Here is a 56,725-nt window from a genome sequence, read left to right on the forward strand (position 1 = left end):
GCCGGCGGTGTCGGCGATCTCGCGGTAGGCGCCGACGTCGGCGTGGCCGGTCTTCTTGGCCTGGGCGTCGGCCTTGGCGCGCTCCCGCTGCTCCTTCATCAGGCGGCGGAAGCCGTCCTCGTCCACGGACAGGCCCTGCTCGGCGGCCATCTCCAGGGTGAGGTCGATCGGGAAGCCCCAGGTGTCGTGGAGGAGGAAGGCCTTGTCACCGGGCAGCACGGTGGAACCGGCGGCCTTGGTCTCGGCGACGGCGGTGTCCAGGACGTTCGTGCCGGCGTTGAGCGTCTTGAGGAAGCGGGACTCCTCGGCGAGGGCGACCTTCTCGATGCGCTCGCGGTCGGTGACGAGCTCCGGGTACTGCTGGCCCATCATCTCGATCACGGTGTCGAGGAGTTCCTTGACGACCGGACCGGTGGCGCCGAGCAGGCGCATGTTGCGGATGGCGCGGCGCATGATGCGGCGCAGGACATAGCCGCGGCCCTCGTTGCCGGGGGTGACGCCGTCGCCGATGAGCATGGTGGCGGTGCGCATGTGGTCGGTGACCACGCGCAGCGAGACGTCCGAGTCGTGGGCGTCGCCGTAGCGGACACCGGTCAGTTCGGTGGCCTTGTCGATCACGGCCATGGAGGTGTCGATCTCGTACATGTTCTGCACGCCCTGCAGAATCATGGCGAGCCGCTCGAGGCCGAGGCCGGTGTCGATGTTCTTGCTCGGCAGGTCCCCGAGGATCTCGAAGTTGTCCTTGCCGGTGCCCTCGCCGCGCTCGTACTGCATGAAGACGAGGTTCCAGATCTCCACGTACCGCTCGTCGTTGACGGCGGGGCCGCCCTCGACGCCGAACTCGGGGCCGCGGTCGTAGTTGATCTCGGAGCAGGGGCCGCACGGGCCGGGGACACCCATGGACCAGAAGTTGTCCTTCATGCCGAGGCGCTGGATGCGCTCGGCGGGGACGCCGACGACGTTACGCCAGATCTGCTCGGCCTCGTCGTCGTCCTTGTAGACGGTGATCCACAGCCGGTCGGGCTCGAGGCCGTAACCGCCCTTGTCCTGGGGCGTGGTGAGCAGCTCCCAGGCGAGCTTGATGGCGCCTTCCTTGAAGTAGTCGCCGAAGGAGAAGTTGCCGCACATCTGGAAGAACGTGCCGTGCCGCGTGGTCTTGCCGACCTCTTCGATGTCGGGCGTGCGCACGCACTTCTGCACGCTGGTGGCGCGCGGGTAGGGCGGCTTGACCTCGCCCAGGAAGTAGGGCTTGAAGGGCACCATGCCGGCCGGGACGAGCAGCAGAGTCGGGTCGTCCGCGATGAGCGACGCCGAAGGGACGACGGTGTGACCGCGCTCCTCGAAGAAGCTCAACCAGCGGCGGCGGATCTCAGCCGACTCCATCAGTGGTCCTCATTCCGGTTGTACGAGTACGTCGTGGTCTCGACGTACTTCGGGTTGTTGCGGTTCTCGATGGCGGCGTACCGCCGCGGTCCGGGGAGTTCGGGCTCGACGGCGGCGTTCAGACCGAGCGCGTCGCCGAGTTCGGCCTCTCGCCGGTTCATGTTGTCGCGGACGTCGAGGGCGAATTCCACCGCGCGGTCCTTGAGCCGGTGGCCCGCCTCGATCGCCTTGTTCGCCGCTGTCGCGGCCAGGCTCTCGGGGGTCAGCTGCTTCAGCTTGCGGTTGACCTTGGTGGTGGCCCACACACCGGCGGCGACGCCTGTGGTGAACCAGAACGTACGGCGGAACATTCGCTAGTCCTTCTTCCGCTTCGCCCGTCGCGGGGACGGGACGGTGCGGCCCACGATCACGGTACGTCGAGGGGCCTTGGCGGGCACGTCCTCCCGGCGGCCGGCGATCGCCCGGCGCACGCCGTAGCCGAAGGCCGCGACCTTGACCAGGGGGCCGCCGAAGGTCGACGCGACGGTCGTCGACAGTGCGGACGCGTTGGAGGTGACCTCCTGGACGTCCGACGCGATGGCGTCGACCCGGTCGATCTGGGTCTGCGCGGAGCGCACCGCGGCGGAGGCGTCGGAGAGCAGCGGGACGGCCTGGTCGGTCACGTCCGCCACCAGCTTGGTGGTCGCCTTGAGCGTCTGGGCCAGCCTCGCCAGCGCCACGGCGAGGAAGGAGACCAGGATCGCCCAGAAGACGGCCACCAGGATCCCGGCCACTTCTCCACCGGACACTGTCGTGCACCCGCTCCCTGGAACGTGCCTGAACATCGAAAAGTCGGTTCCCCGAGCCTATCGCGCCCAGGCGGCCGCTCCGTACCGGATTAGGGGCTGCGGCCGACGGGCTCGAGGGGAGCCGATGTGCGAAAGCCCGCCGTCTTCCCGCCCTGAAGGTGCGGGTAAGACGACGGGCTCTGCGGGGTGGGAGTGCTACGTCCGCCGGAAAGTGATCAGCGGGCGTAGTACTCGACGACGAGCTGCTCGTCGCAGATCACCGGGATCTCCTTGCGGTTCGGGTCGCGGTCCAGGCGGAACGCCAGGGCCTTGAGGTTCACCTGGAGGTAGCGCGGGGTCTCGCCGTCGGGGGCGAAGCCACCCTCGCGGGCGACCTGGAAGAGCGCCTTGTCACGGCTGCGCTCGCGGACCATCACGACGTCGTCGGGACGGACGCGGTACGACGGCTTGTCGACCTTGTGGCCGTTGACCTCGATGTGGCCGTGGACGACCATCTGGCGGGCCTGGTAGATCGTGCGGGCGATGCCCGAACGCAGGACCAGCGCGTCGAGACGGCGCTCGAGCTCGATGATCAGGGCCTCACCGGTCTTGCCCTGAACCTTGGAGGCACGCTCGTAGGCGCGGACGAGCTGGCGCTCGGACACGTCGTACTGCGCGCGCAGACGCTGCTTCTCCAGCAGACGGACCTTGTAGTCCGAGTTCTGCTTGCGGCCGCGACCGTGCTCACCCGGCGGGTAGGGGCGGGCCTCGAAGTACTTGACGGCCTTCGGGGTCAGCGCGATACCGAGGGCACGCGACTTCTTGACCTTGGGGCGGGACTGGTTCGCCATGAACCAAACACCTCGTGTTTCTGTGTGTATCCGGCTTCACCAGGGTTAGGGGAGGTCGCATCCGCAGCCGGGGAATCCCTGCGGGTCCGCGTGGGACCTGCCGGGCAGCCGCTCCCCTGGTCTGGGCACATACGTGCAGCACGCGAGTGGCCCACCGACCGCTCCCGGGCTCCGGGTGGTGGTGGGCTGCCCGCGACACCGTTCGACGGTGCGCGACGCTCCTGGATCCCCGTGCCGTACGGCGGTGGGGTTCCGGCTGGATGTCCCGCTCTGGTGGTGCCGGACCCTTTTGGGGTGCCGGACACGGGACGCAGCGCTTCGAGCAAGTCTACAGGCCGCCTAGGACTGCCTGCGACCGAGGTGCTTGCGGGTCCACTCCACGGCGTCCGCGTACCGCGCCTCGGCGCCGTGCCGGGTCGGGGTGTAGTACTCGCGGTCCTTCAGGGCGTCCGGGGCGTACTGCTGGGCGGCGATGCCCTCCGGCAGGTCGTGCGGGTAGACGTACCCCTGGGCGTGGCCGAGCTTGGCCGCGCCCTTGTAGTGGCCGTCGCGCAGATGCGGGGGCACGGGTCCGGCCAGTCCCTTGCGGACGTCCTCCAGGGCCGCGCCTATCGCCATGGTCGCCGCGTTCGACTTCGGGGCCAGGGCGAGGGCGATGGTGGCGTGGCTGAGGGTGAGCGCGGCCTCCGGGAAGCCGATCATGGCGACGGCCTGGGCGGCGGCGACGGCGATCGGCAGCGCGTTCGGGTCGGCGAGGCCGATGTCCTCGCTGGCGGAGATCATCAGGCGGCGGGCGATGAAGCGGGGGTCCTCCCCGGCCTCGATCATCCGGGCCAGGTAGTGAAGGGCCGCGTCGACGTCGGAGCCGCGGATGGACTTGATGAGGGCGCTGGCCACGTCGTAGTGCTGGTCGCCGTCGCGGTCGTACTTGACGGCGGCCCGGTCGACGGTCTCCTCCAGCGTCGTGAGGCCGATCTCCGTCTCGCCCTTGTCCAGGGCGGCTCCGGCGGCGGCCTCCAGGGCGGTCAGGGCGCGCCGGGCGTCGCCGCCGGCGATCCGCAGCAGGTGGCTCTCTGCGTCCTCGGGGAGCGTGACGGCGCTCTTGAGGCCGCGCTCGTCGGTCAGGGCCCGGCGGATCAGGCCGCGGAGGTCGTCGTCCGTGAGCGGTTCGAGGGTGAGCAGGAGCGAGCGGGACAGCAGCGGGGAGATCACCGAAAAGTACGGGTTCTCGGTGGTCGCCGCGATCAGGGTCACCCAGCGGTTCTCGACGGCGGGGAGCAGGGAGTCCTGCTGGGCCTTGCTGAAGCGGTGGATCTCGTCCAGGAACAGGACGGTCTCCTTGCCGAAGCCTCCGCTCGCGCGGCGGGCGCCGTCGATGACCGCGCGGACCTCCTTCACGCCCGCGGTGATCGCCGACAGCTCCACGAACCGCTTGTTGGTGGCCTTGGAGACGACGTACGCCAGTGTCGTCTTGCCGGTGCCGGGCGGGCCCCACAGAATCACCGAGGAGGGCCCGGCGGGGCCGCCGCCGCCCTCGCCGACCAGTCTGCGCAGCGGGGATCCCGGCTTGAGCAGGTGCTGCTGGCCCACCACCTCGTCGAGGGTGCGCGGGCGCATGCGGACGGCCAGGGGACTGGCGCTCGGGTCCTTCTCCTGGCGTTCTTCTGCGGCGGCGGTGAACAGGTCGGGCTCCACGAGGGAAACCCTAAGTCACGGCACTGACAACGCCCCCGGGCCCGGGGCTCAGGCCCAGAGCTGGCTGCCCCAGCGGGTCAGGATCAGCATGGCGATGACGCCGCAGTGCGTGACCGGCAGCACCCAGGTGAACTCGCCGAGGAAGTTCTTCACCGGGCGCGGGGCGGGCAGGAAGTCGTTCCGGACGTTGAACGAGGTGACGTACCAGAACATGGTGATCGTGGCGACCCAGGCCAGCGAGCACCACAGGCACAGCGCGTTGATCCGGTACAGCGACTCGAACTGCAGCCAGGTCACGAAGCCCACGCCGAACAGCGTGCCGAAGTTGAAGGTCAGCCAGTACCAGCGGGGGAAGCGGGCGCGGGCGAGCAGGCTCATGCCGACGCAGATGACGATGCCGTAGCAGACGAGGCCGAGCATCGGGTTGGGGAAGCCGAAGGCGGCGGCCTGCTTGCTCTCCATCACGCTGCCGCAGGACACGATCGGGTTGATGCTGCAGCTGGGGGTGAACGTCTTGCCGCTCACCTTGCCCTCGAGGATCTTGAACTTGTCGATCGTGATGACCCACGCGGCGAGCAGACCGGCCGCACCGGTGATCACCAGCAGCAGGCCGAACGCGCGGCTGCCGCCCACTGTGCCGGGCGTGTGCGTACTTGCCGACTCGGTGGACCCGGTGGGGACGTCCTTGACTGTCGTCTTGCTCATCACGCCGCTTCCGATGCTCGAGAGGTGGGCCTGCGGGGTTGGGGTCATTGTGCCGCACGCGCGCGTGTGTCCACCGTTCGATGGACGTAAGGAAGTACGCACGATGGTCCCGGAGCGTTCGGTTCCGGCCGACGCTCGCCATATGACCACACACGCGAACGGGCTCGCGGTGGACGTACGGGGGCTGCGCAAGCAGTACGGGGACGTGACCGCGGTCGACGGAATCGATCTGGGGATCCGGCGGGGAGAGGTGTTCGGCCTGCTCGGGCCCAACGGCGCGGGCAAGACCACCACCGTGGAGAGCCTCCAGGGCAACCGCGGCCGGGACGGGGGCGAGGTGTCCGTGCTCGGGGTGGGCCCGGCGCGGGGCACGCGCGCGTGGCGCTCGAAAGTGGGAATCGTCTGGCAGGACGAATCAGCGCCCGCGGAGTTGACGGTCCGGGAGACGGTACGGCACTTCGCGCGCTACTACCCGCGACCGCGCGACCCGGAGCAGGTCCTCGGACTGGTGGGGGTGCCCCTGCTCGAAGAGCTTGGGGGAGTTCGAGGACGAGGCCGTTCAGGCCGAACGAGGTCTGGGGGCGCAGCCCCAGGGACGGGAAGGGCAAGGGCGGCGGGGGGGGCGAGACCCGCACGGCCCCCGCCCCCGGAAGGGTCAGCCCAGGCGGGACTCCAGTTCCGCCACGATCTCGTTCACGCCGACCGCCACCTGCTCCCCGGACTCCATGTCCTTCAGCTGCACCACGCCCTCCGCGAGATCGCGCTCACCGGCGACGATCGTGAAGCGGGCACCACTGCGGTTGGCGTTCTTCATCGCGCCCTTCAGCCCCTTGCCACCGTATGCGAAGTCCGCCGCGACGCCGAGCTTGCGCAGCTCCGTGACCTTGGCGAACAGCACGCGGCGGGCCTCCTCGCCCAGCGGGACCGCGAACACGCTGGTGCTGGCCGGGAGTTGCAGCTCGATCCCCTCCGCCTCCAGCGCCAGCACCGTACGGTCGACGCCCAGCGCCCAGCCCACCGACGGCAGCGCGGGGCCGCCGATCATCTCGGACAGACCGTCGTAGCGGCCTCCGCCGCCCACCGCGGACTGCGAGCCCAGGCCGTCGTGCACGAACTCGAACGTCGTCCGCGTGTAGTAGTCCAGTCCGCGCACCAGCTTGGGGTCGTCCTCGAAGGCCACGCCCGCCGCGGTGATCAGCTCACGGACCTCCTCGTGGTACGCCTTGCACGCGTCGCACAGGTAGTCCCGCAGCAGCGGCGCGCCGTCCAGCTGCTTCTGGACGGACTCCCGCTTGTCGTCGAGAACCCGCAGCGGATTGATGTCGATGCGGCGGCGCGTGTCCTCGTCCAGGTCCAGGCCCCGAAGGAAGTCCTGGAGCGCGGAACGGTACACCGGGCGGCACTCCTTGTCGCCCAGCGAGTTGAGCAGGATGCGGAAGTCCCTCAGGCCCAGGGAGCGGTACGCCTGGTCCGCCAGGATGATCAGTTCGGCGTCGAGGGCCGGGTCCTCGGCGCCGATCGCCTCCGCGCCCACCTGCGAGAAGTGGCGGTAGCGGCCCTTCTGCGGACGCTCGTAGCGGTAGTACGAGCCCGAGTACCAGAGCTTGACCGGCAGGTTGCCCGCCTTGTGCAGGTTGGCCTCGAGGGCGGCGCGCAGCACGGACGCCGTGCCCTCGGGGCGCAGGGCGAGCTTGTCGCCGCCCTTCGTCTCGAAGGCGTACATCTCCTTCGTCACGATGTCGGTGGACTCGCCCACGCCCCGCGCGAACAGTTCCACGTTCTCGAAGCCCGGTGTCTCGATGTAGCCGTAGCCGGAGTTGCGCAGCGGCGCCGCGATCGCCTCGCGGACGGCCAGGTACTTGGCGGAGTCCGGCGGGATCAGGTCGTACGTGCCCTTGGGGGCCTTGAAGGTGCTCACGGAAGGTTTCTCGTCACATTCCTCGTCGGGGAGCCTCCTGGGCTCCCTGGCCGGCGGCCACCTGTCGCAGATACGGGTTGGTGGCGCGCTCCCGGCCGATGGTCGTCTGGGGGCCGTGGCCGGACAGCACCACGGTCGAGTCGTCGAGCGGCAGGCACACGCGGGCCAGCGAGTCGAGCATCTCGGCCATGTCACCGCCGGGCAGGTCGGTGCGTCCGATGGAGCCGGCGAACAGCAGGTCGCCCGAGAAGAGGATCGGCGGGATGTCCGCCGCCTCGGGCAGGCCGAAGGTCACCGACCCCTTGGTATGGCCGGGCGCGTGCGCGACGGACAGCTCCAGACCGGCCAGCCGCAGGGTCGTGCCGTCGGTCAGCTCCTTGACGTCGTCCGGCTCCCCCACGGTCAGCTCGCCCATCAGCGGCATCCCGATGGAACGCCCGAGGGCCTTCTCCGGGTCGCTCATCATGTACCGGTCGTCGGGGTGGATCCACGCCGGTACGTCGTGCGCGCCGCACACCGGGACGACCGAGGCCACGTGATCGATGTGGCCGTGGGTGAGGACCACCGCCACGGGCTTGAGCCGATGCTTCTCGAGCGCGTCCTCGACTCCCCGGGCGGCCTGGTGGCCGGGGTCGATGATCACGCACTCCTCACCCGCGGCGGGGGCGACCAGGTAACAGTTGGTCCCCCAGGCCCCGGCGGGGAACCCGGCAATCAGCACGATCGTCCTTCGTTGTGTCGTACGGGCGTCACTGGCTGTGGGTCAGAGCCTACCGGCGCTGCCGATTCCTCAGCGAACCCATATACGGTACGGGGCACACGCATGCGGTCGGCACACCAGACGCACGCGTACCGGTCGGCGGACGAGACGCATGAGGAGAAAACCCCGTGGTCAGCCAGGAACAGCGGCGGCGACAGCTCGCCCGGGAGAAGTTCTTGCGACAGCAGCAGCGGCGTACGGATGCCCGGCGCAAGGCGCGGATGCGCAATTCCGTGATCGCGTCGGTGCTCGGCGTGTTGCTGGTGGGCAGCGCGGTGTCGTACACGGCCGGGGTCTTCAAGAGCGACGACAAGAAGACGAACGCGGGCGCGGAGGTGTCCCCGAGCGCCTCGGCGCCCAGCAAGGCGCCGGACCCCTGTGCGAAGCCCGCCCCGGGCAAGGCCAAGTCGCTGAGCTGGAAGAAGGAGCCGGCGTTGACCATCGACACGTCGGCGAAGTACACGATGAAGCTGGCGACCACGTGTGGTGACATCGACATCGCGATGAAGACGGCCGCGGCCCCGCACACCGTGAACTCGTTCAACTTCCTCGCAGGCCAAGGCTTCTTCGACCACACCAAGTGCCACCGGCTCACCACCAGCGGCATCTACGTGCTGCAGTGCGGCGACCCGAAGGGCAACGGCACCGGCGGCCCCGGCTACACCATCCCGGACGAGAACCTGAAGGACAAGAGCCTGAAGGGCAACGTGTATCCGGCGGGCACCGTGGCCATGGCCAACCAGTACGACGCCTCGACCAACCAGGGCCGCAACACCGGCGGGAGCCAGTTCTTCCTCGTCTACCAGGACAGTCAGTTGCCGCCCTACTACACCCCGTTCGGCACCATCGACGCGTCCGGCATGAAGGTGCTGAAGAAGATCGCGGCCGCCGGCGCCCTGCCCGCCGATCCGACGACGGGCAACACCGCCCCGAACGCAACCGTCGTGATCAACAAGGCGACGGTGACGAAATCCTGAACGTCAACAGGTGAATTTCGGTCGCGCGGGATGCGGACAGCCGCCCCGCCGGTCGCCTATGTTGGCCGTGACGAAACTGTGGACGATGCTCGGGGGCGCTGAGGCTCCCCGCAGGCATCATGTGGAGGAGGCGCTGTGAGCAGCGACCCGTGGGGCCGCGTCGACGAGACGGGGACCGTGTACGTGCGGACGGCCGATGGCGAGAAGGTCGTCGGTTCCTGGCAGGCCGGCTCCCCCGAGGAGGCGCTGGCCTACTTCGAGCGCAAGTACGAGGGCCTGGTGGTCGAGATCGGCCTCCTCGAGAAGCGAGTGAAGACCACCGACCTGTCGGCGAAGGACGCCATGGCCGCCATCGACCACCTGCGGGAGCAGGTGGACGCCCATCACGCGGTCGGCGACCTGGACGCGCTGCGCGCCCGCCTTGACAAGCTCGTGGAGATCGTCGACGCGCGCCGTGAGGAGCGCAAGGCGCAGCGGGCCCGGCAGTCCGACGAGGCCCGCCACGCCAAGGAGGCGCTGGTCGCGGAGGCGGAGCAGTTGGCGCAGTCCGACCAGTGGCGGGCGGCCGGTGAGCGGCTGCGGTCGCTGGTGGACACCTGGAAGGGGCTGCCGCGGCTCGACCGGAAGTCGGACGACGAGCTGTGGCACCGCTTCTCGCACGCGCGGTCGGCGTTCTCCAAGCGCCGCAAGGCGCACTTCGCGCAGTTGGACGCGCAGCGCGAGGAGGCCCGCAAGACCAAGGAGAGGCTGGTCGCCGAGGCCGAGGCGCTGTCGGGTTCGACGGACTGGGGGCCGACGGCGGCGCGCTACCGCGAGCTGATGGCCGAGTGGAAGGCCGCCGGCCGTGCGCAGCGGGAGCACGAGGACGACCTGTGGAACCGGTTCCGAGGTGCGCAGGACGTGTTCTTCGCCGCGCGCAGCTCGGTCTTCGCGGAGCGGGACGCCGAGCAGGCCGAGAACCTCAAGCTGAAGGAGGAGCTGGCCGAGGAGGCGGAGAAGCTGCTGCCGATCACGGACCTGAAGGCCGCGCGCGCCGCCTTCCGCTCGGTCAACGAGCGCTGGGAGGCCATCGGGCATGTGCCGCGGGACGCGCGGGCGCGGGTCGAGGGCCGGATGCATGCGGTCGACCGGGCCATCCAGGAGGCCGAGGAGGCCGAGTGGCGGCGTACGAACCCGGAGGCGCGGGCACGTGCGGAGGGCCTGACCGGTCAGCTGCAGGCGGCCGTGGACAAGCTGCGGGCGCAGATCGAGCAGGCCCGGTCCGCGGGCAACACCTCGAAGGCCGAGAAGCTGGAGAAGGAGCTGGAGGGCCGCCAGGCGCTCCTGGACCAGGCCCTGAAGGGCCTGCAGGAGTTCGGCGGCTGACAGCCGGCTGAAAAGAGGGGCTCCCGTACCTCGGTACGGGAGCCCCTTTCGTGTGCTGTGGCGTCCGGTTACGGCCGGCGGGCCGAGGTGACGCGGTAGACGTCGTAGACGCCCTCCACGCCCCGCACCGCCTTCAGGACGTGGCCCAGGTGCTTCGGGTCGCCCATCTCGAAGGTGAAGCGGGAGGTGGCGACGCGGTCGCGGGATGTCTGGACGGCCGCCGAGAGGATGTTCACGTGCTGGTCGGACAGGACCCGGGTGACGTCCGAGAGCAGCCGCGAGCGGTCCAGCGCCTCCACCTGGATGGCGACCAGGAAGACGGAGGACTGGGTGGGCGCCCACTCCACGTCGAGGATGCGCTCCGGCTCGCGCGACAGTGACTCCACGTTGACGCAGTCGCTGCGGTGAACCGATACGCCATTACCACGTGTGACGAATCCGATGATCGGGTCGCCGGGGACGGGCGTGCAACAGCGGGCCAGTTTGACCCAGACGTCCTCGACGCCCTTGACGACGACACCCGGATCGCTGCTGGCGCGCCGCTTGCGGCCACGGCCCCGCGACGGCGGAACGGCCTCGTCGATCTCCTCGGTGGCCGCCTCCTCGCCGCCGAGTGCCTGCACCAGCTTCTGCACGACGTTCTGGGCCGCGACATGGCCCTCGCCGATCGCCGCGTACAGGGACGAGATGTCCGGGTAGCGCATCTCGTGGGCGAGGGTGACCAGCGAGTCGCCGGTGAGGATGCGCTGGATCGGCAGGTTCTGCTTGCGCATCGCCCGCGCGATCGCCTCCTTGCCCTGCTCGATCGCCTCGTCACGCCGCTCCTTGGAGAACCACGCCCGGATCTTGTTGCGGGCACGCGGCGACTTCACGAAGCCGAGCCAGTCGCGGGAGGGGCCCGCGCCGGGCGCCTTGGAGGTGAAGACCTCCACCAAGTCGCCGTTGTCCAGCGTGGATTCCAGCGGGACGAGGCGTCCGTTGACCCGGGCCCCTATCGTCCGGTGGCCGACCTCCGTGTGGACGGCGTAGGCGAAGTCGACCGGGGTGGCGCCGGCCGGCAGCGCTATCACGTCGCCCTTCGGGGTGAAGACGAAGACCTCGTTGCGGGACAGGTCGAAGCGCAGGGACTCCAGGAACTCGCTGGGGTCCTCGGTCTCCTTCTGCCAGTCCAGCAACTGCCGCAGCCACGCCATGTCGTTGATGGCGTCCTTGTCCTTGGCGCTCGAACGCGGCGTGTCCGTACGCACCTTGGAGGCGCCGGCGACGGCCTCCTGCTTGTACTTCCAGTGCGCGGCGATGCCGTACTCGGCGCGGCGGTGCATGTCGAACGTGCGGATCTGCAGTTCGACCGGCTTGCCGTTGGGTCCGATGACCGTCGTGTGCAGCGACTGGTACATGTTGAACTTGGGCATCGCGATGTAGTCCTTGAACCGCCCCGGAACCGGGTTCCAGCGGGCGTGGACCGTGCCCAGCGCCGCGTAGCAGTCGCGGACCGTGTCGACGAGGACGCGGATGCCCACCAGGTCGTAGATCTCCGCGAAGTCACGGCCGCGGACGATCATCTTCTGGTAGACGCTGTAGTAGTGCTTGGGGCGGCCGGTGACGGTCGCCTTGATACGGGCGGCGCGCAGGTCGGCCTGGACCTCGTCGGTGACGATCGCGAGGTATTCGTCGCGCTTGGGGGCGCGCTCGGCGACGAGGCGGACGATCTCGTCGTACATCTTGGGGTAGAGGATCGCGAACGCGAGGTCCTCCAGCTCCCACTTGATGGTGTTCATGCCCAGGCGGTGGGCGAGCGGCGCGTAGATCTCCAGGGTCTCGCGCGCCTTCTTCTCCTGCTTCTCGCGCTTGAGGTAGCGCATGGTGCGCATGTTGTGCAGACGGTCGGCGAGCTTGATGACCAGGACGCGCGGGTCCTTGGCCATGGCGACGACCATCTTGCGCACGGTCTCGGCCTGCGCCGCCTCGCCGAACTTGACCTTGTCCAGCTTGGTGACGCCGTCGACGAGGAGGGCGACGGTGTCGCCGAAGTCGCGGCGCAGCTGGTCCAGACCGTACTCGGTGTCCTCCACCGTGTCGTGCAGCAGGCCCGCCATCAAGGTGGCCGGGTCCATGCCGAGCTCGGCGAGGATGGTGGTGACGGCGAGGGGGTGCGTGATGTACGGGTCGCCGCTCTTGCGTTTCTGGCCGCGGTGCCAGCGCTCGGCGACCTGGTAGGCGCGCTCGATCTGGCGCAGCGTCGAGTTCTCGATCTTCGGGTCGTTGCTGCGCACTATCCGCAGCAGCGGCTCCAGGACCGGGTTGTACGGGTTGGCGCGCTGCACGCCGAGCCGGGCGAGGCGGGCGCGGACGCGGTTGGAGGAGCCGGTGCGGGCGGACGGGGACGGCGTCGCGCGGACGGCCGGAGTGCGCTCGGGAGGGGCCGGCTTGGGGCGCGGCTGCTCGGCCGCCTGGTCCGCGGGCGCGGACTGGGCGTGCTCCACCGTCCCGTGCGGGGCGTTCTTCGCGCTGCGCGCGGGGGTGTCCGCGGCCTTCGACGCGGGTTCGGGCTTGGCGGCGGCCAGTGGCTGGGCCTCGTCTGGCAAGAGGGCTCCTCGTGCACGATCCGGGTCCCCCGGTCAGGCTCCGGAGCACCCATGGTAGCGATCCCGGGCTCCGGGCTCGCCCTGAGGCCGAAGGACGGCCTGCTATGGGAGAAACGCACGAGGCGGGCCCCGGATTCCTCCGGGGCCCGCCTCGCGGTGTCCTGCGGCCCGACGGGGCCTTGCGCAGGGGTGTACGGCGCGGAACCTCAGACCTGGAGCAGTGCCTCCAGCGGGGCACCGGCCAGGGCCGGTTCCAGTCGGGCACGGCCGCCGAGGAAGCCCAGTTCCATGAGGACCGAGACACCCGCGACCTCGGCGCCCGCCCGGCGGATGAGCTGCAGTGAGGCCTCGGCGGTGCCGCCGGTGGCGAGGACGTCGTCGACGACCATCACGCGGTCGGACGCCGACAGGTCCTCGGCGTGCACCTCGATCTCCGCGGAGCCGTACTCCAGGTCGTACGCCTGCCGCAGGGTGGCTCCGGGCAGCTTGCCCGCCTTGCGTACGGGGACGAAGCCGATGCCCGCGCGGACGGCGACCGGGGCGCCGAGGATGAATCCGCGCGCCTCCAGACCGACGATCTTCGTCGCGCCGTGCCGTACGGTCAGCTCCGCCAGCGCGTCGGTGAGCGCGGTGAAGGCCGCCGGGTCCGCGAGCAGCGGGGTTATGTCCTTGAACATCACCCCCGGCTCCGGGTGGTCCGGCACGTCCCGGATACGGCTGAGCAGCAGTGCCTGTATGTCGGTCGTCTCGGTCATCGGCGCTTTCCGGAGGGTCGGCCGCGACCGCGGTTACGGGACGCGGGCTGGCTGCGCTGGCCGACGACCGCCGGTGCGGCGTCCTCCGGCTCGTCGGCGCGGGAGCCGTCCTCGGTCGCCTCTCCGACGGTCCCCGCCTCGGCGGCCTGCGCGCGTTTGGCGAGGACGCGGCGCTTGAGGGCCTTCATCTGCGGCTCGCGCTCCTTGAGGTCGGCGACGAGCGGCGTGGCGATGAAGATCGAGGAGTACGCACCGGCCGCGAGGCCGACGAACAGCGACAGCGAGATGTCGTTGAGTGTGCCCGCGCCGAGGAAGCCGCCACCGATGAACAGCAGGCCCGCCACCGGCAGCAGCGCCACCACCGTGGTGTTGATGGAGCGGACCAGGGTGCTGTTGATCGAGCTGTTGGCGATGTCGCTGAAGGTCCAGCGGGTCTGCTTGGTGATGTCCTTCGTCTGCTCCTTGAGGCTGTCGAAGACGACGACCGTGTCGTAGAGCGAGTAGCCGAGGATGGTCAGCAGACCGATCACCGTGCCGGACGTGACCTCGAAGCCGACGAGCGCGTAGATGCCGGTGGTGATGGTGATGTCGTGGATCAGTGCGACGAACGCGGCCAGGGCCATGCGCCATTCGAAGGCGATCGCCAGGTAGATCACGACCAGCACCATGAAGATCGCCAGGCCCTCCCAGGCCTTGCCGGCGATCTGCTCACCCCAGCTGGGGCCGACCAGGTCGGCGTTGATCTGCTCCGAGGGGACGCTGAGGTCCTTTGCCAGGGTGTCCTTGATCTGGTCGGACTTGCCGGTGTCGATTCCGGCGACCTGGATGCGCAGGCCGCCCGTGCCGAGCTTCTGCACCACGGCGGGATGGCCGGAGGCGTCCTGGGCGTAGTTCTCGGCCTGGGCCACCGAGACGCTCGTCTTCGGGGTGGTGAAGACCGCTCCGCCCTGGAACTCGATGCCCATGTTCAGGCCGCGCACCGCCAGGCCGACGATGGCCGTGATGGTGATCAGGATCGAGACGCCGTACCAGATCTTGCGGTTGCCGACGAAGTCGTAACCGACCTCGCCTCGGTGGAGCCGGGCGCCGAGGTTGCCGAGCTTCGACATCTCTCACGCCTCCTTCGGGTCGACGGGGGCGGAGGGACGACGGGTGCGCCGCAGGGGTGGCTTGGCGCCGAGGCGCTTGGGGTCGAGGCCGGACCAGCTGTGGCCGTTCGCGAAGAACGACCGGCGCGCCAGGATCGTCAGCAGCGGCTTGGTGAACAGGAACACCACCACGACGTCGAGCAGGGTCGTCAGGCCGAGCGTGAACGCGAAGCCCTGGACCTTGCCGACGGTGACGATGAACAGCACCGCGGCGGCGAGGAAGGACACGAAGTCGGACACCAGGATGGTGCGCCGGGCGCGCGGCCAGCCGCGTTCGACGGCGGGGCGCAGGGAGCGGCCCTCACGGATCTCGTCCCGGACGCGTTCGAAGTACACGATGAACGAGTCCGCGGTGATGCCGATCGCGACGATGGCGCCGCACACAGCGGGCAGGTTCAGCGCGAAGCCGATGGTCGGGCCGAGCAGCGACATGATCACGTAGGTGAGGATCGCGGACACCGCGAGGGACGCGACCGCGATGGCCGCGAGGCCGCGGTAGTAGGCGACCAGGTAGATCACGACGAGAGCCAGGCCGATGGCGCCCGCGATCAGACCGGCGTGCAGCTGCTCACCGCCGAGCGCGGCGGTCACCGTGGTGACGCTCGACTCCTTGAAGGTGAGCGGGAGCGCGCCGTACGACAGCATGTTGGACAGGCTCTGGGCGTCCTCCTGGGTGAAGCTGCCGGAGATCTCCGCGTTGCCGCCGGTGATGGCCGTCTGGACGTACGGGTGGGAGACGACCTCGTCGTCCAGGACGATCGCGAACTCGTTCTGCGGGGTCGTCTTCTGCGAAAGCTGACCGGTGATGTCGGCGAACTTCTTCGCGCCGCTGGAGTTGAAGGTCATCTGGACCTGCCAGCCGGCGGCACCCTGCGTGTCGTAGACGGCCTGGGCCTTCTTGACCTCCGTGCCGTCGACCGCGACCGGACCGAGCAGGAACTTGTTCCAGACGTTGCCGTCCTTGCCGCAGGCGACGGTGGGCTCGCCCGTCTTGGCGCCCTTGCCGGCCGTGGCGCGCTGCTCGGGCTTGCTGCAGTCGAGGGCGGCGTACTGGGCCTGGAGCCCCGCCGCGCCACCGGAGACGGACCCGGCGCTCGAGGAGGGCGAGGCGCTCGCGGAGGGCTTGGTGGAGGAGGCGGCGGACGCGGAGCTGCTCGCGGACGGCGTGGAGGTCGCCTTCAGCGCGTCGGTGACGGGACGGCCCTGCGAGGTGGCGGAGGACGACGGGCTCGCGGAGCCGGACGTCGCCTTGCTCTTGTTCGCCGAGCTCGACGGGCTGGGCGAGGCACTGCCGCCCGCGCTGGAGCTGGGGCTGGGGCTCGCCGAGGCGCCGGTGCCGGAGGCGTCGCGCTGCAGGACCGGACGGAAGTACAGCTTGGCGGTGGTGCCGACCTGTTCCCGGGCCTCCTTGGAGTTCGTGCCCCGGGGGATGTTGACGATGATGTTGCGATCGCCCTGGGTCTGGACCTCCGCCTCGGACACGCCCAGACCGTTGACCCGTCGGTTCATGATCTCGACCGCGGTGTCCATGTTGGTCTTGTTGATCGCGTTGGGCTGACCGGGCTCGTTGACCGCCGTCAGCGTGATGCTGGTGCCGCCGGCGAGGTCGATGCCGAGACGCGGAGTGGTGTGTCCGGAGGCGAACATTCCCCCGGTGAGCGCCGCGATGGCGATCAGGATGAGGGCCAGCGAGCGCCCTGGCTTGCTCTGGGCGCTCGCGCTTCGGCCCTTCTTCGGTGCTGCCACCTTGTCGTACTCCCTCTCGAGCCGCCGCGCGCGGGGTCAGCGCACGGGCAGCCATGCCATTGTGTCGGGATTCCGCACGAAAACCGCACAGCCCGGGCCGGGACGCGCCGGTCGCACGTCCTGGCCCGGGATGCGGTCACTTCGCGTCGGACTCGCCGTCGGTCTTCTTCGGCTCTGCTTCGTCGGTCTTCGCGTCGGACACGCCGTCGGTCTTCTTCGGCTCTGCTTCGTCGGTCTTCGCGTCGGACACGCCGTCGGTCTTCTTCGGCTCTGCTTCGTCGGTCTTCGCGTCGGTCGCGGCGTCCGCGTCCTTCTTGCCGAGGTCGACCTTGTCGTCGGCAGGGCCCGAAGAGGCGTCGGCGGCGGGCTCGTCGGTCTCGGTGAGGGAGGAGGCGTCGTCCGGCACGACGGCGGCGTCGGCCTTCAGCTCGTGCTCGATGCCGTGGACGATGCGGTTGTACTCGTCGTCGGTCAGGACGGCGCCGATCGCGTTCTTCGCGAAGAGCAGCTCAACGCCCGGGGCCGCGTCAAGGAGGACCGTGTCGTCGTTGACCTCCTTGACCGTCGCGTACATGCCCCCGATCGTGCGGACGCCGCTGCCGGGCTGCATGTCGTTGCGCATTTGCGCGGCCTGCTGCTGCTTGCGCTTGGCCGAGCGGGTCATCAGGAACATGGCCCCGATGAGCACGATGAACGGGAGGAGGGTCACGATATTCACGGGACGGAATTTCCTTCGCACGACCGCTCGATCGGCGGCCTGGTGGATGGGGGTGTGATGGGTGCCGCCCGCGAGGGCGGCATCGGCGGAGTCTAAGCGAGTCCGCACGCAAGGAACAACGCTCAGCATGGCACCCGGGTTCCTGCTGGTGCGAGTCCCCCGCCGTCACGCCCCGAACAGGCCCTGTTGTCCGTTTCCCCCGGTCGTCCCGCGTGGCGCGGTCAGCCCGAGGTGCGCCCAGGCGGCCGGTGTCGCCACCCGTCCGCGCGGGGTGCGGGCGAGCAGGCCCTCCCTGACGAGGAACGGTTCGGCGACCTCCTCCACGGTCTCGCGCTCCTCTCCCACGGCGACGGCGAGCGTGGAGAGGCCGACGGGGCCGCCGCCGAACAGCTTCAGCAGGGCCCCGAGGACGGCGCGGTCGAGGCGGTCGAGGCCGCGCGCGTCGACCTCGTAGACGGCGAGGGCCGCCGCCGCGATCTCCCGGGTGATCACTCCGTCGGCCTTGACCTGGGCGTAGTCCCGTACACGGCGCAGCAGCCGGTTGGCGATACGGGGGGTGCCACGGGAGCGTCCGGCGATCTCCGCGGCGCCCTGGGGGTCGATCTCCACGTCGAGCAGGCCCGCCGAGCGGTGGATGACGCGCTCCAGCTCGGCGGGCTCGTAGAACTCCATGTGCGCGGTGAAGCCGAAGCGGTCGCGCAGCGGGGGCGGCAGCAGGCCCGCGCGCGTGGTGGCGCCGACCAGCGTGAACGGCGGCAGCTCCAGCGGGATGGCGGTGGCGCCGGGACCCTTGCCGACGATCACGTCGACGCGGAAGTCCTCCATCGCCATGTAGAGCATCTCCTCCGCGGGCCTGGACATGCGGTGGATCTCGTCGAGGAAGAGGACCTCGCCCTCCTGCAGGGAGGAGAGGATCGCGGCCAAGTCGCCGGCGTGCTGGATGGCCGGGCCGCTGGTGATGCGGATGGGGGCACCCATCTCCGCCGCGATGATCATCGACAGGGTCGTCTTGCCGAGGCCGGGGGCGCCGGACAGGAGCACGTGGTCGGCGGTGGCGCCCCGCGCGCGTGCCGCGCGCAGCACCAGGTCGAGTTGCTCCCGGACCTTCTCCTGGCCGATGAACTCGCCCAGGTCCTTGGGGCGCAGGGCGGCCTCGACGGCCTGGTCCTCACCGTCGGCGACAGAGCCCACCAGCCGCTCGGAGGCGGAAGTGTCGGTCGTGTCGTCCCAGTTCACTTGACGTCTCCTGCTCAGCGGGCTCGGTTCAGGGTCTGCAGGGCCGCCTTGAGGAGGGCACCCACCTGGGGCGTGCCCCCGGCGCCCTCGGCCTGCGGGGCCACCGCGGCGACCGCCTCCTCCGCCTCCCGGGTCGCGTACCCGAGGCCGACCAGGGCGGCGTGCAGCTGGTCGCGCCAGCCGGAGGCGGGGGGTGCGGCGGCCGCGGGGGCGCCGACCGGCTCGCCCAGGCGGTCCTTCAGCTCCAGGAGCAGCTTCTGGGCGCCCTTCTTGCCGATGCCGGGGACGGCGATGAGCGCCTTCTCGTCACCGGTCGCCACAGCGCGGCGCAGCGCGTCCGGGGAGTGCACGGCCAGCATGGACTGCGCCAGGCGCGGGCCGACACCGCTCGCGGTCTGCAGCAGCTCGAAGACCTGGCGCTCGTCGTCGTCCACGAAGCCGTACAGGGTCAGCGAGTCCTCCCGGACGACCAGGGAGGTCGCGAGCTTCGTCTGCCGGCCGAGCCGGAGCCCGGAGAGCGTGTTCGGCGTGCACTGGACGGCGATGCCGATGCCGCCCACCTCGACCACCGCGGAGTCCGGGGCGAGGGCGGCGACCGGGCCACTGACGAAGGCGATCATGCGGTACGGCCTTTCGTTGCGTGCTTCGATGCGTGCAGGGCGACGGCCTGCTGGAGCCGGTTCTGCGCGGGGGCCCGCCAGATGTGGCAGATGGCGAGGGCGAGGGCGTCGGCGGCATCGGCGGGCCTGGGCGGCGCGTCCAGCCGGAGCAGCCGCGTGACCATCGCGCCGACCTGCGCCTTGTCGGCACGTCCGGTGCCGGTGACGGCCGCCTTGACCTCGCTCGGGGTGTGCAGGGCGACGGGGATGCCGCGGCGGGCCGCGCACAGCGTGGCGACGGCGCTGGCCTGGGCGGTGCCCATCACCGTCCGCACGTTGTGCTGGCTGAAGACGCGCTCGACGGCGACGAACTCGGGTCGGTGCTCGTCCAGCCACTGCTCGATGCCCTGCTCGACGGCGACGAGGCGGTGGCCGAGGTCGGCGTCCACGGGCGTCCGGACGACGCCGACGCCGAGCATGGTGAGCGTGCGCCCGGGCACGCCCTCGACCACCCCGACACCGCACCGCGTCAGCCCCGGGTCCACCCCCAGCACGCGCACGCCTGTCCCCTCCCCTTCTTCACGGCTGAACCGCCGCCGCTCTCGCGGACCTGGCTGAACACCGTCGGGGTTCCCCAATGGATGGTTGCGGTCCGTGGACGGTGATCTCTGTCTGACGCCAGGCTATCCGGCGGCACCGACAACGACCCGCAAAGCGACGGGCCGACAGGAGCGTCCCGTCGGCCCGTCGAATCCAGCGGCAGCGTTACGCGCCGACCTTCTCCATGATGTCGTCGCTGACGTCGAAGTTCGCGAAGACGTTCTGCACGTCGTCGCTGTCCTCGAGCGCGTCGATCAGCTTGAAGATCTTCTTGGCGCCCTCCTCGTCCAGCTGGACCTGCATGGTCGGGACGAAGTTGGCCTCGGCGGAGTCGTAGTCGATCCCGGCGTCCTGCAGGGCCTTGCGGACCGCGACCAGGTCGGTGGCCTCGCTGATGACCTCGAAGGACTCGCCGAGGTCGTTGACCTCCTCGGCGCCCGCGTCGAGCACGGCGCCCAGGACGTCGTCCTCGGTCAGTCCGCCCTTGGGGACGATCACGACGCCCTTGCGGTTGAACAGGTACGAGACCGAGCCCGGGTCGGCCATGGAGCCGCCGTTGCGGGTCATGGCTACGCGCACGTCGGAGGCGGCACGGTTGCGGTTGTCGGTGAGGCACTCGATGAGCACCGCGACACCGTTCGGACCGTAGCCCTCGTACATGATCGTCTCGTAGTCGGCACCGCCGGCCTCGAGCCCCGCGCCGCGCTTGACGGCGGAGTCGATGTTCTTGTTCGGGACCGACGACTTCTTCGCCTTCTGGATGGCGTCGTAGAGAGTCGGGTTGCCGTCGGGGTCCGCGCCGCCCGTCCGGGCCGCCACCTCGATGTTCTTGATCAGCTTCGCGAAGAGCTTGCCGCGCTTGGCGTCGATCACGGCCTTCTTGTGCTTCGTCGTGGCCCATTTAGAGTGGCCGGACATCTGCCTGTCTCCTTCGCGTAACCCATCTCTGCAACGAACTCCCCCAGACCTTAACGGCTGGGGGGACCCCCAGAGATCCTACAAGGACTCCGGTGCCCGATGGGCGCGCACCATGTCGACGAAGAGGGCGTGCACCCGGTGGTCGCCGGTCAGCTCCGGGTGGAACGACGTGGCGAGTGCGTTGCCCTGGCGTACGGCGACGATGTGGCCGTCGTGCTCGGCGAGCACCTCGGCGCCCGCCCCGACGGACTCGACCCAGGGGGCGCGGATGAAGACGCCCTCTACAGGATCGCCCTCGATGCCCTCGACGTCGACGGCCGCCTCGAAGGACTCGTTCTGCCGTCCGAAGGCGTTCCGGCGCACGATCATGTCGATGCCGCCGACGGTCTCCTGGCCGGAGCGCGGGTCGAGGATCTTGTCCGCGAGCATGATCATGCCCGCGCAGGTGCCGTAGACAGGCATGCCGTCGCGCACGCGCGCGCGCAGGGGTTCCATCACTCCGAAGAGGGTGGCCAGCTTGGAGATGGTGGTGGACTCGCCGCCGGGGAGGACGAGGCCGTCGACCTCGGCGAGCTCTTCGGGGCGCCGCACCGGCCTGGCCACGGCGTCGGCCGCGGCCAGGGCGATGAGATGCTCCCGTACGTCGCCCTGGAGGGCCAGGACGCCTATGACGGGTGCGTCAGTCATGTGTTCGTGCAGTCCTCGTGCTGTTCCTGCGGTGACTTACCAGCCGCGGTTGGCGTAGCGCTCGGTCTCGGGGAGGGTGTCGCAGTTGATGCCGACCATGGCCTCGCCGAGGTTGCGGGACGCGTCCGCGATGATCTTGGGGTCGTCGTAGAAGGTGGTGGCCTTCACGATGGCGGCGGCGCGCTTGGCCGGGTCGCCGGACTTGAAGATGCCGGAGCCTACGAAGACGCCCTCGGCGCCGAGCTGGCGCATCAGCGCGGCGTCGGCCGGGGTGGCGACGCCACCGGCGGAGAACAGCACGACCGGGAGCTTGCCCAGCACGGCGACCTCCTTGACCAGCTCGTACGGGGCGCGCAGCTCCTTGGCGGCGGCGTACAGCTCGTGGTTGTCGAAGCCGCGCAGCTTGGCGATCTCGTTCTTGATCTGGCGCAGGTGGCGGACGGCCTCGACGACGTTGCCGGTGCCGGCCTCGCCCTTGGAGCGGATCATCGCGGCGCCCTCGGCGATGCGGCGCAGGGCCTCGCCGAGGTTGGTGGCGCCGCAGACGAAGGGGGTGGTGAAGGCCCACTTGTCGGAGTGGTTGACCTCGTCGGCGGGGGTGAGGACCTCCGACTCGTCGATGTAGTCGACGCCGAGGGACTGCAGGACCTGGGCCTCGACGAAGTGGCCGATGCGGGACTTCGCCATGACCGGGATGGAGACGGCGTTGATGATGCCCTCGATCATGTCCGGGTCGGACATGCGGGCCACGCCCCCGTCCTTGCGGATGTCGGCCGGGACCCGCTCGAGAGCCATGACCGCGACGGCGCCCGCGTCCTCGGCGATCTTCGCCTGCTCCGGCGTGACGACGTCCATGATCACGCCGCCCTTGAGCTGCTCGGCCATGCCGCGCTTGACGCGGGCGGTGCCGGTCTCGGGGGTCTGGGGGGTGGAGAGCTCGCTGGACACGGGTTTCGACCTCACTCGGAAAAAGAGGGATTTCTGCTGGACCGAGGAAACGGCACGGGTACAGGCCACTGCAAGGGCCAATGGGGAGCCGGTGGATCGTTTTGCGCCGTGGCGCGAAACGACGGTGTCAGGCCGCCGACCGGTCCGTCAGTGCAGCCGGGGGCTCGTCGTCCATTTCGAACGCCATGGGGAACGGGGCGTGCCCGGCGAGGCGGAACCAGCGCACCTTGCGGTGCCGGCGCAGGGCCCGCGCCGCGCGTACGGCGTCGTTGTGGAAACGGCGGGCCATCGGAACCCGGCGCACCGCCTCGGTCAGCTCCCGTGCGGCTGCCTCTCCGCCGGGCGCCTCGCGCACCGCCTCGACCTGCTGCGCCTCCGCGAAGACGGCCCGGAGCGCCTGGCTCAGCTCGCTCTCGGCGACCTCCCGCTGCTCCTCCTCGGCCTGCCGGGCCGCGTGTGCGGCCTCGTACAGGACGATCGACGCGGCCGGGTCGAGCACTCCGGAGGTGGCCAGTTCCTGGGCGACCGAGGCCCGCCGCAGCAGCTGGGCGTCGAGCGCGGCGCGTGCCGCGTCGATCCGGGCGTGCAGCCGGTCGAGCCGCCCCGCGGTCCAGCTCAGATAGAGGCCGATCACGACGAGGGCGACAAGGATCCAGATGAGGGTTGCGGTCACGGGCGAAGGTTATCGGCCCCCGCTCACCGCTCCCTCGGCTCCCTCGGGCCCACCGGAACGCCGGGCCCGGCGGCCGGCACTCAGTCCCGCGCCAGGCCCAACCGCGCCCGCAGCCCCGTGCGCTCGTCCGCCGCCACCGCCGCCGCGCCCGCCGTCACCGTCTCGTAGACCGACAGGATGTCCGCGCCGACCGTCGACCAGTCGAAGCGCCGCACGTGGGCGCTTCCCCGGGCACGCAGTTCGGCTCGGCGGTCCGCGTCGTTCAGCAGGCGTACCGCGGCGTCGGCGAGGGCGCCGGCGTCCTCGTTGGCGAACAGCTCGCCGGCCGCTCCCTGGTCCAGCACCTGCGCGAAGGCGTCCAGGTCGGAGGCGAGGACCGGGGCGCCCGCCGACATGGCCTCGACGAGGATGATGCCGAAGCTCTCGCCGCCGGTGTTGGGCGCCACGTACAGGTCGACGCTGCGCAGCAGGCGCGCCTTGTCCTCGTCGCTGATCATGCCGAGGAACTCCACGCGCGAGCGCAGCTCGGCGGGGAGCGTCTCGACCGCCTCCTCCTCGTCGCCCCGGCCCGCCACCAGCAGTCGTGTCTGCGGCCGGGCGGCAAGGATCTTCGGCAGGGCCTTCATGAGGACCGGCAGGCCTTTGCGCGGTTCGTCGATGCGCCCGATGAAACCGATCGTGTCCCCCTGCCACTCGGGCCTCGGCTCTGCCTTCGCGAAGAAGGCGACGTCCACGCCGTTCGGGATCACCACCGCGTCGCCGCCCAGGTGTTCGACGAGGGTGCGCCGCGCGTACTCGCTCACCGCGATCCGCGCGCTGATCTTCTCCAGGGCCGCCTGGAGGATCGCGTACGCGGCGATCATGGCCCGGGAGCGCGGGTTCGACGTGTGGAAGGTCGCCACGATCGGGCCCTGCGCCGCCCAGCAGGCCAGCAGGCCCAGGGACGGCGAGGCGGGCTCGTGGATGTGGATCACGTCGAACCCGCCGTCGTGCAGCCAGCGCCGCACCCGCGCGGCGCTCAGGAAGCCGAAGTTCAGACGCGCCACCGAGCCGTTGTACGGCACCGGGACGGCACGCCCGGCCGAGACGGCGTACGGCGGCAGGGGGGTGTCGTCGTCCGCGGGGGCGAGGACGGACACCTCGTGCCCGAGGCGGATGAAGTACTCGGCCAGATCGCGGATGTGGAACTGGACGCCGCCCGGCACGTCCCAGGAGTACGGGCAGACGATGCCGATCCTCACGGCGTGCCCTTCCGGGGGTCCATGCTCGGGTCCAGGTCGGCGAGCCACAACCGCTGCAGCATGTGCCAGTCCTCCGGATGCTCGGTGACCCCCGTGGCGAAGGCGTCTGCCAGCGCCTGTGTCATGACAGACGTCTTCTCGGCCCGGCCACCTGACTGGGGTACCTCGATCGGGGGATGCACGCGGCCCTGCATGACGGGCGAGTCGTCGTACCAGAGCGTCACCGGCAACAACAACGCGCCGGTCTGCTGGGCGAGCAGCGCCGGTCCCGCAGGCATCCGGGCCGTCTCGCCGAAGAAGGTGACCTCGACGCCGGAGGCGGACAGGTCCCGGTCGGCGACCAGGCAGACCAGTCCCCCGTCGCGCAGCCGCCGGGCCAGGGTGCCGAACGCGGACCCGCCGCTGTGCGGCAGCACCTCCATGCCGAGGCCCTCGCGGTAGGCGACGAACCGGTCGTAGAGCGTCTCCGGCTTGAGCCGCTCGGCGACCGTCGTGAACGGCGTGCGCAGCTCGGTGGTGACCCAGGCGCCCGCCAGGTCCCAGTTGGCCAGGTGCGGCAGAGCGAGCACGACGCCCTTGCCGGCGGCGAGCCCGTCGGTCAGGAAGTGCAGGTCCTTGGGGTGGAAGCCGCGCCTTATGCGCTCCGGGCTCCAGACGGGCAGCCGGAACGACTCCATCCAGTAGCGCAGGTACGACCGCATGCCCGCCCGCGTCAGCTCGGCGAGCCGCTCCGGGGTCGCGTCGGGAACCACGCGCGCGTAGTTGCTCTCGAGCCGTCGTACACCCTTGCCGCGCTGTTTCCAGGCGAGGTCGGCGATGGTGCGGCCGAGCCGGGTGGCGACGGGTTCGGGCAGCGTCTTCACCGTGCTCCAGCCCAGGCCGTAGAGCCCGTCCGTGAGCCGTTCCTGGAGGCTGGTCATGCCGCCGCCCCGCTCCTTCCCGCCGCTCACTTGGCCGCCTCGCTGCCGTGCGAGGTGCTCTCGTCGTTCTGCGCGGCCGCGGCGGCGTCCGCCTCGGCGGACTCCCGGCGCACGGTGACGACCCGCTGGATCAGCGTCACCAGACTGCCGACGGCGACGATCCACAGCGCGATCGGCAGCAGCCACTGGATGCCGGGCACGCCGAACTTGTGCAGGCCCGCGAAACCGGCGGCGACCAGGGAAATCACCAGGCGTTCGGCGCGCTCCACGAGGCCGTTGACCGCCACGGGCAGCCCGATCGACTCGCCGCGGGCCTTGGTGTACGACACCACCTGGCCGCTGGCCAGGCAGAAGATCGACACCGCGCACAGGACATTGTCGTCGCCGTTGCCCGCGTACCACAGGGCGAAGCCGCCGAAGATCGCGCCGTCGGCGACCCGGTCGAGCGTGGAGTCCAGGAAGGCGCCCCAGCGGCTGGATCGGCCCAGCTGGCGGGCCATGTTGCCGTCGACGAGGTCGGAGAAGACGAACAGCGTGATGACGACCGTGCCCCAGAAGAACTCGCCCCGGGGGTAGAAGACCAGTGCGCCCGCGATCACGCCGGCGGTGCCGATCAGCGTGACCGTGTCGGGGCTGACGCCCCGCCGGATCAGAAACGCGGCGAACGGTGTGAGAACACGCGTGAAGAAAGCACGCGCGTACTTGTTCAGCATGGCCTTCCCGACGGTCGGTGAGCCGCGCGGCCCCTGCTGGCCACCGGCGCGCCCAATCGTAGCCACGCGCGCGTGGGCGCGACGGCCGGGCACCCAAGGCCCGGTGTCACGGCCTGATGGCGCCCGGGTCACGGCGCGATCGCGCCGGGTGGAGCACGGCCCGCAAACGGGATCACGTCCCTCGTATGGACGCATTGTGACGCGAGTGCAAAGCTCGAAAGAACCGCGGGCGTCACAGGAGCCGCGTTCGCACGCGGGTCCGCATGTCCGCGCCCACAGTGACCTCACCGTGCACGGGAGGCAAGGCCATGGGCGACAAGGCGAACGTACACCCCGGAGCCGCCGGCAGGGCAACGGCGGCCGACCGGCCCGCGTCCGTACGGAATGTGGTGCTGGTCGGCCACAGCGGATCGGGCAAGACGACTCTGGTGGAGGCTCTCGCGCTGACGGCGGGAGCGCTGAACCGGGCGGGCCGTGTGGAGGACGGCGGCACCCTCTCCGACTACGACGAGATCGAGCACCGGCAGCAGCGCTCGGTGCAGCTCTCCCTGGTTCCCGTCGAATGGGACGGGATCAAGATCAACCTGCTGGACACTCCTGGATACGCCGACTTCGTCGGGGAGCTCCGGGCCGGTCTGCGCGCCGCGGACGCGGCCCTTTTCGTCGTCTCGGCCTCGGACGGTGTGGACGGCTCCACCCGCATGGTGTGGGAGGAGTGCGCGGCCGTCGGCATGCCGCGCGCCATCGTGATCACGCACCTGGAGGCGGCGCGGGCCGACTTCGAGGAGATGACCCGCCGTTGCGCGGAGGCTTTCGGCGGGGACGACCCCGACGCCGTCCTGCCGCTGTACCTGCCGCTGCACGGCCCGCAGGGCCCCGACGGGCACGCGCCCGTGACCGGCCTGGTCGGTCCGCTCACGCAGAAACTGTTCGACTACTCGACCGGCGAGCGCAAGGAGTCCGAGCCGGGCGAGGACCAGCTGCCGGGGATCGAGGAGGCCCGCAACCGGCTCATCGAGGGGATCATCTCCGAGAGCGAGGACGAGACCCTCATGGACCGCTACCTCGGCGGTGAGCAGGTCGACATCAAGACGCTGATCCAGGACTTGGAGCGGGCCGTGGCGCGCGGCAGCTTCTTCCCCGTCCTGGCCGCCGCCCCCGCCGCCGAGGGCGCCAGGCAGGGCATCGGCACGGTCGAGCTGCTGGAGCTGATCATCGGCGGGTTCCCGACCCCGTTCGAGCACCCGATGCCCGGGGTCACCACCGTCGACGGCAAGCCGCGCGAGCTGAAGGCCTGCGACACCGAGGGCCCGCTGGTCGCCGAGGTCGTCAAGACCTCCTCCGATCCCTACGTCGGCCGCATCTCGCTGGTCCGCGTCTTCTCCGGCACCCTGCGCCCCGACCAGACGGTGCACGTCTCCGGGCACGGCCTGGCCGACCGCGGCCACGAGGACCACGACGTCGACGAGAAGATCGGCGCCCTGTCCATGCCCTTCGGCAAGCAGCAGCGCCCGGTCACGCACGCCGTCGCGGGCGACCTGGTGTGCGTGGCCAAGCTCGGCCGTGCCGAGACCGGGGACACCCTCTCGGCCAAGGAGGACCCGCTCCTGATGGAGCCCTGGCAGATGCCCGACCCGCTGCTGCCGCTCGCCATCCAGGCGCACAGCAAGGCGGACGAGGACAAGCTCAGCCAGGGGCTGGCCCGGCTGGTCGCCGAGGACCCGACCATGCGCCTGGAGCAGAACCCGGACACCCACCAGGTGGTGCTGTGGTGCCTGGGCGAGGCCCACGCGGACGTCGCCCTGGAGCGGCTGCGCAGCCGGTACGGCGTCCAGGTCGACGTGGTCCCGCACAAGGTGTCCCTCCGGGAGACCTTCGCGGGCAGGTCCGCCGGCAGGGGCCGTCATGTGAAGCAGTCCGGCGGGCACGGCCAGTACGCGATCTGCGAGATCGAGGTCGAACCGCTGCCGGGCGGCTCCGGCGTCGAGTTCGTGGACAAGGTGGTCGGCGGAGCGGTGCCGCGGCAGTTCATCCCGTCCGTCGAGAAGGGGGTGCGCGCGCAGGCCGCCAAGGGTGTGGCCGCCGGCTACCCGCTGGTCGACATCCGGGTCACGCTGCTCGACGGCAAGGCGCACTCCGTGGACTCCTCGGACGCCGCCTTCCAGACGGCGGGCGCGCTCGCCCTGCGCGAGGCGGCGGCCGACGCCACGATCCATCTGCTGGAACCGGTCGCCGAGGTGTCGGTGCTGGTGGGCGACGAGTACGTGGGCGCCGTGATGAGCGACCTGTCCGCGCGGCGCGGCCGGCTGCTGGGCACCGAGCAGGTCAGCGGCGGCCGGACTCTGGTACGGGCCGAGGTGCCGGAGATCGAGATCGGCCGGTACGCGATCGACCTGCGCTCCCTCTCGCACGGCACCGCACGCTTCAGCCGCTCCTACGCGCGGCACGAGCCGATGCCGGCACAGGTCGGGGAGAAGCTCCGTCAAGAGGCCCTGAAGTCCCAGTAGTTGAACCCTTGTTCCCCTCTCCGTGCGGGAGCGGCAGAGTGAGCCGTAGGGGCGCGTGAAGCGACCCGGAGGCGAACGACCGTCAAAAGCGCGGCTTCCGGTCGTCCGCTCCCGCATGTCAGTGCCTGCGGATACGCTGATGTCCTGATCAAGTCGACACACATCAGCACGCCGGCCTGTTCAACAGGTGTGCGGAGCAAGGAAGTCGGGAAAGGCCGCAGGAGCGGGTTCGGCGGCGAGGGGGCGGCAGTGACGGACGGATTCGATTTCAGCCCCGGGGCACAGGTGCCCCTTTCGGGCTCCGCGGGCCAGACGGCGGCGACCTACGCCCTGGCCTCGGCGGCGTACCGGGAGGACGACGAGGTCACGAAGATCCTCGAGGCCGACAACGAGTGGCACCAGTCGACCGTCAAGGCCCCGCGTCCGTGGGCGAGGATCTTCCGTCCCAAGCTCGGTGAGGCCTACTCCCGCGCGGTGATCGACCGCATGCTGGGCGCCGGGCGCAAGCCCCTCATCCAGTCGTTCGGCACCGAGCCGCAGGTCGTCGTGGAGCACTGCCTGGCGGCCCACCGCATCCGCCGGGAACGCGACAACCGGCTGACGGCGGTGACGGTCCTGTGCGGGGTGCTGTTCCTGCCGGGATTCCTGGTGTGGCTGCTGGTGTTCCAGATCCGCACCACCCTCGGCAGGCGGACGGACAGGAGCGCCGGTGCGCTCGCCACGACCCTTCTGGTCGCCGTCGGCGCCCTCGCCGTGATCTTCCTGATCCGTATGCCGTTCTCCGGCTTCTGGGCGTGGTACTCGCGCGCGGCGGTCGTCATGCCGGTCGTCGGCTGGTTCTGGGCCAAGCAGATCTGCGAACGCACGGCGAAGGACCTGCGTGAGCGCTGGGAGAGTCTGCTCGCGGGCGGCGGCCTGGGCGCCAAGATCCCCGAGGCGGTGCCCGGACACCCCGGTGACGCGGCCGAGCAGCTGCGCAAGGAGCTCACCCGGCTGAGCGCCGAGCAGCGGTCCAACTCCGTCTTCTACGCCGGCCCCAAGGGCATCCTCGGCATGGGCACACGCTGGGGCAGCTGGCAACTGGCCGAGGACCTGGTCTCCGCCGTGCCGGGGAAGGACTTCCACCCCTTCCGCAGCTGGGACGTGATCACCGCGATCCAGGGCGACCTGGCGATGCTGGAGCGGACCTCCATCAACACCGGCGGTTTCCCGAAGCCTTCCATAACGCACTGGATCGTCACACCGATCGGTGAGAAGGCGAAGGAGGTCTCCCGGCCCAGCGGAGCCGACGTGGACGCGTACACGATCAAGACGCACGCGATACAGGACATCTGCAACAAGCAGCAGTTCGGCAGCGGCGACCGGCACTACCTCGGCGTCCAGTGGACGCTGTGGGACGGCCAGTTGATCATCACCATGCTCATCACGGTGACGGTGCTGCACGACACCCTGCGCATCGAGGTCACCGGGCACGCCCTGGGGCCCGTCAACTCCCTGTTCACCACGAAGCCCGAGCCCAAGGAGAAGGAGGTGGCGAAGACCGTCAAGTTCTGGGAGACCCGCAAGGTGAGGCTGCCGCTGGTCGACGCCGACGAGGTGGTGCGGCTCGCCGCGCGCGCCCCGCTCACCTGGTATCCGCCGTTCCTGAACTGGCTCGGCGGCTCGCTGACCCTCCCGGAGCCGTTCGGTCTGCGCCACGCCTGGGCGGACCAGCCGTGGCGTCACCGTTTCATGGCCGACGACGCCCTGCGCGCGGCCACGCCGGTGCTGCGGGTGGTGCACGCGGCGGCGATCCGGGTCCTGAAGGACCACGGGGTGGACGTGGAGGCGTTCGGGACACGGTCGACGTTTCTCAGCACGCAGGTGCAGGACCCTACGCCGAAGAAGGCCGACGTCTACGACGCGTGACGGTGCCCCCTGGCTCGAGTGGCGTTCGGCGCTGCTGCCGGGCGCGGGTGGGTTTCGCTTGCCCCCACTCGCAGGGTGCCTCCCCCCAAGCTCTTCGAGCAGGGCACCCCCAGCGCCCACCCGTGCCGCCCCTGGGGCCCCCAGGCCGTCAAGGCGCTGAGGGAGGCACGACTGCCCGCAGCTAACTGGGCCACGCCTCCGCCAGCATCTTCCGCGTGTCCGCCAGCAGCTGCGGAAGTACCTTCGTGTGGCCGACCACCGGCATGAAGTTCGTGTCGCCGCCCCAGCGCGGCACGATGTGCTGGTGCAGGTGGGCGGCGATGCCCGCGCCGGCGACCGAGCCCTGGTTCATGCCGATGTTGAACCCATGGGCCCCGGAGGCCGTGCGCAGCGCGGTCATCGCCTGCTTGGTCAGCTCGGCGAGCTCCGCGGTCTCCGGCTCCGTGAGGTCGGTGTAGTCGGCGACATGGCGGTAGGGCACGACCATCAGATGGCCGCCGTTGTACGGGTACAGGTTCAGCACCGCGTACACCTGCCCGCCCCGCTTGACGATCAGCCCGTCCTCGTCCGACTTGGCCGGGATGGAGCAGAACGGACAGCCGTCGTCGGCCCCCGGACCGGTCGGCTTGTTCTCGCCCTGGATGTAGGCCATCCGGTGGGGCGTCCACAGGCGCTGGAACGCGTCCTGCGTCCCCACTCCGATCTGCTGCTCCGGCTCACTCGTCATGAGGTGCAGCATATGGCGTCCTCGCCGGAGCAGGGCAAAGGCCCCCGGATCGCCCGGGGGCCTTCGGATGCCTGGCTGGAGGCCGTCAGACCTGCGCCCGCTCCTCGACGACCTGCGCGATCTTCGCGATGGCCTCGTCGAACGGAATGCCGTTCTCCTGGGAGCCGTCCCGGAAGCGGAACGACACCGAGCTGTGGGACATGTCGTCGTCGCCCACGATGACCATGAAGGGCACCTTCTGCTTCTGGGCGTTGCGGATCTTCTTCTGCATCCGGTCGGAGGAGGAGTCGACCTCGACGCGCAGGCCCCTCTTCTTCGCGGCCGCGGCGAACTTCTCCAGGTACTCGACATGGGCGTCGCCGATCGGGATGCCGATCGCCTGGACCGGGGCCAGCCAGGCCGGGAACGCACCCGCGTAGTGCTCCAGGAGCACGGCGAAGAAGCGCTCGATCGAGCCGAACAGCGCGCGGTGGATCATGACGGGGCGCTGCTTGGAACCGTCCGCGGCCGTGTACTCGAGGTCGAAGCGCTCCGGCAGGTTGAAGTCCAGCTGGACGGTCGACATCTGCCAGGTCCGGCCGATGGCGTCCTTGGCCTGGACGGAGATCTTCGGGCCGTAGAAGGCGGCGCCGCCCGGGTCGGGAACCAGAGGCAGGCCCTGCTTCTCGGCGACCTGCCGCAGGGTCTCGGTGGCCTCCTCCCAGGCCTCGTCGGAGCCGACGAACTTCTCCGGGTCCTTGGTGGACAACTCCAGGTAGAAGTCCGTGAGGCCGTAGTCGCGCAGCAGGTTCAGCACGAAAGTAAGCGTCTTGTCGAGTTCCTCGGCCATCTGCTCACGCGTGCAGTAGATGTGCGCGTCGTCCTGGGTGAAGCCGCGGGCTCGGGTGAGGCCGTGCACGACACCCGACTTCTCGTACCGGTACACGGTCCCGAACTCGAACAGGCGCAGCGGCAATTCGCGGTAGGAGCGGCCGCGCGCATCGAAGATCAGGTTGTGCATCGGGCAGTTCATGGGCTTGAGGTAGTAGTCCACGCCCTCGTCGAGCTGCATGGGCGGGTACATGCCGTCGGCGTACCAGTCCAGGTGGCCCGAGGTCTCGAAGAGCTTCCCCTTCGTCGCGTGCGGGGTGTAGACGAACTCGTACCCCTCTTCCTCGTGGCGGCGGCGCGAGTAGTCCTCCATGACGCGCCGGACGATGCCGCCCTTGGGGTGGAAGACGGCGAGGCCGGAGCCGATCTGCTCGGGGATGGAGAACAGGTCCAGTTCGGAGCCGAGCTTGCGGTGGTCACGCTTCTCGGCCTCGGCCAGGAAGTCGAGGTAGGCCCTCAGCTCGTCCTTCGACGGCCAAGCGGTTCCGTAGATGCGCTGGAGCATCGGGTTCTTCTCGCTGCCGCGCCAGTAGGCGGCCGCGTTGCGCATCAGCTTGAACGCCGGGATGTAGCGGGTCGAGGGCAGGTGGGGACCGCGGCAGAGGTCCTTCCAGCACAGCTCGCCGGTCTTGGCGTCCAGGTTGTCGTAGATCGTCAGCTCGCCGGCGCCGACCTCGACGTCCGCTCCGTCCTCGGAGGAGGCAGAACCCTTGAGACCGATCAGTTCGAGCTTGTACGGCTCGTTCGCCAGCTCCTCGCGGGCGGCCTCGTCGCCGACGACACGGCGGGAGAAGCGCTGACCGCGCTTCTGGATCTCCTGCATCTTCTTCTCGATGGCCTTGAGATCCTCGGGCGTGAACGGCTTCTCCACGTCGAAGTCGTAGTAGAAACCGTCCTTGACCGGCGGGCCGATGCCCAGCTTCGCCTCGGGGAAGATCTCCTGCACGGCCTGGGCCATCACGTGCGCGGTGGAGTGGCGCAGGATGTTCAGGCCGTCCTCGGAGGAGATCTCGACGCCCTCGACGGTCTCGCCGTCCTTCACCTCGTAGGCGAGGTCCTTGAGCTCACCGCCCACGCGCGCGGCGATGATCGAGCGCTCGCCGGTGAAGAGGTCGGCGGCCGTAGTGCCCGTCGTCACCACGCGCTCTTCCCGCTCGGAATCGCGTTGGATGATCACACGGACGTCTGACACCGGACTCTCCTGACTGCTGGTGGATGCGGCGCCATACCTGGAGCGCGCGCATGACTGGGATCGTACCGACCCACGGCCGCCCACCGCGAAACGGTTCCGGTGCCCCGGGGGGCTCAGTCCCCGCCGCACGCCTCCTCGAAGAAGTCCAGGTTCTCTTGAAGCGACTTCATCAGCCGGTCCCGCTCGGCCTCGTCGACCTGCACCGGCGCCACGCCGGACGCGGCCGCGAGGCGCCGGAAGCCGCCCCGGCTCTCCAGCCGTCCGTGCACTCTGATCGGCAGTCCGACGAGGTGGGCGTGGCCCGCGATGCGGTACGACTCCTCGTCCAGGGTCATCCGTACGTGCGGCACCTCGGCCCCGGCGAGGACCCGCAGCCGTACGGTGCCCTCGCCACGCGGTCCCGAACGGCGCAGGCGGACGACGGCGCCGGTGATCCGCACCTGTACGGACGGCTCCTCGCGCAGGTAGCGGGCTCCGGCCTCGCGCAGGGCGGGCAGGTCGCCCGGGGAGAACTCGACCGGTTCGGCGGGCGTCGCACCGCCCTCGGGAACGCCGGCGGCGGGCGCCCACGCGACGGCGATCCGGGCGCCTTCGGACCCGCGGACGAGGGCGACCAGCGCCTCGGTCAGCTCATGGCTCACGCCGGCCTCGACGGCGGTGTCGAAGGCTTCCATCCCGCCGCTGGCCCGCTGGTAGTCGATGGCCTCGCGGGCGGCGTACAGCGCCTGGTGCAGGCGTACGGCGAGCGGCCGGCCCGTGGCGACGGGCACGAAGGCGGTGAGCTCGCGGCCACCGGTGGCCGCGCCGATCAGGACGTGCTCGAGCGACGCGGCGGCGGGCCTGCGGTGCCGGGCGCCGTAGTAGCCGGCCCGGGCGCGGGTGGCGAGGGCGGCCGCCAGCAGCATCTGGCGGGCCGCGGTGCGCAGGTGGTCCTCGACGTCCCAGGGAGCGGCACCCACGGGTCCCGTCGGCACATCACGCCACCAGTGGATCTCGTCGCTGGGCACGGTGAGGCCGACCAGCACGTCGCGGGCGGAGGGCGAGCCGCTGCGGGTCAGGGCGACGAGAGCCTCGCCGATCAGGTCGTCGCAGTCGGGGAAGGCGCGGCTCTCCGGCACCAGCAGGCTCGTACCACTGTCGCCGGGGCCGGGTGGGGTCCAGCGGCCGTAGCGCCCGGGGGCACCGCCGCGGCGCTGCCAGCCGTGGCGGTGCAGCAGTGCGCCGAGCACCGCGGGGTCGACCTGGTCGGGGGCGGGCGGCCGGTTCCACAGCGGCTCGGCCGGGTGCGGCCGGACGGTGCGGGACTGCTCGTCGAGGGGACGGTGTGTCACGGTCTGCCTCCCGTTCCGACCCGGGTCATGATCTCGCACAGGGCGCGGTCGTCGAAGATGCGCGAGGTCGGGACGCGCACGGTGGTGCGCTGCCGGCCGGTGATCGGGTGTCCGGCGAGGTTGGTCCAGTAGCAGCAGTGCCGCAGGTCCAGACGGTCGTGACCGGCCCGGAGCCACTGGTCCTGGGTCCGGGGGACGATCATCACGACGAGGATCTTGTGCACGGAGACGGGGGTGCGGGCGAGCTTCCGCAGGTGCTCGTTGTCGAGCGTGAAGGAGAAGAAGCGGCCCGGGGGGTTCGGCGGTATCTGGTACGTGCACTTCAGCTGCACTTTGATGGTGACCTCGTCGTCGACCGTGTGGCCGGGCGCGCTGTGGCTGACGTGCCAGTCGATGCCGTTGTCCGGGAAGGGCTGGGACAGCGAGCAGCCGGCCGCCGCGGCGACCGCGTGCAGATAGCCCACCTGCAGTGTCTCCATGCAGGCGGTGGTCGCGAGTGTGCCGCGATGGGATGCCGTCCGCTCGGGCAGCAGCCCGCCCCGCTCGGGCTGCGCTATCGCCATGACCAACAGCCTTCCCTGCGCAGTGAGTCCCCGCCCGAGCCTCCTGAACTGCAAAGACCCGTACTCCTGTTGTCTCCTGCCGGCGTACGGCGCAAACAGCCCGGGTATCACCAAACGGGCAGAAGACGGTACGTCAGCTGCCATGGGTGAACGAGGAGTTGGGTAGGCATGACGTTCTGGTACGAGGGCCCGCTCGCCGCGTTCGACACGGAGACCACCGGCGTGGACGTCGAGACCGACCGGATCGTGTCGGCCGCCGTCGTCGTCCAGGACGCTCCGGGAACCCGGCCGCGGGTGAGCCGCTGGCTGGTGAACCCGGGGGTGCCGGTGCCCGTGGAGGCGACGGCCGTGCACGGGCTGACGGAGGAGCACCTGCAGCGCAACGGCCGCTGGCCGTCGCCGGTGATGGAGGAGATAGCCCGGGAGCTGGGCGAGCAGGCGATGCGCGGCCGGCCGCTGGTGGTGATGAACGCGCCGTTCGATCTGACGCTGCTGGACCGGGAGTTGCGGCGCCATCGGGCGTCCTCGCTGGAGCGCTGGTTCGCGTCGGCGCCGCTGCACGTGCTCGACCCGCGGGTGCTCGACAAGCACTTGGACCGCTACCGCAAGGGCCGCCGCACGCTCACCGACCTGTGCGCGCACTACGGGGTGGCGCTGGAGGGGGCGCACGACGCGGCGGCGGACGCGCTGGCCGCGATGGAGGTCGTGCGGGCCCTCGGCCGCCGTTTCGCGACCCGACTGGAACGCCTCTCCCCCGCGGAGCTGCACACGCTCCAGGCCAACTGGCATGCGGCGCAGGCGCGCGGGCTTCAGGCGTGGTTCGCGCGCAGCGGCTCGGAGGAGATCGTCAGCACGGAGTGGCCGCTGCGGCCGGAGCTGCCGGCGGCGGCGTAGGGACCACGGGGAAGGCGCCTGCCGGGGACAGGCGCCCGGCGTCACACGGCCGACGTCACCAGGAGCCTCCGCCCCCGCCTCCGCTGCCTCCGCCGACGTCCCCGCCTCCGCCGAATCCCCCGCCTCCTCCGCCACCGCCGCTGCTGCTGGTGGAGGGCGGGGCGGCGCTGGAGGACGAGGAGGCGGTCATCAGGCCGAGGGCGTAACCGGTGACGAACCCCGACGTCGCCGTGGATCGGCGCCGGGGAGCGACCGTCGAGCCGGCGATGGCCTTGTCCCATGCGTACGCCACGTCCAGGGCCACCGCCCACGCGGTGTACAGCTCCAGTCGTCCCTCGTCGAGGGGCTCGTCGCCCTGGTGGGAGGACGGGTCCATGAGGTAGCGCCGGAACGCCTCCACCTGGAGCCAGAGCGCGCTGCCGCGGGGAGTGCGGACGTACAGCTCCCAGGAGCGCAGCCACAACGCCAGGCCGGCGCCCACCGCGATCACGCCTGCCACGAGGACCGGCCAGCCGGCCGCGTTCCGGCCGCCGCCGAGCAGGGCCCCGACGGCCGTCGTGACGAAGCCGAGCAGGGTGGCGGCAATGCCGACCGGGCGTCCGGCGCGGGCCAGGCGAGCGGAGGTCTGGTCCCAGAGGTCGCTGTTCTCGTGCCAGGCCGTCAGCTCGTGGTGGAGGCTCTGCCAGGCCGACCTGAAGCGGGCGTCGGGCAGACCCAGGGTGACCGAGTCGCGCCCCGAGAAGATGCTGCCCAGCACGACCCTGGCGACCGGGTCATAGGGTGCGTCGGCCGGCTCGCGGCGTGTGAGGGTGGGATGCTCCTCGCTCCCCTCGATGGCGATGCGCCCTTCGATCGCAGCGCCGAGCAGCCAGGCCACCTGATGGTGGCTCTCGACGCGTTCGGCCAGCAGGATCCCGCCCTTGGCGGGGGCCAGACCCTCCGGGGGCACGGGGGACGGAGTGAGCGAGGCGGCGCGCCGTTCGAGGGCGCCGCGCCGCGCGTGGCCGGGCGTGCCGTCGGGTGCTTCCTCAGCGATCCGGTCGCGGCCGAGGAGGCGCAGCAGCCAGATCATGGCGGCGGCGCCGACCAGCGTGAGGGCGAACGCGAGCAGGGCCACCCGCCACGGGCTCCCCACGGTCGTGCCGACGGCCTTCCCGGAAGGCGGCGCGGGCAGGGCGGGCGTCGCCCCGGTCAGCTTCCGGCCGCCGGTGGCGTACAGGGTGACGCCCTCGTGTCCCTTGAGCCGGTCGAGGGTGACGTCGAGCCGGCCGGACCCGTCCTTGCGGGCGGTGCAGGGGTCCTGGGAGCCGTTGGTGCCCCGCACGCAGCGTGTGCCGGTGAGTTCGTACGGGGCCACGACGTGGATCTGCACGTTCGAGCGGTCGACCCGCCATCCGGTGCCGACGGCGTCCCAGGCGATCCTGCCCTTCTTCACGACGTCCGTGAGCGTGTACTGGAGGCGGTAGCGGTGCACACCGGTGACGGAGCCGCCCGGGTCGCCCACCTTGATCCGGGTGGCGATCTCCCGCTGGCCGTCCGGCGCCTCGTAGTAGTCGCCGACGTCGAACTCCCACGGAACCCGGTGGCCGTCCATGGTGGCGGCGACCTTGGCGTACTCCTGGTCGTCCATCAGGTCCGGCAGATCGCGGTAGATGCCGTGCCGGGTGGTGTCCGGGTGTCCGAAGTCGTAGTCGATGACCTCGGTGACGCGGATGCTGCCGTCGGCAGCGACCTCGGCGCCCACCCACATCGTGGTGACGCGCTCCACGTTCCCGCCCGTCCGGAAGAGCGCGACGACCCCGCCGAGCAGCAGTGCGACGAAGAAGACCTTGAGCCAGGTGAAGCGCCTGCGTCCCCTCGCCGGGGTCCCGATCGGCTTGGTTCCGTCACCCTTTGCAGCACTCACCGAAATGTTCCCCCTCTCGCCGCGGGCGCCTCCCCAGTCCTCGCGAAGATCGGAAGCCTATCCCGGCCACGGACGAACAAAAAGAGCCGGTCCGCGTCTTGCGGACCGACCCTCTCCCGGTGGGCGATACTGGGTTCGAACCAGTGACCTCTTCGGTGTGAACGAAGCGCTCTCCCACTGAGCTAATCGCCCGGGAACGCACTGAACAATACAGGCCCCTGACGGGTTCCTTCAAACCGCTTCCAGGTAGGCGACGAGTCCGCGCCGACCTGACCGCATCATCAGCCAGTGGTTCGCGCGGAAGACCGGCCGCCCCGGCACGGCGAACCTCCTTATCAGCGGCTTGTTCACGTGAACTGCCTGGTCGTAGCGGGCGAGGGTGCCGGAACCGGCCGCGCTGACCGTCCAGCGTGCCCAGCCGTCGACGTCACCGGACAGCGAGACCTCCAGAATCCCGGCCGCCGGGTCGCGCCGCACCTCACGCACGGTGAAGGTCAGGTCGTACGGCAGCAGGGAGCGGACCCGGACGACGCCGGCCGTGTCGTCGAGCCGGGTCACCGCGCGCACCTGGCGCCACCACTGCGGGTATTCCTCGGGCCGCTCCAGCACCGCGTACACGGCGGCGGGCGGCGCGGGCAGGGTCCACAGGCTGCGGAAGCGGTAATGGCTCGGGTCCATGTGCATAGTCTTCCCGGGTCGGCCCCCGGTATCTGAGTACGTGTGCTCATGCCGTAGGGCGTGACGGGCGCCACACTGACGGGTGCGAGCGCCGCCGCCCGTGCGGCGGCGCTCCCCCGCCGGCCGTCTACGACGGCATCTTGTCCCCGAGCAGTGCCAGGTTCTCGATGGCGGCGAGGCCGTAGAGCGCGGTGTCGTTGGTGGACACCCAGGCCGCCTCGCTGCCCGCGACGAGCGTGGCCGGGCCGCTCAGCGGTTCCGTCTTCCACGGCGAGGACTCGGTGTAGCCGTCGGAGTTGTAGAACTTGCTCCACGCCCGCTTGGCGAGCGTCGCCTCGCCGGTCTGGACGGCGGCGTACGCGTCGAGGCGCGAGTGGCCCTGGAAGAGCAGCAGGCTGCCGAAGTCGGAGCCGTAGCGGGCCTTCTGCTCGCCCTTGGTGGCGTTGAAGTAGCGGCAGTAGTCCAGGTACGCCTCCTTGAACTTCGGCATGTCGACCAGGTGGTTGAGCTCGGCGCACAGCTCGTTGAGGCCGAAGACGGCCGAGAGGTGGGAGACGGACACCACCGGCTTGTCGGCGACGGCGAACTTGCCGGTGTCGAGGTCGTACAGCCCGCTGCCCTGGACGAAGCCGTTGGGCTGGGCGGCGATGCCCTCCATCGTGGAGAGGACGCGGGCCCTGGCCTTCTCCCACTTGGGGCCCTTGCGTTCCCACTCGGTCAGCCAGGCCGACACCAGGCCGCTCCAGTCCGTGCCGAAGCCGATCGACAAGGCGTGCCAGTCGGGGGTGTAGGGGTCGGTTTGTACCTTGCGCTGCGGGTCGAGGACGAGGAACGTCTCGTCGGAGTCGACGTTGGCCCGCATGAGGTCGCCGACCCGCTCGTCGGCGGTGAGGAAGTAGTAGAAGCGCCGGTAGGTGGTGTTGGCGATGCGCTGCTGTTTGGCGCTGTCGGCGAAGTGCTGCACGCCGTGCCGGGTGCCGAGGCCGGCCCACTCGCCGATGTGGTAGACGTCGACCTCGCCGGTGTGCCGGGTCATCGCCTCGGCGAAGCGGAAGATGTCCGCGCGGCCGCTGCGCAGGTAGGCGTACCAGAGCCACAGGTCGGGCGACAGCTCGGAGTTGTCCCAGGCGTAGCCGCCGATGTCGTACCGCCACACGTGCCGGACGGTGTCGTAGGTGTGCATGATGTCGCCGTAGTCCCAGAAGCCGTACCGGCGGCGCTGCTCCACCTGGTCCTTGTAGTAGGTGAAGAGGAAGTCGAGGTGGTCCTCGATCTTCGCCTTGGCCGGTGTGGAGCGGTCGGGCTCGGAGTACAGGCCCGGGCCGAAGACCTTGGCCTTGATGAGCTGCTTGGGCGGGGCGGCGAGCTGCGGCAGCGTACGGACGGCCTTGACCTGGTCGGCGGGCTGGTCGGGGGTCGGCGTTGCGGCGTTCGCCCAGAAGAGGAGTTCGGAGGTGCGGGCGATGCCGAAGGGGGTGCCGAACTCGGGTTCGTAGTCCTCGTAGGTGATGTTGAGGCCCTCGAGCTGCTTGGCGTAGGTGTCCTGGCCCATGCCGTCGTGGTAGAAGCGCAGGTCCATGGGCTGCGCCTCGGGCGACCAGAGCCAGAGGGTGACCTCGGCCTCGTCGGTGTGGGCGTCGCGGATGTCGAGCTGGGCGGGGAACTTCTCCCAGAAGTCCCTCAGGCCGAAGGAGAATCCGCCGCTCGGTCCGCCGACGTAGCCGAAGCCGGAGGCCCGCTTGCCACCGCCGGCACCGATCCAGCCGTAGCCCTTCTTGGTGCGCTTGCGCAGGGCGAAGCCGTCGGCGGAGAGCTGCGAGAGTGTGTAGTCGCCCCAGTGCGGGATGTACTGGAGCCGGGTCGTCACCCGTTGGTCCCACGTCGAGGGGTCGGGCAGCTTCTGTCCGGCGTACTGCGCCGCCTGCACGGCCGCGCCCGGATCGCGGCGCAGCCCGGTGATGCCCTGCACGGCCTCGCGCAGCAGACCGGTGCCCTCCCCGCCGATCCGGATGTGCCGGTCGTAGGCGGCGTCGCGCATCGGCACGGTGAAGCGCACGCCGAGCCCGCGGATGAAGTCGCCGCTCGCCTTCCCGGGCTCCTGAGTGCCGTCATAGGTGATGGTGTGCACCATGCGGAAGGAGTCGGCGCCCGCATAGAAGTAGAGGCGGATCGAGAGCGGCAGCCAACTGCGGTCACCCTTGCGGTGCTTGCCGTCGAGGCGGACGACGGCCCGGACGGGGCCGTCCTGTTCGACGGTGACCTCGGAGACCGCGCCGTCGAAGCGCTCGGTCTTCACCGTCCCCTGGTCCTCGTCGTCGATCTCCGGCTGGCGGATGAGGACCAGCCGGCCGTTCTTCGCGATCTCGGTGGAGCCGCGGGTGACGGACTTGATCAGCGTGGAACCGGACTTGCCGATCCTGGCGGTGATGACGCCGGTCGATATGTCGATGGTGCCGCCGCTCTTGTCGACGGTGACCTTCTTGTCGGGCGCGGCGGGCCCGCCGGCGGTGAGCGTGAGCTTGCCGGAGCCGGAACTCACGGCGTGCGCCGTCCACTTGAGGGAGCCGTCCGGCCAGTACGCGAGCGGCCAGGACTGGACGGGTACGGCCCTGCCGTTCTCGTCGGTCGGGGCGAACGTCTGGTCCTCCTGGTAGGCGCCCTTCGGCCAGGGCACGCCGACGGTGGAGCCGGGCGCGGCGCCGAGACCGCCGTCCTCGAGCCAGTCGAGGGTCACCGGATCGGCGTCGGCCGCCTCGGCCCTGGGCGCCGTCGGCGCATCCCTGGCCCCTAGCGCCCAGCTGAACTGGGCGGCGGCTGCGGCGACGGCGGCGGCCTTGAGGAGGGACCTGCGGGGGATGGGAGACATGAGAGATGCAGCCTTCCTTTCCTGGCGGGTGATGCAGGGGAGGTCAGGGGCATGACAGAGCGAGGTGCGGCGAGGGGCGCCGGCCGGAGGGTGGCGGCTGGCGTCAGCGGCACCGGGGCGCCGACCGGAAGAAGGTGCCGGCCGGCGTCAGCGGCGCCGGTGTCGCTCCTCGACGGCGACGGCGGCCGCCGCCACGGCCCCGAGGGCGGGGACCGCGAGCGGCGCGACGAACCAGGCCGAGCAGAGCACCAGGGCCGCTCCGCCGACGAGGAGGAAGGACCCGGCCGGGTCGAGGACGGTGCGGCGTCCGGCCGCCGCGAGCAGGGCCCGCCAAGAAGCGCCCGGCGTCCAGGCCGCCGCCGCGAGCAGGGCCCGCCAAGAAGCGCCCGGCGTCCAGGCCGCCGCCGCGCGCAGCCCGGCGACGGCGGCGCCGATCAGGGCGAAGACGCCGACCGCGCCGACGAGCGGCCCGCCGGGCAGTCCGGCGCGCACGGCCTGGACGTCCACCCAGACCGCGGCCGCCGCCGCCCAGCCGGCCATTCCGACGATCCAGCCCCGGCGCGCGGCCGCGCCGAAGTCGGCGGCGAACTCCCGCCGGCCGCCGCCCTCGTGGGTCGTGCGCCGGCGCAGATGGCGGGCGCCGGCTGCGAAGGCGGCAGGGTAGGTGACGAGCGGCAGCGAGGCCACGGCGATCCAGACACCGGTGAGCAGACACTCGGCGAAGAGGGCGAACCTCTCGGCGAGCAGCGACTCGCGGCGGGCCTTCGGGCGGGCGTGGTCGGTGGCCATGTCAGCCCTTCAGTCCGGAGGTCGCCATGCCGTCGATGAGGTAGCGCTGGAAGGCGAGGAACAGCAGCACGGGCAGCAGCGCGACCAGGGACATCGCGATCATGCCGCCGTAGTTGGCGGCCACGCCGTCGGAGTCACGGAACATCATCATGCCGAGGGAGACGGTGTACTTGCCGGGGTCGTTGAGGTGGATCAGCGGGCCCATGAAGTCGTTCCAGGCGTTGATGAACGTGAAGATCGCGCTGGTGATGAGGGCCGGACGGCACAGCGGCAGCACGATCGACCAGTAGATCCTCAGGTGCCCGCAGCCGTCGATCCTGGCGGCCTCGTCCAGTTCCTTCGGCAGGCTCCGCATGAACTGCACCATGAGGAAGACGAAGAACGCCTCCGTGGCCAGGTACTTGCCGAGCAGCAGTGGCACATAGGTGTTGATCAGCTGCATCTTCTGGGACATCACGTACTGCGGGACGAGCAGCACGTGGTAGGGCAGCAGAAGCGTGCCGATCATGAGCGAGAACAGCAGGTTGCGGCCCGCGAACCTGATCCGTGCGAAGGCGTACGCGGTCAGCGAGCAGGAGATCAGGATGCCGACGACGGCGCCGACGGCGTACAGGAGGGAGTTCTGGAAGAAGGTCCAGATGGCGATGTCGGCTATGCCTTCGGCCAGGCCCTTGAAGTTGTCGAGGATGGGGTGGACGGGGAACAGCTGCAGGCTGTTGATGATGTCCGTGCTGGGCTTGAACGACGCCCCGATCACCCAGAGGACGGGATAGAGGACGACCGCGAGGACCAGCAGGGCGCCGAGGTGCCAGGCGAACGAACCGGCGCGCCTGCGGCCGGGGCGCCGAGCGGCGTACGGACGGTGGTCGTGGTGGTGCTCATCGGGTGTCCTCCTCGTAGTGCACCCACTTCTTCTGGGACCAGAAGAGGACCGCCGTCACGAGGGCCACGGCGAGCAGCAGCATCCAGGCCATCGCGGAGGCGTGGCCCATCTGGGCGTTCTTGAAACCCCTGTTGGTACAGGTAGCAGGTGTAGACGAGCGTGGCGTCGGCCGGGCCGCAGTAGGTGTTGGAGACGACGTAGGCCGAGGCAAAGATCTGGAACGCGTGGATCGTCTCCAGCAGCACGTTGAAGAAGAGCACCGGGGAGATCATCGGCAGCGTGATGTTCCAGAACCTGCGGAAGGTCCGGCGCCGTCCATCGCCGCCGCCTCGTACAGCTCCCTGGGCACCTGCTTGAGCCCGGCCAGGAAGATGACCATGGGCGCGCCGAACTGCCAGACGGTGAGCGCCACGAGGCAGTACAGGATCCAGTCGGGGTTGCCGACCCAGCCGCCCACATGGATACCGAAGACGGACATCGTGCGGTCCACGATGGCGTCGCCGGAGAAGATCGACCGCCAGACGAAGGCGACCGAGACGCTGGCGCCGAAGAGCGAGGGGGCGGCCCGGTAGAACGCCTGTCCGCGGCGGCTCTGGGCGAGGAGCAGAGCGACACCGAGGGCGAGCAGCAGCTTCAGCGGCGTGCCGATGACGACGTACTTCGCCGTCACCTCCACCGACTTCTGCCACCGGGGGTCGTCGAACATCCTGGTGAAGTTGTCGAGGCCGACCCACTTCGGTGTGTTGAAGAGGTTGTAGTCGGTGAACGCGAAGTACAGCGAGGCGACCATGGGTCCCGCGGTCAGGAGCACGAAGCCGGCGATCCACGGGGACATGAGGAGGTAGCCGGCGAGGTTCTCCCGGCGACCCCGCCGCTTGCGGGCGGCGGGAGCGGCGGAACGGGTCTTCCGGGCGTCGAGAGGCGAGTCCTTGACGAGCGTCACGGGGGTTCCCATCAGTTCCGGTCGGTTCCGGTCAGGCCTGGAACGCGGCCTGCGACTCGTCGAAGAACTGCTTCACCGCGTCGGCGACCCTGACCTTGCCCAGGCCCAGGTCGCCACCGATGCGCAGGAAGGCGGCCTCGATGGTGTCGGCGCCGGAGGGGGGCGGGGTGATCGTGCCGAGGACACCGGCCTTGGCGGTGTCGTCCTCGTACTGCGCGATCTCTTTGTTGACCTCGTCGGTCGGCTTGAAGGCCTCGTACTGTTCGGTGCCGGCGAGGATGCCGCGGTCGTAGCCCATGATCTTGCCGACCTCGGGGTCGTGGACCATGAAGTTGATGAACTGGGCGACTTCCTTCGGGTGCGCGGTGCGCGCGGAGGCGCTCAGCATCAGGGAGGCGAGGTACTGGCCGGTGTGCTTGCCGTCCGTGGTGGGGATCGGCGCGAGGCCGTAGGTGCTGTTCCCCTCGGCGGTGTAACGGACCGTGAAGTTGTCCCAGGTGAATTCGGACGCCCCGTGCCCGGCCGAGAGCGAGGACTTGGGCCGGTCCTGGGCGACAATCGTCGGGTCGGTGACGATCTCGGCCTTCACGCGGTTGTAGCCGTCCTGCCACCACTCCGTCAGGTCGGCCTTGTCGAAACCGAGTCCGTCCTTGGTGTAGAACGCCTTGCCGTTCTGCCGGAGGTAAAGGTCGTACAGGTACATGATGCTGAAGTAGCCCGTGTCCCCGGGGACCTTCGTCTTGTCGTGGATGGTCTTGAGGGCCTTGAAGTACTCGTCCCAGGTCCAGCCCGGCGCCGGCTCGATGCCGGCCTTCTGGAAGACCTTCTTGTCGACGACGAGCGCCATGGTGTTGGAGCCGACGGGAATGCCGAGCTGCTTGCCGTCCACCTCGCCGACCTTCGTGACACCGGCGCGGAAGTTGCTCAGGCTGATATTGCCCGCGTCGATCTGTGACTTGAGGTCGAGGAGGACGCCTCTCTTGTCGTACTTCCGAAGGAATGTGACGGCGTTCTGGAATACGTCCGGGGGATTTCCGCCCGACGCCTGCGTCTGGAACTTCTCCCAGAAAGACTGGTGGTCCTGGAAGTCTGTTCTGACCCTGATCTTCGGATACTTCTTCTCGAAGAGCTTGATGGATTCGTTGATCTTCTTGCCCGTTGGTCGGCACCCCACCACGAGTACGGATCGTCACGGTCCCATCCGCGGGGGTGCCGCCGTCACCACCGCAGCCTGTCGTCGCGGCCAGCCCGAGGGTGGCCACCGAGGCTCCCGCCACCTTCAGGATCGTGCGCGTTCAACATTTCCGGTACCCACAGCCAGGCCTCTCCCCGCAGCAGCGCCGTCGCTCATGAATCGTTTCAAGTAAGCGCTTGCTGGCACAAGGTACGGAGGCCCTCCGGCCTCGTCAATGATTCGGACAGGAATTGGTGAGAGTGGGGTCACGCGGTAACAGGCACCGCAGAGGGGCGAGTTCGGAGCGGGAACGACAAGCGCCAGGTCGCGAGGGGCGGCGCCACCGAGGTCGGCCGGTGCAGTGCCGAGAGCCGGACGCCGGATTCGGCCGGTGCGGCGGCAGGCCCGGACGTCCTGCTCCGCCGCGCAGTGACACACCGGGGACGGGCGCGAGGAAGCGCTGCTCAGCACAGATGCCCACATACGGGCATACGCCGAGGGCGGCGCCGCTCATCTCCTGAGCAGCGCCGCCCTCGATCTTGTGGGCGATACTGGGATCGAACCAGTGACCTCTTCGGTGTGAACGAAGCGCTCTCCCGCTGAGCTAATCGCCCGGGCGCAGGAAGAACATTACCGCATGTCAGCGGATGCCTCCGACCACGGGCCGGTCACTCCTCCCTGATGCTCCAGGGCGTCACGAAGCCGAACTTCCAGACGTACACGCCGACCAGCGCGGCCACGATCGCCACGCCGGCGGTCGTCAGCAGGAGGTTGCGGCGCCGCACCCTGGGGTCGAGTGCACGGTGCGTCGCCTCCGTGAGCTTCCGTTTCGTCCAGCGCAGCACCAGCTGGGCCCAGACGAACTCGGTCGCCCAGATCGCCACGCCGGCGAAGATCACCAGCCAGCCCGGGCCCGGCAGCGGAAGCAAGATCACGCCGCCCGCGACCACCGCGAGGCCGATCACGAAAACGCCCACCTGCCAGCTGAGGTGCAGCGCCCGTCGGGCCTTGATGAATTCCGGTGCCCTGGAACCGAGCCCCCGCTCGGTCTTCGGCTCCTCGGCGGCCACGGCGGCCTCACCCCGCTCGTCACTCCGCGTATTCATACAGTCAAACCTACCCGAGAGAAACCAGTCACCGGAATGGCCGCATCGCACGAACGATGTCTCCGCCGGATGAGCTACGTAAAGACAGGCAAAACACTCAGAGGGGTTTACAACGGCACCGTAGGTGGCATGTCGATTTCGCCGACGTGCGAATCCCCGAGCGCACACTGAGCGAAAGGCCCTGGCGCTTATGAACACCACGGTCAGCTGCGAGCTGCACCTGCGCCTCGTTGTGTCGAGCGAGTCCTCACTGCCTGTACCCGCGGGACTGCGGTATGACACGGCCGATCCCTACGCCGTGCACGCCACCTTCCACACCGGAGCCGAGGAGACCGTCGAGTGGGTGTTCGCCCGCGACCTCCTTGCGGAGGGCCTGCACCGGCCCACAGGGACCGGCGACGTCCGCGTCTGGCCGTCCCGCAGCCACGGTCAGGGCGTCGTCTGCATCGCCCTGAGCTCTCCGGAGGGCGAGGCCCTGCTCGAGGCCCCGGCGCGGGCACTGGAGTCGTTCCTGAAGCGGACCGATGCGGCCGTGCCGCCCGGCACGGAGCATCGCCATTTCGATCTCGACACGGAGCTCTCCCACATCCTGGCCGAGAGCTAGCGCAAGACAACCACGCCACCCGGCGCCGTCCACTCGGGGAGACGGCTCGGGCCAGGACAACCGCATACGGCACACCCGGGCGCCGTCACCGCCAGCCCTCGCGGTGGGGGCGCGCCGGCCTTCTACGGAGAGTGACGCTCTCTCCGCGCTGCGTGACGTGTCCGAAGCCGATCCTGCGGCGGTCCTCTCGGGGCGGGAAGCCGCTAGGCTCGGCCAGCATCGGCGGGCGTCCGCCCGACCCCAGGCCAGGGAGCGACACGTGCTGATCACCCATGACACCCGGTGCGCGCTCGACCTCGTGGTGGACCTCGTGAACACCACACCGGAGGGCGACGAGCCGGACGGGCTCCCGGATGTCGCCGCCCTCGACGACTTCGCGCACAGCCACGCGGTGAGCGACCTAGGCGTTCTGTCGGAGTTCGACCTCTCGGCGGTGCGCAAGATCCGCGGACGGTTCGCCGCGGTCTTCGCCGCGACGGACGCCCGGACCGCGGCGGGCCTCATCAACGAACTGGTCGCGGCGGCGGGCACCACGCCCCGGCTGACCGACCACGACGGCTACGACTGGCATGTGCACTACTTCGCCCCCGGTGCCTCCCTGGCCGACCACATCGCCGCGGACTGCGGGATGGCGCTGGCGTTCTTCGTGGTGGCCGGGGAGCAGGAGCGGCTGCGCCGCTGCGAGGCGCCCGACTGTCGGCGCGCCTTCGTGGACCTCTCCCGCAACCGCTCACGGCGCTACTGCGACAGCCGTACCTGCGGCAACCGCCTCCACGTGGCCGCCTACCGGGCACGCCGCAAGGAGGCGGCCGGCTGAGCGGGGCCCATTCCGCACCGCGAGTGCGGACGGGCGCGGCCGACCGCGAGGGGCTGGGGGAAGTCGAGAGGCCGAAGGCACTGAGGAGCCGGACGCGCGCAGACACTCACCGTGCGTGACCAGACATGCGGTCCGCTCTCGCCGCTCACCCGGTGGGCTGACGGAGCCCTCGGCGGGTGGCGCCAGGGGCTCCGCATACGGCTCACAGCAGCAGCAGATCGTGCAGCGATGCCATGAGCAGCAGACAGCCGATCACCGCAAGGAAGATCATCAGCGGTGGCTGGGAAAGCGCGAAGAGACAACCCCGACGATCCTCGGGAGGAGCGGCGGTGTCGCTCTGGGTTGTGTCCAGCATCTCGCGGTGATGATGGCGCAGCCCGCACCCGCCGTGCGATCAACACGCACGGGATGACGATGTGATCGCCGATTCCGCGAGGTGCGGAGCGAAGATGATCTAGGCGTGCCCACCCTTGATCGCCAGGGAGCCGCGACCCGACCGCTCGGCCGTTTCCCATTCGGCCCGCGCCGGCCGAGGCGTCATATGCCGTGCTTCTTCAGGATGGCCTCGATGTCGCTGAAGTCGTCCGCGGAGTCGGCCGCCCGGGGCCCCGCCGTGGGACGAACCGAGGGAGGGCCCCCGGCGCCGAGCGCCGGCGCGGAGGACGAGGGAGCCGTCGCCTCCCGCCGCGCGGCACGCGCCGCCCTGCGCTCCTTGCGGGTGCCGCCGCGCCTGCGTTCCACGGCCCGGGTGGTCGTGAACAGCAGCCAGGCAACCCCGAGCACGCCGAAGCCCGCCCAGGCCGTGGGGCTGAACGCGGTGTCGGCCAGCCAGCCCACCACTCCTGTCATCACCAGGCCGATGGGCACCAGCGCGTACGCGGCGATACGGGCCGCCGCCAGAAAACGCTTGCGGAAGGCCGTGACCGCGGCGATGCCGAGGCCGGCCGCGGAGACGGCGGAACAGACTGTCTCGGCAATCATCCGGTCCTCCAAGCGGAGATCGGTCGGGCGAGGGATCGATTGGGTGTGGGGCTCGGTCGGACGAGGGGATCGGTCGGGTGGGGGCGGTTCGTCCTTTTCCATCCTGCACCGCCCCACGCCCCTCGGGCCACGGTCCGAACACACCTCAGGGACATCTCCGGGACATCTCGGGGTCCGCTCCCGCCCAGGGCGCGGCCCCGCCTCCACCCCTGACCTCACCGGCGCTCTCCACGCCTCCACCTCCGGGGTGCGGAGATCCCGTTTGGGGGCCGTCGCGGGTGCTGGGACACTGTGACCATGAGTGACTCCTCCCCGGCCCGCGCAGCCGTCCCCGTCCTGGACGTCTGGTGCGAACTCCAGTGCGCTGACTGCCGTACCGCCCTCGATGATCTGCGCGCGCTGCGCGACCGCTACGGCGACCGGCTGGAGCTGCGGCTGCGGCACTTCCCGCTGGAGAAGCACCGGCACGCCTTCGCCGCGGCGCAGGCCGCCGAGGAGGCGCTGGCGCAGGGGCAGGGCTGGCCGTACATGGAGGCCGTGCTCGGCCGGGTCGAGGAGCTGGACCGCGAGGGAGAGGCGTTCCTCATCGAGGTGGCCCGCGAACTCGGGCTGGACGCCGAGGAGTTCGACACGGCTCTGATCGACGGCCGGCACATCCTGATCGTCGACGCCGACCAGGCCGAGGGCAAGGCGATCGGGGTGACCGGCACTCCGACCTATGTGATCGGCGGTGAGCGCCTCGACGGCGGCAAGAGCCAGGAGGGACTGCGCGAGCGCATCGAGGAGATCGCGGACCGGCTGCTGGCCGGGCAGGAGGCCTGATCCCGCCCGGTCCTACAACAGGTGTTTGTACAAGGCGTACTCCGTCGTCCGGTAGCCGAGTGACTCGTAGAGGCGCTCGGCCGGGGTGTTGCCCGCGAACACGTTCAGTCCGAGGACCCGCCGACCGGCGGTGAGCGCCTGGGCCTCCGCCAGGAGCATGAGGGTGCGACCGTGCCCCCTCCCGCGGTGGGCCGCGTCGGCCTCCACGTAGAAGACGAACGCCTTGTCCTCGCGCACCGCCAGCCACAGCGTGCCCACGCGCGTGCCCTCGTGCTCCAGCACGCTGAACATCATGCCCTCGGTGCGCATGCCCCGCGGCAGGAGCTGCTCGTGGTCGCGTCGCGCCTTGGCGTGCGCCACGGCCTCGGGCACGCCCCGCTCGATCCACGTGCGCGCGTAGTGCTCCCGTTGATACTCCTGCCAGGCCGTGAACTCCCCCTCGGTCATGGGGCGTGCGCGGCTGCCCTCGGGCAGCGGGGGCGGGGTGTCACCGAGCCGCTTCTCCATCCCGCGGTTGCGCAGGACATAACCGAGCGTCTCGGTGAGCCGCAGTGCGACCCGCGCATCGGCGGGGACCCGGGCCTCGATCTGCCGGCAGCCCCAGCCCCGCACCACCTCCTCCGCGGCGAGCGCGGCCACGGTGCCCCGGCCGCGCCGGCGGTCGGACTCCTCGATGCGCAGGTCGATGATGCGGGCCACCGGCTCGCCCAGGGACGGCGAGGTGCCGAGGTGTATCAACCCGACGGGACGGCTGTTCACGCACACCTGGTAGCGACGTGAACGCGTCCCGTCGGTGTGATGCTGAAGCGGCTCGGTCGGCCGCAGGGTCGTGGTCATCACGGGTGTTCTACCCGCGGCGGCGACCCGCGTCAGCCGGTTTTCCCGGGGCTCACGGATCCAGGTCGTTCCCGGACCGCTCGTCGAAGATCCGCATGGCCTTCGCGGTCACCGGACCCGGCGCCCCCGCGAGTTCCCGGCCGTCGACCCGGTGCACGGCCTGCACGTCCCGCAGCGTGGAGGTGAGGAAGATCTCGTCCGCGTGCTCGAGGACGTCCAGCGGCAGATCGGTCTCCTTGGCGCCGGTCCACTCCACCGTGAGGGCCCGCGTGATGCCCGCGAGACAGCCGGAGGCGACCGGCGGGGTGTGGATCTCGCCGTCGAGGACGACGAAGACGTTCGACCCCGTGCCCTCGCAGAGCCGGCCGGCCGTGTTGCCGAACAGGGCCTCGGTCGCGCCCTGCCCGGTCGCCCGGGCGAGCGCGACGACGTTCTCGGCGTACGAGGTGGTCTTCAGGCCGGTCAGCGCGCCGTGCTCGTTACGGGTCCACGGCACGGTGATGACGGCCGTGGAGTCCGGGCGCCGGGTGGTCGCGCCGAGGGCCACGACGAGGGTGGGTCCCTGGTCGCCGCGGTCGGAGCCGAGCGGGCCGTGGCCGCCGGTGTACGTGATGCGCAGGCGCCCGAGCGGCATCGGGTTGGCATGGAGGACGGCGGCGCAGGCCCGGCGGACCTCGTCCAGATCCGGGTCCGGAAGGCCGAGTCCGCGGGCGGAGCGGGTGAGCCGGTCGAGGTGGCGGGTGAGTGCGAACGCCCGGCCCTCGACGGCCTTGACGGTCTCGAAGACGCCGTCGCCGACGGTCAGTCCGTGGTCGAAGACGGAGACGCGGGCGGACTCGATGTCCTGCAGCCCGCCGTCGAGCCAGAGCTTCACTGGTCTTTACCTCGCAAGATCGTGGCGAAAGCGTCGTGCGACGTGTCGTCCGGCCCGTGGCCGAGCCGCGGAGCCCTGGACGTGTGCCGCGTATGAAGGGTCATTCCGGCCCCAGGTCCTGGTACTCCCCCGACGCTACCGCGAGCAGCCGGGCGGCCTTCAGTTCGGTCTCGCGCCACTCGCCCTCCGGGTCGGAGTCCCAGGTGATGCCGGCGCCGGCGCCGAACCGCAGGACGGCCGCGCCCTCGGCGCTCCGGTCGATCCAGAAGGTGCGGATGCCGACGGCCAGCTCGCCCACGCCCCGGTCGGCGTCGACCCAGCCGATGCCGCCGCAGTAGGGGCCGCGGGGCCCGGTCTCCAGAGCGTCGATGATCCGCAGCGCGCTCGACTTGGGGGCACCGGTGATCGAGCCGGCCGGGAAGGCGGCGGCGAGCAGCTCCGGCCAGCCGGCGTCCGGGCGCAGCTCCCCGCGGACCGTGGAGACGAGGTGGACGAGGCCGGGGTGCTTCTCGACGGCGCACAGGTCGGGGACGGTGACGCTGCCGGTGACGCAGACGCGGCCGAGGTCGTTGCGCACCAGGTCCACGATCATCACGTTCTCCGCGTAGTCCTTCTCCAGCAGCTCCGCCTCGGTGCGGGCGGTGCCCTTGATCGGGCCGGACTCGACGGTGCGGCCGGCGCGGCGCAGGAACAGCTCGGGGGACGCGGTGGCTATCTCCACGCCGTGCTCGGGCAGGCGGATCGTTCCTGCGTACGGGGCGGGGTTGCCGCGGGCCAGCACGGCGGCCAGGGCGTCCACGTCGGCGCCGGGCGCGACCGGCGCGGACAGCACACGGCAGAGGTTCACCTGGTAGACCCTCCCGGTGGCGATGTGCTCGCGGATCCGGCGCACGCCCGCCGTGTACGCCACGCGGTCGAGGGAGGACACCCAGTCACCGACCTCGGGCCCCCGCCATCCGCCGGGCACGGGCGCGGGCACCGGCTCTTCCCGTACGTCCGCGAAGCGGGCACAGGTCAGACGCCCCTCGTAGTCCGCGCAGACCGCCCAGAAACCGGTGGAGTCGAGGGCGGCCGGATCACTGGTGACATCGAGGAGACCGGTGGCTACGCGGTCGCCGAAACGGGCGAGAGGAGGCAGGTCGGGCACGCTGTCGAGTCTAGGGCGGGTGTCACGAGGGTGGCCCGCGAGTGTCCTGCCGGTGGTCCGGCCGTGTCCTTGACCAGGCGCAAGGCAGCACGCTGCGCAAACGCGTTTTTGTACTGGCCCGGGAATCCGCTAGAGTTCAACACGTCGCCGGGACGCGGAAGCGGACCGACAAACGACAAGCGGACGTAGCTCAGTTGGTAGAGCGCAACCTTGCCAAGGTTGAGGTCGCGAGTTCGAGCCTCGTCGTCCGCTCGAAGGAACCAGGGGATCTTCCCGAGCCCCTGCACTCCTGGTGGAGTGGCCGAGAGGCGAGGCAACGGCCTGCAAAGCCGTCTACACGGGTTCAAATCCCGTCTCCACCTCCAAGGACGATTAGCTCAGCGGGAGAGCGCTTCCCTGACACGGAAGAGGTCACTGGTTCAATCCCAGTATCGTCCACTGGATCTTCGGATCCCCCGCGCGATTAGCTCAGCGGGAGAGCGCTTCCCTGACACGGAAGAGGTCACTGGTTCAATCCCAGTATCGCGCACGCACTGCCCGTGATCTTCGGATCACGGTCCCGAGGACGATTAGCTCAGCGGGAGAGCGCTTCCCTGACACGGAAGAGGTCACTGGTTCAATCCCAGTATCGTCCACACCTCGAAGCCCCCGGCCCGCACGGCCGGGGGCTTCTTCGTGGGCTCAGCTCTCAGCTGGAGAACAGCATGTGACCGAAGCTCTTGTGGCGGTGGTGGCCGTAGTGACCGTGGCCCTCGTGGTGGCCGCCGTGCGGGGCGCCCCAGGCGGGAGCGGACGGGTACGCGGGCGGGGGCGGCGGGGCGGGCTGTGCCCACTGGGCCTCGAGACGGGTGAGCGCCTCCAGCTCGCCGTAGTCGAGGAAGATGCCGCGACAGCCGCTGCACTGCTCGATCTGGACGCCGTTGCGGTTGTACGTGTGCATCGGCGCATGACACTTCGGACACTGCATGCTCGGCTCAACTCCTCGCCGGTCGGTGGGGCTTCGCCAGATAGGGACTCGGTACGGGCTGGAACGGTTGCAACCCGGGGCGCAGATCACCGCCCCAACTGCGGAGGGATCGGGGTCATTCGGGCGCAGGCGTCGACCACGGCCTGTTCCACCTCGTCCAAGGCGCGGCCTGCGGCGGCGGACTTGGCGACGGCCCGGGCGGCCGTCTGCACGGTGAGGGCGCGGGCGGGAACGTCCAGGGCCGGCCAGGGGTCGCCGGTGGAGGGGACCGCGGGACCGCCCGCCCGGCGGTACGCGTCGAGGAACCGGGCCCACTCGTCCGGCGGGAGCAGACCGCAGGCGTACCAGGCGGCCGGGCGGGCCAGGTCCCAGGCCGGTTCGCCGAGGCCCAGGTCGTCGACGTCGATGAGGAGCCAGCAGCCCGTCTCCGCGGGGTGGCGTACGAGCTGGCCGAGGTGGAGGTCGCCGTGACAGAGAGAGGGCACGGAGGGCATGGGCGCCTCGGCTCGGGCCCACCCCGGCAGGCCGGCCCAGGCGCGGAGGACGCTTGCGGCGGCCGGGTGGGGACCGGCGGCGTGGAGACGCTGGATGGCGCGGGCGGCCTTGGCGGGGCCGCGCATCACTGGGAGGCCGGTGGGGGCGGGGGCCTGGTGCAGCTGGGCGAGAAGGGTGGCGGCGGCCTCCCACGGGGCGGCGTCCGGAGTGCCGGGATCCACGGGGGTGCCGTACGGCCAGAAGGTCACCGGGCGCCCGTGGAGGTCGGCAGGCATGGGGCGGAGGGGCGCCAGGAAGATCTCGGGGAGGTCGGCGGCGATCCCGAGACGGAGGGAGAGCTCCCCGAGGTCCGTACCCGGGGCATGCGCCTTGGCGACCATGCCACCGTGCCGCACGACCGTGCCGTCCTCCCGCTCGGCCAGCACGGCGTCCGGATGCCCACAGCCTCCTCCTCGAGGATGAGGCGCACACCGGGCCGTGGCTGTGAGGGCGGACAGTACGTCGGCGGTCACGGGTCTCCCTGGGTAGTGCAGGCTCGCCCCAGAGCGTACGCACAAGGCAGGAGCTGTGGTCTCTCACCCAAGACCACAGCAACCATCAATTGAGTAACCACGACGGTGATCAACCAGGTCCGCGAGAGCGGCGCCGGTTCAGGCGCAAAGCAGCGCAAAATAACGCCCGCGCAGCTCCCCAGCTGCGCGGGCGTTGGTGCCGTCCGCCGGACCCCCGTCCCCACGGGGTTGCATGGGTGGATGTCCCCGCCCGGACCGCTCTTCCGGGCCTGGGGCGCCGCTCAGCGCCCCAGCATCACGCCCACGGACGACGCTTGTGTGACCACTGCATCCCAGCCGCCGAAGGCGTACACGAGCAGGGCCGCCAGGGGGAGGACCATCGCGGTCGCCACCAGGGGGTGGCGGCGGCCCTGGCGGCGGGAGCCGAACGCGGCGTACGCCCTGCGTCCCTGCGTGCGGATCAGTGTCCGCGGTGCCGTGTGGGCCATGGTCCCTCTCCTGACCGTGGTGCTGTTGTCGTTGGCAGCGGCGGGTGTCTGACCTCGGGGGACGAGTGCTGCACCCGCCGCTTGACCTCAAATCTAGGCTTCGGGCGATCCCCGATCGTCATGCCCTCGTATCGATTCCCTGGCCTCCCCGAGGAGGAGCGATGACCTGCGGCGTACTCCCCTGGGTGGAGACGAGGTCCTAGGTCTCCGGGTCTTCCCGGAGGGGACGCCCGGTGTACCCGTTCTGCTCCGACCCGTCTTCCCGTGGGACCGGCTGCTCCACCAGCGCCAGCACCCGGTTCGCCATGAAGCGGGCGGTCCGTACGACCGTCCCGGAACGCGTGACTTCGCTCACTTCCACCACGCCCCTGCGCACCGCCGTCTCCACCCGGCGGCCCGCCCTGCTCGCCACCACCTCGTACGTACGCGTCGTGTCCCCCGCGTCCACCACTATCTCCACACGATCACCCTTCACGGGTTCAATCCCCCTTCCCCAGCGGGTGTTTGAGATCATGGACAGCGCGCCACGGACCTGCTCGCCCCTGTCCTGACCACCCCTCAAGTCTCCCACGGGGCACTGACAATCGATCGGGGCGAGAGGGCGCGGCCTCTGCGCGCACCCGGCCGTGGAAACGTAAGCTGTGGCTCGTCAAACGGACCGGGCAGCGGGGATGGACATGGCGATGATGCGCCTGAGGCGTGAGGACCCGCGTGTCGTCGGCTCGTTCAGGCTTCACCGGCGGCTCGGCGCGGGCGGGATGGGCGTCGTCTACCTGGGCTCCGACAAGCGGGGCCAGAGGGTCGCGCTGAAGGTGATCCGGCCGGATCTCGCGGAGGATCAGGAGTTCCGGTCGCGGTTCGCACGTGAGGTCTCGGCGGCACGGCGGATCCGTGGCGGGTGTACGGCGCGACTGGTGGCCGCCGATCTGGAAGCGGATCGCCCGTGGTTCGCCACGCAGTACGTGCCCGGGCCGTCGCTGCACGACAAGGTCGCCGAGGAGGGCCCCCTCACGGCCGCCGAGGTTGCCGCCGTCGGGGCCGCCCTGTCCGAGGGGCTTGTGGCGGTGCACGAGGCCGGCGTCGTGCACCGGGATCTGAAGCCGTCCAACATCCTACTGTCCCCGAAGGGCCCCCGGATCATCGACTTCGGCATCGCCTGGGCGACCGGTGCCTCGACGCTCACCCACGTCGGCACGGCCGTGGGGTCGCCCGGCTTCCTCGCCCCCGAGCAGGTGCGGGGGGCCGCCGTCACGCCGGCCACGGACGTGTTCGCGCTGGGCGCCACGTTGGCGTATGCGGCGACCGGAGACTCGCCCTTCGGACACGGCAGTTCCGAGGTGATGCTCTACCGCGTGGTGCATGAGGAGCCGAAGCTGCACGGCGTGCCGGACGCCCTGGCCCCGCTCGTCCGCGCCTGCCTCGCCAAGGACCCCGACGAACGGCCGAGCACCCTCCAACTCTCGCTCCGACTCAAGGAGATCGCGGCCCGGGAGACCCAGGGCCTCACGGACGTGCGGCCGTCCGACCGGCGCGGCGACCCGGACCGGCCGTCGGGGAGGCTCGCGCAGCAGTACGCGGAGCAGCGCACCGTGCGCCGCCCGCAGGGGCCGGGCACTCCCCCGCCCCGCAGCAGCGGCTCCCGGCCGGGGTCGCGTCCGACGCCCGCGCAGCGCGGCACCTCGACCCGCTCCGGCGGCCGTCCCGCACCGCGCAGTGGCGCGGGACGGCCGGCGCCCCGTACCACCGGGACGGGGCGGCGCCCGGCCAACCCGCGGCTGCTGCGCCAGCGGATCTTCGTGTTCGTGGTGGTGACGCTGCTGGTGGCGCTGGGTATCGCGGCGGCCCAGGGGTGCCAGGGGCCGGCGCGCGGCATGGACGACGGACACGTACGCAAGGACGTACGACCGGAGCAGTCGTACACGCCCCTGACCGGCGA

51 protein-coding genes, 7 tRNA genes and 3 pseudogenes (1 of these 61 cut by a window edge) are annotated in these 56,725 nt (G+C 70.5%); 15 read left to right on the plus strand and 46 right to left on the minus strand.

Annotation, left to right across the window (positions count from 1 at the left end):
* From alaS to AB0N14_RS11260, 6 genes are all read right to left on the minus strand, one after another.
* Positions 1-1,383: alanine--tRNA ligase (alaS, locus tag AB0N14_RS11235; protein ID WP_366025406.1), on the minus strand; the 1,383-nt coding region annotated here is incomplete at its 3' end.
* Positions 1,383-1,733: a hypothetical protein gene (locus tag AB0N14_RS11240; RefSeq protein WP_366025407.1), complete on the minus strand. Its 351-nt coding sequence runs from the start codon at positions 1,731-1,733 to the stop codon at positions 1,383-1,385. The genes AB0N14_RS11240 and alaS, both read right to left, overlap by 1 nt.
* A 3-nt stretch (positions 1,734-1,736) precedes the next feature.
* On the minus strand, positions 1,737-2,207 hold the full coding sequence (locus AB0N14_RS11245; protein WP_200421200.1) for a DUF948 domain-containing protein: 471 nt from the start codon (positions 2,205-2,207) through the stop codon (positions 1,737-1,739).
* A 179-nt stretch (positions 2,208-2,386) separates the two neighbouring features.
* Positions 2,387-3,001 carry a 30S ribosomal protein S4 gene (gene rpsD / locus AB0N14_RS11250; protein WP_366025408.1) on the minus strand — a complete coding sequence of 205 codons (615 nt, stop codon included), beginning with the start codon at positions 2,999-3,001 and terminating at the stop codon, positions 2,387-2,389.
* A 339-nt stretch (positions 3,002-3,340) separates the two neighbouring features.
* Entirely contained in the window at positions 3,341-4,696 is a 1,356-nt protein-coding gene (locus AB0N14_RS11255) for a replication-associated recombination protein A (protein ID WP_366025409.1), read from the minus strand.
* A gap of 48 nt (positions 4,697-4,744) precedes the next feature.
* Positions 4,745-5,401, minus strand: coding sequence for a vitamin K epoxide reductase family protein (locus tag AB0N14_RS11260; RefSeq protein WP_366025410.1), 657 nt, complete (start codon positions 5,399-5,401; stop codon positions 4,745-4,747).
* A gap of 142 nt (positions 5,402-5,543) precedes the next feature.
* Here AB0N14_RS11260 and AB0N14_RS11265 point away from each other — a divergent pair.
* Positions 5,544-5,915, plus strand: a pseudogene (locus AB0N14_RS11265) (ATP-binding cassette domain-containing protein); the annotation flags it as partial.
* A gap of 141 nt (positions 5,916-6,056) precedes the next feature.
* Here AB0N14_RS11265 and hisS read toward each other — a convergent pair.
* Both hisS and AB0N14_RS11275 read right to left on the minus strand, forming a co-directional pair.
* Positions 6,057-7,319 (minus strand): histidine--tRNA ligase, encoded by a 1,263-nt coding sequence (gene hisS, locus AB0N14_RS11270; RefSeq protein WP_366025411.1) that lies wholly within the window; start codon positions 7,317-7,319, stop codon positions 6,057-6,059.
* 13 nt (positions 7,320-7,332) lie between these two features.
* Positions 7,333-8,040 (minus strand): MBL fold metallo-hydrolase, encoded by a 708-nt coding sequence (locus AB0N14_RS11275; RefSeq protein WP_103842651.1) that lies wholly within the window; start codon positions 8,038-8,040, stop codon positions 7,333-7,335.
* 167 nt (positions 8,041-8,207) lie between these two features.
* On the opposite strand from AB0N14_RS11275, the gene AB0N14_RS11280 reads away from it, so the two are divergent.
* Together AB0N14_RS11280 and AB0N14_RS11285 are read left to right on the plus strand one after the other, a co-directional pair.
* Positions 8,208-9,056: a peptidylprolyl isomerase gene (locus AB0N14_RS11280; RefSeq protein WP_366025412.1), complete on the plus strand. Its 849-nt coding sequence runs from the start codon at positions 8,208-8,210 to the stop codon at positions 9,054-9,056.
* Positions 9,057-9,191: 135 nt separating this feature from the next.
* Positions 9,192-10,421 carry a DUF349 domain-containing protein gene (locus AB0N14_RS11285; RefSeq protein ID WP_366025413.1) on the plus strand — a complete coding sequence of 410 codons (1,230 nt, stop codon included), beginning with the start codon at positions 9,192-9,194 and terminating at the stop codon, positions 10,419-10,421.
* 68 nt (positions 10,422-10,489) lie between these two features.
* Here the strand turns inward: AB0N14_RS11285 and AB0N14_RS11290 are convergent, their stop codons facing one another.
* The 15 genes from AB0N14_RS11290 to pgsA all read right to left on the minus strand — a co-directional run bounded on the left by AB0N14_RS11290 (position 10,490) and on the right by pgsA (position 25,908).
* Entirely contained in the window at positions 10,490-13,006 is a 2,517-nt protein-coding gene (locus AB0N14_RS11290; RefSeq protein WP_366025414.1) for a RelA/SpoT family protein, read from the minus strand.
* A 206-nt stretch (positions 13,007-13,212) separates the two neighbouring features.
* Entirely contained in the window at positions 13,213-13,761 is a 549-nt protein-coding gene (locus AB0N14_RS11295; RefSeq protein ID WP_366025415.1) for an adenine phosphoribosyltransferase, read from the minus strand.
* Positions 13,758-14,870, minus strand: coding sequence for a protein translocase subunit SecF (gene secF / locus AB0N14_RS11300; protein ID WP_366025416.1), 1,113 nt, complete (start codon positions 14,868-14,870; stop codon positions 13,758-13,760). The genes AB0N14_RS11295 and secF overlap by 4 nt, the downstream gene beginning before the upstream one ends.
* A gap of 3 nt (positions 14,871-14,873) precedes the next feature.
* Positions 14,874-16,655 (minus strand): protein translocase subunit SecD, encoded by a 1,782-nt coding sequence (secD, locus tag AB0N14_RS11305; protein WP_366025417.1) that lies wholly within the window; start codon positions 16,653-16,655, stop codon positions 14,874-14,876.
* 136 nt (positions 16,656-16,791) lie between these two features.
* Positions 16,792-17,373: a preprotein translocase subunit YajC gene (gene yajC, locus AB0N14_RS11310; RefSeq protein WP_366025418.1), complete on the minus strand. Its 582-nt coding sequence runs from the start codon at positions 17,371-17,373 to the stop codon at positions 16,792-16,794.
* A gap of 165 nt (positions 17,374-17,538) precedes the next feature.
* Positions 17,539-18,609, minus strand: coding sequence for a Holliday junction branch migration DNA helicase RuvB (gene ruvB / locus AB0N14_RS11315; RefSeq protein ID WP_366025419.1), 1,071 nt, complete (start codon positions 18,607-18,609; stop codon positions 17,539-17,541).
* 14 nt (positions 18,610-18,623) lie between these two features.
* On the minus strand, positions 18,624-19,229 hold the full coding sequence (gene ruvA, locus AB0N14_RS11320; protein WP_366025420.1) for a Holliday junction branch migration protein RuvA: 606 nt from the start codon (positions 19,227-19,229) through the stop codon (positions 18,624-18,626).
* Entirely contained in the window at positions 19,226-19,768 is a 543-nt protein-coding gene (gene ruvC, locus AB0N14_RS11325) for a crossover junction endodeoxyribonuclease RuvC (protein WP_366025421.1), read from the minus strand. The genes ruvA and ruvC overlap by 4 nt, the downstream gene beginning before the upstream one ends.
* A 205-nt stretch (positions 19,769-19,973) precedes the next feature.
* The gene (locus tag AB0N14_RS11330; protein ID WP_366025422.1) at positions 19,974-20,726 is read right to left on the minus strand and encodes a YebC/PmpR family DNA-binding transcriptional regulator; all 753 of its coding nucleotides are present in this window, start codon (positions 20,724-20,726) and stop codon (positions 19,974-19,976) included.
* Positions 20,727-20,804: 78 nt separating this feature from the next.
* A complete protein-coding gene (pdxT, locus tag AB0N14_RS11335) occupies positions 20,805-21,413 on the minus strand; it encodes a pyridoxal 5'-phosphate synthase glutaminase subunit PdxT (protein ID WP_366025423.1) in 609 nt (202 codons plus the stop codon).
* Between the two features lie 36 nt (positions 21,414-21,449).
* A complete protein-coding gene (pdxS, locus tag AB0N14_RS11340) occupies positions 21,450-22,361 on the minus strand; it encodes a pyridoxal 5'-phosphate synthase lyase subunit PdxS (RefSeq protein WP_366025424.1) in 912 nt (303 codons plus the stop codon).
* A gap of 127 nt (positions 22,362-22,488) precedes the next feature.
* The gene (locus AB0N14_RS11345) at positions 22,489-23,034 is read right to left on the minus strand and encodes a hypothetical protein (RefSeq protein ID WP_366025425.1); all 546 of its coding nucleotides are present in this window, start codon (positions 23,032-23,034) and stop codon (positions 22,489-22,491) included.
* Between the two features lie 80 nt (positions 23,035-23,114).
* A complete protein-coding gene (locus AB0N14_RS11350) occupies positions 23,115-24,275 on the minus strand; it encodes a glycosyltransferase family 4 protein (protein ID WP_366025426.1) in 1,161 nt (386 codons plus the stop codon).
* A complete protein-coding gene (locus AB0N14_RS11355; protein WP_366025427.1) occupies positions 24,272-25,195 on the minus strand; it encodes a phosphatidylinositol mannoside acyltransferase in 924 nt (307 codons plus the stop codon). Before AB0N14_RS11355 ends, AB0N14_RS11350 begins: the two co-directional genes overlap by 4 nt.
* A gap of 26 nt (positions 25,196-25,221) precedes the next feature.
* Positions 25,222-25,908 carry a phosphatidylinositol phosphate synthase gene (gene pgsA, locus AB0N14_RS11360; protein WP_200421491.1) on the minus strand — a complete coding sequence of 229 codons (687 nt, stop codon included), beginning with the start codon at positions 25,906-25,908 and terminating at the stop codon, positions 25,222-25,224.
* A 308-nt stretch (positions 25,909-26,216) separates the two neighbouring features.
* Between pgsA and AB0N14_RS11365 the strand changes: the two genes are divergently transcribed.
* Together AB0N14_RS11365 and AB0N14_RS11370 are read left to right on the plus strand one after the other, a co-directional pair.
* Positions 26,217-28,415 carry an elongation factor G-like protein EF-G2 gene (locus AB0N14_RS11365; RefSeq protein ID WP_366025644.1) on the plus strand — a complete coding sequence of 733 codons (2,199 nt, stop codon included), beginning with the start codon at positions 26,217-26,219 and terminating at the stop codon, positions 28,413-28,415.
* A 249-nt stretch (positions 28,416-28,664) separates the two neighbouring features.
* Positions 28,665-30,323 carry a hypothetical protein gene (locus tag AB0N14_RS11370; RefSeq protein ID WP_366025428.1) on the plus strand — a complete coding sequence of 553 codons (1,659 nt, stop codon included), beginning with the start codon at positions 28,665-28,667 and terminating at the stop codon, positions 30,321-30,323.
* Between the two features lie 181 nt (positions 30,324-30,504).
* Here the strand turns inward: AB0N14_RS11370 and AB0N14_RS11375 are convergent, their stop codons facing one another.
* The 4 genes from AB0N14_RS11375 to AB0N14_RS11390 form a co-directional block, all read right to left on the minus strand.
* On the minus strand, positions 30,505-31,062 hold the full coding sequence (locus tag AB0N14_RS11375; RefSeq protein WP_366025429.1) for an HIT domain-containing protein: 558 nt from the start codon (positions 31,060-31,062) through the stop codon (positions 30,505-30,507).
* A gap of 73 nt (positions 31,063-31,135) precedes the next feature.
* Positions 31,136-33,112: a threonine--tRNA ligase gene (gene thrS, locus AB0N14_RS11380; protein WP_366025430.1), complete on the minus strand. Its 1,977-nt coding sequence runs from the start codon at positions 33,110-33,112 to the stop codon at positions 31,136-31,138.
* A gap of 113 nt (positions 33,113-33,225) precedes the next feature.
* Positions 33,226-34,443, minus strand: a complete 1,218-nt coding sequence (locus AB0N14_RS11385) for a hypothetical protein (protein ID WP_366025431.1) — start codon at positions 34,441-34,443, stop codon at positions 33,226-33,228.
* Entirely contained in the window at positions 34,440-35,006 is a 567-nt protein-coding gene (locus AB0N14_RS11390; protein WP_366025432.1) for a DUF4365 domain-containing protein, read from the minus strand. Before AB0N14_RS11390 ends, AB0N14_RS11385 begins: the two co-directional genes overlap by 4 nt.
* A 168-nt stretch (positions 35,007-35,174) precedes the next feature.
* On the opposite strand from AB0N14_RS11390, the gene AB0N14_RS11395 reads away from it, so the two are divergent.
* Positions 35,175-35,900 carry a 3'-5' exonuclease gene (locus tag AB0N14_RS11395; RefSeq protein ID WP_366025433.1) on the plus strand — a complete coding sequence of 242 codons (726 nt, stop codon included), beginning with the start codon at positions 35,175-35,177 and terminating at the stop codon, positions 35,898-35,900.
* A 55-nt stretch (positions 35,901-35,955) separates the two neighbouring features.
* Here AB0N14_RS11395 and AB0N14_RS11400 read toward each other — a convergent pair whose 3' ends face one another.
* The 10 genes and pseudogenes from AB0N14_RS11400 to AB0N14_RS11445 all read right to left on the minus strand — a co-directional run bounded on the left by AB0N14_RS11400 (position 35,956) and on the right by AB0N14_RS11445 (position 46,245).
* Positions 35,956-37,806 carry a DUF2207 domain-containing protein gene (locus AB0N14_RS11400; RefSeq protein WP_366025434.1) on the minus strand — a complete coding sequence of 617 codons (1,851 nt, stop codon included), beginning with the start codon at positions 37,804-37,806 and terminating at the stop codon, positions 35,956-35,958.
* Positions 37,807-37,926: 120 nt separating this feature from the next.
* Positions 37,927-37,998 (minus strand) — tRNA-Val (locus AB0N14_RS11405).
* 39 nt (positions 37,999-38,037) lie between these two features.
* The gene (locus AB0N14_RS11410) at positions 38,038-38,484 is read right to left on the minus strand and encodes an SRPBCC family protein (RefSeq protein WP_366025435.1); all 447 of its coding nucleotides are present in this window, start codon (positions 38,482-38,484) and stop codon (positions 38,038-38,040) included.
* Positions 38,485-38,611: 127 nt separating this feature from the next.
* Positions 38,612-41,350, minus strand: coding sequence for a Tat pathway signal sequence domain protein (locus AB0N14_RS11415; RefSeq protein ID WP_366025436.1), 2,739 nt, complete (start codon positions 41,348-41,350; stop codon positions 38,612-38,614).
* A gap of 147 nt (positions 41,351-41,497) precedes the next feature.
* The gene (locus tag AB0N14_RS11420) at positions 41,498-42,139 is read right to left on the minus strand and encodes a hypothetical protein (RefSeq protein WP_366025437.1); all 642 of its coding nucleotides are present in this window, start codon (positions 42,137-42,139) and stop codon (positions 41,498-41,500) included.
* Between the two features lies 1 nt (position 42,140).
* Complete coding sequence (locus AB0N14_RS11425) at positions 42,141-42,935, minus strand: carbohydrate ABC transporter permease (protein WP_366025645.1); 795 nt, start codon at positions 42,933-42,935, stop codon at positions 42,141-42,143.
* An 82-nt stretch (positions 42,936-43,017) separates the two neighbouring features.
* Positions 43,018-43,965 (minus strand): annotated as a pseudogene (locus tag AB0N14_RS11430) (sugar ABC transporter permease).
* 31 nt (positions 43,966-43,996) lie between these two features.
* Positions 43,997-45,251, minus strand: a pseudogene (locus AB0N14_RS11435) (extracellular solute-binding protein).
* A gap of 430 nt (positions 45,252-45,681) precedes the next feature.
* Positions 45,682-45,753: transfer RNA gene (locus tag AB0N14_RS11440), tRNA-Val, on the minus strand.
* Between the two features lie 54 nt (positions 45,754-45,807).
* A complete protein-coding gene (locus tag AB0N14_RS11445; protein ID WP_366025438.1) occupies positions 45,808-46,245 on the minus strand; it encodes a TIGR02611 family protein in 438 nt (145 codons plus the stop codon).
* A 190-nt stretch (positions 46,246-46,435) separates the two neighbouring features.
* Between AB0N14_RS11445 and AB0N14_RS11450 the strand changes: the two genes are divergently transcribed.
* Together AB0N14_RS11450 and AB0N14_RS11455 are read left to right on the plus strand one after the other, a co-directional pair.
* Complete coding sequence (locus AB0N14_RS11450; RefSeq protein ID WP_003959770.1) at positions 46,436-46,849, plus strand: SsgA family sporulation/cell division regulator; 414 nt, start codon at positions 46,436-46,438, stop codon at positions 46,847-46,849.
* Positions 46,850-47,108: 259 nt separating this feature from the next.
* On the plus strand, positions 47,109-47,666 hold the full coding sequence (locus tag AB0N14_RS11455) for a CGNR zinc finger domain-containing protein (protein ID WP_366025439.1): 558 nt from the start codon (positions 47,109-47,111) through the stop codon (positions 47,664-47,666).
* Between the two features lie 202 nt (positions 47,667-47,868).
* Here AB0N14_RS11455 and AB0N14_RS11460 read toward each other — a convergent pair whose 3' ends face one another.
* Positions 47,869-48,021, minus strand: coding sequence for a hypothetical protein (locus AB0N14_RS11460; protein WP_200421241.1), 153 nt, complete (start codon positions 48,019-48,021; stop codon positions 47,869-47,871).
* Between the two features lie 182 nt (positions 48,022-48,203).
* Positions 48,204-48,647 (minus strand): hypothetical protein, encoded by a 444-nt coding sequence (locus tag AB0N14_RS11465; RefSeq protein WP_366025440.1) that lies wholly within the window; start codon positions 48,645-48,647, stop codon positions 48,204-48,206.
* Between the two features lie 297 nt (positions 48,648-48,944).
* Between AB0N14_RS11465 and AB0N14_RS11470 the strand changes: the two genes are divergently transcribed.
* A complete protein-coding gene (locus AB0N14_RS11470; RefSeq protein WP_366025441.1) occupies positions 48,945-49,469 on the plus strand; it encodes a DsbA family protein in 525 nt (174 codons plus the stop codon).
* A gap of 12 nt (positions 49,470-49,481) precedes the next feature.
* Here the strand turns inward: AB0N14_RS11470 and AB0N14_RS11475 are convergent, their stop codons facing one another.
* The 3 genes from AB0N14_RS11475 to AB0N14_RS11485 form a co-directional block, all read right to left on the minus strand.
* Positions 49,482-50,306, minus strand: a complete 825-nt coding sequence (locus tag AB0N14_RS11475; protein ID WP_366025442.1) for a GNAT family N-acetyltransferase — start codon at positions 50,304-50,306, stop codon at positions 49,482-49,484.
* A 52-nt stretch (positions 50,307-50,358) separates the two neighbouring features.
* On the minus strand, positions 50,359-51,180 hold the full coding sequence (locus AB0N14_RS11480; RefSeq protein WP_366025443.1) for an aminodeoxychorismate lyase: 822 nt from the start codon (positions 51,178-51,180) through the stop codon (positions 50,359-50,361).
* Between the two features lie 100 nt (positions 51,181-51,280).
* The gene (locus tag AB0N14_RS11485) at positions 51,281-52,327 is read right to left on the minus strand and encodes a chorismate-binding protein (RefSeq protein WP_366025444.1); all 1,047 of its coding nucleotides are present in this window, start codon (positions 52,325-52,327) and stop codon (positions 51,281-51,283) included.
* A gap of 179 nt (positions 52,328-52,506) precedes the next feature.
* Between AB0N14_RS11485 and AB0N14_RS11490 the strand changes: the two genes are divergently transcribed.
* The 5 genes from AB0N14_RS11490 (at position 52,507) to AB0N14_RS11510 (ending at position 52,962) form a co-directional block, all read left to right on the plus strand.
* Positions 52,507-52,579: transfer RNA gene (locus AB0N14_RS11490), tRNA-Gly, on the plus strand.
* Between the two features lie 39 nt (positions 52,580-52,618).
* Positions 52,619-52,692, plus strand: a tRNA-Cys gene (locus AB0N14_RS11495).
* A gap of 1 nt (position 52,693) precedes the next feature.
* A tRNA-Val gene (locus AB0N14_RS11500) sits at positions 52,694-52,765 on the plus strand.
* 19 nt (positions 52,766-52,784) lie between these two features.
* A tRNA-Val gene (locus AB0N14_RS11505) sits at positions 52,785-52,856 on the plus strand.
* A 34-nt stretch (positions 52,857-52,890) separates the two neighbouring features.
* Positions 52,891-52,962, plus strand: a tRNA-Val gene (locus tag AB0N14_RS11510).
* 53 nt (positions 52,963-53,015) lie between these two features.
* On the opposite strand, the gene AB0N14_RS11515 is transcribed toward AB0N14_RS11510, so the two are convergent.
* From AB0N14_RS11515 to AB0N14_RS11530, 4 genes are all read right to left on the minus strand, one after another.
* Positions 53,016-53,294 (minus strand): zf-TFIIB domain-containing protein, encoded by a 279-nt coding sequence (locus tag AB0N14_RS11515; RefSeq protein ID WP_366025445.1) that lies wholly within the window; start codon positions 53,292-53,294, stop codon positions 53,016-53,018.
* An 86-nt stretch (positions 53,295-53,380) separates the two neighbouring features.
* Positions 53,381-54,214 (minus strand): aminoglycoside phosphotransferase family protein, encoded by an 834-nt coding sequence (locus AB0N14_RS11520; protein ID WP_366025646.1) that lies wholly within the window; start codon positions 54,212-54,214, stop codon positions 53,381-53,383.
* A gap of 368 nt (positions 54,215-54,582) precedes the next feature.
* On the minus strand, positions 54,583-54,789 hold the full coding sequence (locus AB0N14_RS11525; RefSeq protein ID WP_366025446.1) for a hypothetical protein: 207 nt from the start codon (positions 54,787-54,789) through the stop codon (positions 54,583-54,585).
* A 199-nt stretch (positions 54,790-54,988) separates the two neighbouring features.
* A complete protein-coding gene (locus tag AB0N14_RS11530; RefSeq protein WP_366025447.1) occupies positions 54,989-55,264 on the minus strand; it encodes a hypothetical protein in 276 nt (91 codons plus the stop codon).
* Between the two features lie 196 nt (positions 55,265-55,460).
* Between AB0N14_RS11530 and AB0N14_RS11535 the strand changes: the two genes are divergently transcribed.
* Positions 55,461-56,725: the 5' portion of a serine/threonine-protein kinase gene (locus AB0N14_RS11535; RefSeq protein ID WP_366025647.1), read on the plus strand. It continues 46 nt past the right edge of the window; only the first 1,265 of its 1,311 coding nucleotides appear in the window; its start codon is at positions 55,461-55,463; its stop codon lies beyond the right edge, outside the window.

It is taken from the genome of Streptomyces sp. NPDC051104 (assembly GCF_040682835.1).
GTDB lineage: Bacteria > Actinomycetota > Actinomycetes > Streptomycetales > Streptomycetaceae > Streptomyces > Streptomyces cynarae.

Excerpts from the sequence above, each read along its gene's own strand:
- AB0N14_RS11240 (WP_366025407.1), bottom strand. The coding sequence starts at position 1,733 with ATGTTCCGCCGTACGTTCTGGTTCACCACAGGCGTCGCCGCCGGTGTG.
- AB0N14_RS11245 (WP_200421200.1), bottom strand. The coding sequence starts at position 2,207 with ATGTTCAGGCACGTTCCAGGGAGCGGGTGCACGACAGTGTCCGGTGGA.
- rpsD (WP_366025408.1), bottom strand. The coding sequence starts at position 3,001 with ATGGCGAACCAGTCCCGCCCCAAGGTCAAGAAGTCGCGTGCCCTCGGT.
- AB0N14_RS11260 (WP_366025410.1), bottom strand. The coding sequence starts at position 5,401 with ATGAGCAAGACGACAGTCAAGGACGTCCCCACCGGGTCCACCGAGTCG.
- AB0N14_RS11295 (WP_366025415.1), bottom strand. The coding sequence starts at position 13,761 with ATGACCGAGACGACCGACATACAGGCACTGCTGCTCAGCCGTATCCGG.
- secF (WP_366025416.1), bottom strand. The coding sequence starts at position 14,870 with ATGTCGAAGCTCGGCAACCTCGGCGCCCGGCTCCACCGAGGCGAGGTC.
- ruvA (WP_366025420.1), bottom strand. The coding sequence starts at position 19,229 with ATGATCGCCTTCGTCAGTGGCCCGGTCGCCGCCCTCGCCCCGGACTCC.
- AB0N14_RS11330 (WP_366025422.1), bottom strand. The coding sequence starts at position 20,726 with ATGTCCGGCCACTCTAAATGGGCCACGACGAAGCACAAGAAGGCCGTG.
- pdxT (WP_366025423.1), bottom strand. The coding sequence starts at position 21,413 with ATGACTGACGCACCCGTCATAGGCGTCCTGGCCCTCCAGGGCGACGTA.
- AB0N14_RS11355 (WP_366025427.1), bottom strand. The coding sequence starts at position 25,195 with ATGACCAGCCTCCAGGAACGGCTCACGGACGGGCTCTACGGCCTGGGC.
- pgsA (WP_200421491.1), bottom strand. The coding sequence starts at position 25,908 with ATGCTGAACAAGTACGCGCGTGCTTTCTTCACGCGTGTTCTCACACCG.
- AB0N14_RS11365 (WP_366025644.1), top strand. The coding sequence starts at position 26,217 with ATGGGCGACAAGGCGAACGTACACCCCGGAGCCGCCGGCAGGGCAACG.
- AB0N14_RS11375 (WP_366025429.1), bottom strand. The coding sequence starts at position 31,062 with ATGCTGCACCTCATGACGAGTGAGCCGGAGCAGCAGATCGGAGTGGGG.
- AB0N14_RS11390 (WP_366025432.1), bottom strand. The coding sequence starts at position 35,006 with ATGGCGATAGCGCAGCCCGAGCGGGGCGGGCTGCTGCCCGAGCGGACG.
- AB0N14_RS11395 (WP_366025433.1), top strand. The coding sequence starts at position 35,175 with ATGACGTTCTGGTACGAGGGCCCGCTCGCCGCGTTCGACACGGAGACC.
- AB0N14_RS11410 (WP_366025435.1), bottom strand. The coding sequence starts at position 38,484 with ATGGACCCGAGCCATTACCGCTTCCGCAGCCTGTGGACCCTGCCCGCG.
- AB0N14_RS11415 (WP_366025436.1), bottom strand. The coding sequence starts at position 41,350 with ATGTCTCCCATCCCCCGCAGGTCCCTCCTCAAGGCCGCCGCCGTCGCC.
- AB0N14_RS11420 (WP_366025437.1), bottom strand. The coding sequence starts at position 42,139 with ATGGCCACCGACCACGCCCGCCCGAAGGCCCGCCGCGAGTCGCTGCTC.
- AB0N14_RS11445 (WP_366025438.1), bottom strand. The coding sequence starts at position 46,245 with ATGAATACGCGGAGTGACGAGCGGGGTGAGGCCGCCGTGGCCGCCGAG.
- AB0N14_RS11450 (WP_003959770.1), top strand. The coding sequence starts at position 46,436 with ATGAACACCACGGTCAGCTGCGAGCTGCACCTGCGCCTCGTTGTGTCG.
- AB0N14_RS11460 (WP_200421241.1), bottom strand. The coding sequence starts at position 48,021 with ATGCTGGACACAACCCAGAGCGACACCGCCGCTCCTCCCGAGGATCGT.
- AB0N14_RS11465 (WP_366025440.1), bottom strand. The coding sequence starts at position 48,647 with ATGATTGCCGAGACAGTCTGTTCCGCCGTCTCCGCGGCCGGCCTCGGC.
- AB0N14_RS11470 (WP_366025441.1), top strand. The coding sequence starts at position 48,945 with ATGAGTGACTCCTCCCCGGCCCGCGCAGCCGTCCCCGTCCTGGACGTC.
- AB0N14_RS11475 (WP_366025442.1), bottom strand. The coding sequence starts at position 50,306 with ATGACCACGACCCTGCGGCCGACCGAGCCGCTTCAGCATCACACCGAC.
- AB0N14_RS11515 (WP_366025445.1), bottom strand. The coding sequence starts at position 53,294 with ATGCAGTGTCCGAAGTGTCATGCGCCGATGCACACGTACAACCGCAAC.
- AB0N14_RS11525 (WP_366025446.1), bottom strand. The coding sequence starts at position 54,789 with ATGGCCCACACGGCACCGCGGACACTGATCCGCACGCAGGGACGCAGG.